The organism is Candidatus Pelagibacter bacterium nBUS_27, assembly GCF_051200985.1.
Classification (GTDB): Bacteria; Pseudomonadota; Alphaproteobacteria; order Pelagibacterales; family Pelagibacteraceae; genus Pelagibacter.
Map to the genome: position 1 here is coordinate 57672 of NZ_CP172845.1, position 57671 is coordinate 115342.

63 protein-coding genes, 2 tRNA genes, 1 pseudogene and 1 riboswitch (2 of these 67 cut by a window edge) are annotated in these 57671 nt (G+C 29.3%); of the genes and pseudogenes, 35 read left to right on the plus strand and 31 right to left on the minus strand.

The window, feature by feature from the left end; translation table 11 throughout:
* On the plus strand, positions 1–566 hold the 3' portion of the coding sequence (gene truA / locus ACIJYG_RS00270) for a tRNA pseudouridine(38-40) synthase TruA (protein ID WP_435088499.1). It extends 175 nt beyond the left edge of the window; 566 of the gene's 741 nt are visible here — the last part of the coding sequence; the start codon falls outside the window, past its left edge; it ends in the stop codon at positions 564–566.
* On the opposite strand, the gene ACIJYG_RS00275 is transcribed toward truA, so the two are convergent.
* Genes ACIJYG_RS00275 through rpmH form a run of 10 tightly spaced genes read right to left on the minus strand, consistent with a single transcriptional unit; the run spans position 546 to position 7959 of the window.
* The gene (locus tag ACIJYG_RS00275) at positions 546–1037 is read right to left on the minus strand and encodes an SET domain-containing protein (protein ID WP_435097103.1); all 492 of its coding nucleotides are present in this window, start codon (positions 1035–1037) and stop codon (positions 546–548) included. The genes truA and ACIJYG_RS00275 overlap by 21 nt on opposite strands.
* 32 nt (positions 1038–1069) lie before the next feature.
* On the minus strand, positions 1070–1999 hold the full coding sequence (locus ACIJYG_RS00280) for a histone deacetylase family protein (protein WP_435097106.1): 930 nt from the start codon (positions 1997–1999) through the stop codon (positions 1070–1072).
* Entirely contained in the window at positions 1996–3153 is a 1158-nt protein-coding gene (dapE, locus tag ACIJYG_RS00285) for a succinyl-diaminopimelate desuccinylase (protein WP_435097109.1), read from the minus strand. Before dapE ends, ACIJYG_RS00280 begins: the two co-directional genes overlap by 4 nt.
* Positions 3154–3160: 7 nt before the next feature.
* Positions 3161–3991, minus strand: coding sequence for a 2,3,4,5-tetrahydropyridine-2,6-dicarboxylate N-succinyltransferase (gene dapD / locus ACIJYG_RS00290; RefSeq protein ID WP_435097112.1), 831 nt, complete (start codon positions 3989–3991; stop codon positions 3161–3163).
* Between the two features lie 20 nt (positions 3992–4011).
* The gene (locus tag ACIJYG_RS00295) at positions 4012–4683 is read right to left on the minus strand and encodes a pyrimidine 5'-nucleotidase (protein WP_435088504.1); all 672 of its coding nucleotides are present in this window, start codon (positions 4681–4683) and stop codon (positions 4012–4014) included.
* On the minus strand, positions 4680–5546 hold the full coding sequence (gene argB, locus ACIJYG_RS00300; protein WP_435097115.1) for an acetylglutamate kinase: 867 nt from the start codon (positions 5544–5546) through the stop codon (positions 4680–4682). Before argB ends, ACIJYG_RS00295 begins: the two co-directional genes overlap by 4 nt.
* Entirely contained in the window at positions 5546–7222 is a 1677-nt protein-coding gene (gene yidC / locus ACIJYG_RS00305; protein WP_435097117.1) for a membrane protein insertase YidC, read from the minus strand. Before yidC ends, argB begins: the two co-directional genes overlap by 1 nt.
* Entirely contained in the window at positions 7222–7473 is a 252-nt protein-coding gene (yidD, locus tag ACIJYG_RS00310; RefSeq protein WP_435097120.1) for a membrane protein insertion efficiency factor YidD, read from the minus strand. Before yidD ends, yidC begins: the two co-directional genes overlap by 1 nt.
* A complete protein-coding gene (rnpA, locus tag ACIJYG_RS00315) occupies positions 7473–7814 on the minus strand; it encodes a ribonuclease P protein component (protein WP_435097123.1) in 342 nt (113 codons plus the stop codon). The genes yidD and rnpA overlap by 1 nt, the downstream gene beginning before the upstream one ends.
* 4 nt (positions 7815–7818) lie before the next feature.
* A complete protein-coding gene (gene rpmH, locus ACIJYG_RS00320) occupies positions 7819–7959 on the minus strand; it encodes a 50S ribosomal protein L34 (RefSeq protein ID WP_008545591.1) in 141 nt (46 codons plus the stop codon).
* A gap of 93 nt (positions 7960–8052) precedes the next feature.
* Here rpmH and ACIJYG_RS00325 point away from each other — a divergent pair, with 93 nt between their 5' ends.
* The 14 genes from ACIJYG_RS00325 (at position 8053) to hisG (ending at position 17598) form a co-directional block, all read left to right on the plus strand.
* The gene (locus ACIJYG_RS00325) at positions 8053–8775 is read left to right on the plus strand and encodes a TVP38/TMEM64 family protein (RefSeq protein WP_435097125.1); all 723 of its coding nucleotides are present in this window, start codon (positions 8053–8055) and stop codon (positions 8773–8775) included.
* A 177-nt stretch (positions 8776–8952) separates the two neighbouring features.
* Positions 8953–9153, plus strand: a complete 201-nt coding sequence (locus ACIJYG_RS00330) for a hypothetical protein (protein WP_435097127.1) — start codon at positions 8953–8955, stop codon at positions 9151–9153.
* 97 nt (positions 9154–9250) lie between these two features.
* Complete coding sequence (gene dcd / locus ACIJYG_RS00335; protein ID WP_435097130.1) at positions 9251–9805, plus strand: dCTP deaminase; 555 nt, start codon at positions 9251–9253, stop codon at positions 9803–9805.
* Between the two features lie 2 nt (positions 9806–9807).
* Positions 9808–11061 carry a UDP-N-acetylglucosamine 1-carboxyvinyltransferase gene (gene murA, locus ACIJYG_RS00340; protein WP_435097133.1) on the plus strand — a complete coding sequence of 418 codons (1254 nt, stop codon included), beginning with the start codon at positions 9808–9810 and terminating at the stop codon, positions 11059–11061.
* Positions 11061–11459, plus strand: coding sequence for a DUF2948 family protein (locus ACIJYG_RS00345; protein ID WP_435097136.1), 399 nt, complete (start codon positions 11061–11063; stop codon positions 11457–11459). The genes murA and ACIJYG_RS00345 overlap by 1 nt, the downstream gene beginning before the upstream one ends.
* A complete protein-coding gene (hisD, locus tag ACIJYG_RS00350; RefSeq protein ID WP_435097139.1) occupies positions 11459–12742 on the plus strand; it encodes a histidinol dehydrogenase in 1284 nt (427 codons plus the stop codon). Before ACIJYG_RS00345 ends, hisD begins: the two co-directional genes overlap by 1 nt.
* Before the next feature lie 2 nt (positions 12743–12744).
* Entirely contained in the window at positions 12745–12960 is a 216-nt protein-coding gene (gene infA / locus ACIJYG_RS00355; RefSeq protein WP_023649077.1) for a translation initiation factor IF-1, read from the plus strand.
* A 6-nt stretch (positions 12961–12966) separates the two neighbouring features.
* A tRNA-Phe gene (locus ACIJYG_RS00360) sits at positions 12967–13041 on the plus strand.
* Between the two features lie 87 nt (positions 13042–13128).
* On the plus strand, positions 13129–13341 hold the full coding sequence (locus ACIJYG_RS00365; RefSeq protein ID WP_435086149.1) for a cold-shock protein: 213 nt from the start codon (positions 13129–13131) through the stop codon (positions 13339–13341).
* A 225-nt stretch (positions 13342–13566) separates the two neighbouring features.
* Positions 13567–13641: transfer RNA gene (locus tag ACIJYG_RS00370), tRNA-His, on the plus strand.
* A 4-nt stretch (positions 13642–13645) separates the two neighbouring features.
* The gene (gene hisS, locus ACIJYG_RS00375; protein ID WP_435097142.1) at positions 13646–15040 is read left to right on the plus strand and encodes a histidine--tRNA ligase; all 1395 of its coding nucleotides are present in this window, start codon (positions 13646–13648) and stop codon (positions 15038–15040) included.
* Complete coding sequence (locus ACIJYG_RS00380) at positions 15018–16070, plus strand: ATP phosphoribosyltransferase regulatory subunit (RefSeq protein ID WP_435097145.1); 1053 nt, start codon at positions 15018–15020, stop codon at positions 16068–16070. Before hisS ends, ACIJYG_RS00380 begins: the two co-directional genes overlap by 23 nt.
* Positions 16071–16916, plus strand: a complete 846-nt coding sequence (locus tag ACIJYG_RS00385; protein ID WP_435097148.1) for a sulfotransferase domain-containing protein — start codon at positions 16071–16073, stop codon at positions 16914–16916.
* Positions 16909–17598, plus strand: coding sequence for an ATP phosphoribosyltransferase (gene hisG, locus ACIJYG_RS00390; protein ID WP_435097151.1), 690 nt, complete (start codon positions 16909–16911; stop codon positions 17596–17598). The genes ACIJYG_RS00385 and hisG overlap by 8 nt, the downstream gene beginning before the upstream one ends.
* Here hisG and ACIJYG_RS00395 read toward each other — a convergent pair.
* Positions 17581–17712: a hypothetical protein gene (locus ACIJYG_RS00395; protein WP_435097154.1), complete on the minus strand. Its 132-nt coding sequence runs from the start codon at positions 17710–17712 to the stop codon at positions 17581–17583. The two genes, hisG and ACIJYG_RS00395, sit on opposite strands and share 18 nt — an antisense overlap.
* A 45-nt stretch (positions 17713–17757) precedes the next feature.
* On the minus strand, positions 17758–18342 hold the full coding sequence (locus ACIJYG_RS00400; RefSeq protein ID WP_435097157.1) for a hypothetical protein: 585 nt from the start codon (positions 18340–18342) through the stop codon (positions 17758–17760).
* A gap of 462 nt (positions 18343–18804) precedes the next feature.
* Here ACIJYG_RS00400 and ACIJYG_RS00405 point away from each other — a divergent pair, with 462 nt between their 5' ends.
* The 5 genes from ACIJYG_RS00405 to ACIJYG_RS00425 all read left to right on the plus strand — a co-directional run bounded on the left by ACIJYG_RS00405 (position 18805) and on the right by ACIJYG_RS00425 (position 24314).
* Positions 18805–20613 carry a zinc-ribbon domain-containing protein gene (locus ACIJYG_RS00405; RefSeq protein WP_435097160.1) on the plus strand — a complete coding sequence of 603 codons (1809 nt, stop codon included), beginning with the start codon at positions 18805–18807 and terminating at the stop codon, positions 20611–20613.
* 50 nt (positions 20614–20663) lie between these two features.
* Entirely contained in the window at positions 20664–21761 is a 1098-nt protein-coding gene (locus ACIJYG_RS00410; protein ID WP_435097163.1) for a DNA recombination protein RmuC, read from the plus strand.
* A 36-nt stretch (positions 21762–21797) separates the two neighbouring features.
* On the plus strand, positions 21798–22484 hold the full coding sequence (locus tag ACIJYG_RS00415) for a hypothetical protein (RefSeq protein ID WP_435097166.1): 687 nt from the start codon (positions 21798–21800) through the stop codon (positions 22482–22484).
* A complete protein-coding gene (locus tag ACIJYG_RS00420; RefSeq protein ID WP_435097169.1) occupies positions 22481–23929 on the plus strand; it encodes an exonuclease domain-containing protein in 1449 nt (482 codons plus the stop codon). The genes ACIJYG_RS00415 and ACIJYG_RS00420 overlap by 4 nt, the downstream gene beginning before the upstream one ends.
* 67 nt (positions 23930–23996) lie before the next feature.
* Entirely contained in the window at positions 23997–24314 is a 318-nt protein-coding gene (locus ACIJYG_RS00425; protein WP_028036230.1) for a thioredoxin family protein, read from the plus strand.
* On the opposite strand, the gene ACIJYG_RS00430 is transcribed toward ACIJYG_RS00425, so the two are convergent.
* The 14 genes from ACIJYG_RS00430 to ACIJYG_RS00495 form a co-directional block, all read right to left on the minus strand.
* Entirely contained in the window at positions 24311–25579 is a 1269-nt protein-coding gene (locus ACIJYG_RS00430; protein ID WP_435097172.1) for a bifunctional folylpolyglutamate synthase/dihydrofolate synthase, read from the minus strand. The genes ACIJYG_RS00425 and ACIJYG_RS00430 overlap by 4 nt on opposite strands.
* Positions 25533–26465, minus strand: coding sequence for an acetyl-CoA carboxylase carboxyltransferase subunit beta (locus ACIJYG_RS00435; RefSeq protein WP_435097175.1), 933 nt, complete (start codon positions 26463–26465; stop codon positions 25533–25535). The genes ACIJYG_RS00430 and ACIJYG_RS00435 overlap by 47 nt, the downstream gene beginning before the upstream one ends.
* A gap of 1 nt (position 26466) precedes the next feature.
* A complete protein-coding gene (trpA, locus tag ACIJYG_RS00440; protein ID WP_435097178.1) occupies positions 26467–27270 on the minus strand; it encodes a tryptophan synthase subunit alpha in 804 nt (267 codons plus the stop codon).
* Entirely contained in the window at positions 27263–28456 is a 1194-nt protein-coding gene (locus tag ACIJYG_RS00445; RefSeq protein ID WP_435097181.1) for a pyridoxal-phosphate dependent enzyme, read from the minus strand. Before ACIJYG_RS00445 ends, trpA begins: the two co-directional genes overlap by 8 nt.
* 9 nt (positions 28457–28465) lie before the next feature.
* Positions 28466–29089, minus strand: a complete 624-nt coding sequence (locus ACIJYG_RS00450; RefSeq protein ID WP_435097184.1) for a phosphoribosylanthranilate isomerase — start codon at positions 29087–29089, stop codon at positions 28466–28468.
* Complete coding sequence (gene pyrF / locus ACIJYG_RS00455) at positions 29086–29778, minus strand: orotidine-5'-phosphate decarboxylase (RefSeq protein WP_435097187.1); 693 nt, start codon at positions 29776–29778, stop codon at positions 29086–29088. Before pyrF ends, ACIJYG_RS00450 begins: the two co-directional genes overlap by 4 nt.
* Positions 29768–30058 (minus strand): HU family DNA-binding protein, encoded by a 291-nt coding sequence (locus ACIJYG_RS00460; protein WP_027303485.1) that lies wholly within the window; start codon positions 30056–30058, stop codon positions 29768–29770. Before ACIJYG_RS00460 ends, pyrF begins: the two co-directional genes overlap by 11 nt.
* A 14-nt stretch (positions 30059–30072) precedes the next feature.
* Positions 30073–31803 carry a S1 RNA-binding domain-containing protein gene (locus ACIJYG_RS00465; protein ID WP_435097191.1) on the minus strand — a complete coding sequence of 577 codons (1731 nt, stop codon included), beginning with the start codon at positions 31801–31803 and terminating at the stop codon, positions 30073–30075.
* Positions 31803–32462, minus strand: a complete 660-nt coding sequence (locus ACIJYG_RS00470; protein WP_435097194.1) for a (d)CMP kinase — start codon at positions 32460–32462, stop codon at positions 31803–31805. The genes ACIJYG_RS00465 and ACIJYG_RS00470 overlap by 1 nt, the downstream gene beginning before the upstream one ends.
* Positions 32459–33775, minus strand: a complete 1317-nt coding sequence (aroA, locus tag ACIJYG_RS00475; RefSeq protein WP_435097197.1) for a 3-phosphoshikimate 1-carboxyvinyltransferase — start codon at positions 33773–33775, stop codon at positions 32459–32461. Before aroA ends, ACIJYG_RS00470 begins: the two co-directional genes overlap by 4 nt.
* Positions 33776–33780: 5 nt before the next feature.
* Positions 33781–34557, minus strand: coding sequence for an ATP-binding cassette domain-containing protein (locus ACIJYG_RS00480; protein WP_435097200.1), 777 nt, complete (start codon positions 34555–34557; stop codon positions 33781–33783).
* A 1-nt stretch (position 34558) separates the two neighbouring features.
* Complete coding sequence (locus tag ACIJYG_RS00485; protein WP_435097203.1) at positions 34559–35035, minus strand: LPS export ABC transporter periplasmic protein LptC; 477 nt, start codon at positions 35033–35035, stop codon at positions 34559–34561.
* Between the two features lie 116 nt (positions 35036–35151).
* Complete coding sequence (locus tag ACIJYG_RS00490; RefSeq protein WP_435097206.1) at positions 35152–36117, minus strand: KpsF/GutQ family sugar-phosphate isomerase; 966 nt, start codon at positions 36115–36117, stop codon at positions 35152–35154.
* Positions 36117–36728, minus strand: a complete 612-nt coding sequence (locus ACIJYG_RS00495; RefSeq protein ID WP_435097209.1) for a ribonuclease D — start codon at positions 36726–36728, stop codon at positions 36117–36119. The genes ACIJYG_RS00490 and ACIJYG_RS00495 overlap by 1 nt, the downstream gene beginning before the upstream one ends.
* A gap of 26 nt (positions 36729–36754) precedes the next feature.
* Here ACIJYG_RS00495 and ACIJYG_RS00500 point away from each other — a divergent pair, with 26 nt between their 5' ends.
* The gene (locus ACIJYG_RS00500) at positions 36755–37744 is read left to right on the plus strand and encodes a complex I NDUFA9 subunit family protein (RefSeq protein WP_435097212.1); all 990 of its coding nucleotides are present in this window, start codon (positions 36755–36757) and stop codon (positions 37742–37744) included.
* 3 nt (positions 37745–37747) lie between these two features.
* Here ACIJYG_RS00500 and ACIJYG_RS00505 read toward each other — a convergent pair whose 3' ends face one another.
* Positions 37748–38239 carry a GcrA family cell cycle regulator gene (locus ACIJYG_RS00505; RefSeq protein WP_435097215.1) on the minus strand — a complete coding sequence of 164 codons (492 nt, stop codon included), beginning with the start codon at positions 38237–38239 and terminating at the stop codon, positions 37748–37750.
* Between the two features lie 170 nt (positions 38240–38409).
* On the opposite strand from ACIJYG_RS00505, the gene ACIJYG_RS00510 reads away from it, so the two are divergent.
* Both ACIJYG_RS00510 and argF read left to right on the plus strand, forming a co-directional pair.
* The gene (locus tag ACIJYG_RS00510; RefSeq protein ID WP_435097218.1) at positions 38410–39576 is read left to right on the plus strand and encodes an aspartate aminotransferase family protein; all 1167 of its coding nucleotides are present in this window, start codon (positions 38410–38412) and stop codon (positions 39574–39576) included.
* A gap of 1 nt (position 39577) precedes the next feature.
* Positions 39578–40505 (plus strand): annotated as a pseudogene (gene argF, locus ACIJYG_RS00515) (ornithine carbamoyltransferase).
* On the opposite strand, the gene ACIJYG_RS00520 reads toward argF, so the two are convergent.
* A complete protein-coding gene (locus tag ACIJYG_RS00520) occupies positions 40497–41036 on the minus strand; it encodes a c-type cytochrome (protein WP_435097221.1) in 540 nt (179 codons plus the stop codon). The pseudogene argF and the gene ACIJYG_RS00520 overlap by 9 nt on opposite strands.
* Positions 41037–41151: 115 nt before the next feature.
* On the opposite strand from ACIJYG_RS00520, the gene kdsB reads away from it, so the two are divergent.
* The 5 genes from kdsB to recR all read left to right on the plus strand — a co-directional run bounded on the left by kdsB (position 41152) and on the right by recR (position 45456).
* Complete coding sequence (gene kdsB, locus ACIJYG_RS00525) at positions 41152–41883, plus strand: 3-deoxy-manno-octulosonate cytidylyltransferase (protein WP_435097224.1); 732 nt, start codon at positions 41152–41154, stop codon at positions 41881–41883.
* Positions 41883–42719 carry a prephenate dehydratase domain-containing protein gene (locus tag ACIJYG_RS00530; protein WP_435097227.1) on the plus strand — a complete coding sequence of 279 codons (837 nt, stop codon included), beginning with the start codon at positions 41883–41885 and terminating at the stop codon, positions 42717–42719. The genes kdsB and ACIJYG_RS00530 overlap by 1 nt, the downstream gene beginning before the upstream one ends.
* A 141-nt stretch (positions 42720–42860) precedes the next feature.
* Positions 42861–44531 (plus strand): DNA polymerase III subunit gamma/tau, encoded by a 1671-nt coding sequence (gene dnaX, locus ACIJYG_RS00535; RefSeq protein WP_435097230.1) that lies wholly within the window; start codon positions 42861–42863, stop codon positions 44529–44531.
* Positions 44524–44841, plus strand: a complete 318-nt coding sequence (locus tag ACIJYG_RS00540; RefSeq protein WP_435097233.1) for a YbaB/EbfC family nucleoid-associated protein — start codon at positions 44524–44526, stop codon at positions 44839–44841. The genes dnaX and ACIJYG_RS00540 overlap by 8 nt, the downstream gene beginning before the upstream one ends.
* A 3-nt stretch (positions 44842–44844) precedes the next feature.
* A complete protein-coding gene (gene recR / locus ACIJYG_RS00545; protein WP_435097236.1) occupies positions 44845–45456 on the plus strand; it encodes a recombination mediator RecR in 612 nt (203 codons plus the stop codon).
* Here recR and ACIJYG_RS00550 read toward each other — a convergent pair.
* Positions 45443–47629 (minus strand): malate synthase G, encoded by a 2187-nt coding sequence (locus tag ACIJYG_RS00550; RefSeq protein WP_435097239.1) that lies wholly within the window; start codon positions 47627–47629, stop codon positions 45443–45445. The genes recR and ACIJYG_RS00550 overlap by 14 nt on opposite strands.
* Positions 47630–47708: 79 nt before the next feature.
* Positions 47709–47797, minus strand: a riboswitch (glycine riboswitch).
* 103 nt (positions 47798–47900) lie between these two features.
* Here ACIJYG_RS00550 and ACIJYG_RS00555 point away from each other — a divergent pair.
* Entirely contained in the window at positions 47901–48998 is a 1098-nt protein-coding gene (locus ACIJYG_RS00555; RefSeq protein ID WP_435097242.1) for an acetyl-CoA carboxylase carboxyltransferase subunit alpha, read from the plus strand.
* 2 nt (positions 48999–49000) lie between these two features.
* Here ACIJYG_RS00555 and secA read toward each other — a convergent pair whose 3' ends face one another.
* Positions 49001–51538, minus strand: a complete 2538-nt coding sequence (gene secA, locus ACIJYG_RS00560; protein ID WP_435097245.1) for a preprotein translocase subunit SecA — start codon at positions 51536–51538, stop codon at positions 49001–49003.
* Between the two features lie 65 nt (positions 51539–51603).
* On the opposite strand from secA, the gene argJ reads away from it, so the two are divergent.
* Complete coding sequence (gene argJ, locus ACIJYG_RS00565; protein ID WP_435097248.1) at positions 51604–52905, plus strand: bifunctional glutamate N-acetyltransferase/amino-acid acetyltransferase ArgJ; 1302 nt, start codon at positions 51604–51606, stop codon at positions 52903–52905.
* Positions 52906–52944: 39 nt separating this feature from the next.
* Positions 52945–53373 (plus strand): DUF1178 family protein, encoded by a 429-nt coding sequence (locus ACIJYG_RS00570; RefSeq protein WP_435097251.1) that lies wholly within the window; start codon positions 52945–52947, stop codon positions 53371–53373.
* Here the strand turns inward: ACIJYG_RS00570 and ubiG are convergent.
* On the minus strand, positions 53370–54092 hold the full coding sequence (gene ubiG / locus ACIJYG_RS00575) for a bifunctional 2-polyprenyl-6-hydroxyphenol methylase/3-demethylubiquinol 3-O-methyltransferase UbiG (RefSeq protein WP_435097254.1): 723 nt from the start codon (positions 54090–54092) through the stop codon (positions 53370–53372). The genes ACIJYG_RS00570 and ubiG overlap by 4 nt on opposite strands.
* Positions 54093–54170: 78 nt before the next feature.
* Here ubiG and ACIJYG_RS00580 point away from each other — a divergent pair, with 78 nt between their 5' ends.
* The 4 genes in view from ACIJYG_RS00580 to prmC are tightly spaced (at most 5 nt apart) and all read left to right on the plus strand, a layout consistent with a single transcriptional unit that may run on beyond the window.
* A complete protein-coding gene (locus ACIJYG_RS00580) occupies positions 54171–55382 on the plus strand; it encodes an aspartate kinase (protein ID WP_435097257.1) in 1212 nt (403 codons plus the stop codon).
* 5 nt (positions 55383–55387) lie between these two features.
* Positions 55388–56488 carry a flavodoxin-dependent (E)-4-hydroxy-3-methylbut-2-enyl-diphosphate synthase gene (gene ispG, locus ACIJYG_RS00585; RefSeq protein ID WP_435097260.1) on the plus strand — a complete coding sequence of 367 codons (1101 nt, stop codon included), beginning with the start codon at positions 55388–55390 and terminating at the stop codon, positions 56486–56488.
* The gene (gene prfA / locus ACIJYG_RS00590; protein WP_435097263.1) at positions 56485–57558 is read left to right on the plus strand and encodes a peptide chain release factor 1; all 1074 of its coding nucleotides are present in this window, start codon (positions 56485–56487) and stop codon (positions 57556–57558) included. Before ispG ends, prfA begins: the two co-directional genes overlap by 4 nt.
* Positions 57559–57671, plus strand: partial view of a peptide chain release factor N(5)-glutamine methyltransferase gene (prmC, locus tag ACIJYG_RS00595; protein ID WP_435097266.1) — the start only. Its footprint extends 730 nt past the window's final position; only the first 113 of its 843 coding nucleotides appear in the window; the start codon lies at positions 57559–57561; its stop codon lies beyond the right edge, outside the window.

The following is a 57671-nucleotide window of genomic DNA, read 5'->3' on the forward strand; positions in this document are numbered from 1 at the left end:
AACAGTCTGGTCACTTTGATTGTAAAAATAAGATTGCAGATTTAACAAAGTTTTTAAAATCAATTAATCATTTTTTAAACGATCAAGGTGTTTCAATAAAAAAAATAAGGAAAAGAAGTAATAAATTTCACTCAAGATTTTCTGCAAAACAAAGGATTTACAAATACATAATTTTTAACCAGATAAGTGCTCCAGTAATTGAAAAAAAAAGAGGCTGGCATGTAAGAAAGCCATTGGATTTAGATTTGATTAAAAAAGGTGCAAAGAAATTAGTAGGAACTCATGATTATTCTACTTTCAGGTCCTCTAGCTGTCATGCAAAAAGTCCAATTAAAACAATCAAATCAGTAAAAGTTAAATCATCAAAAAATAAAATAGAAATTGAATTTAATTCACAATCCTTTTTGCAACAACAGGTTAGGTCTATGGTTGGTTGTTTGAAATACTTAGGTGAAAAAAAATGGGATTTAAAGACTTTTAACAAAGCTTTTAGGTCAAAAAAAAGAATATTGTGTGCACCACCCGCACCACCTGAGGGACTTTTTCTAGCGAGAGTTATTTATTAGTTTTTTTTTGTTACTCATTGAAAATTTTTTATTTATTCGCCATCTAGACTCTGCTCTTACAATATAACCACAGCAATTTTTTGATTTACATTTGCAAGGAAATTGTTTGTAATTTTCATCATAACCAAATCCATAATCACAAGTAAATTCTTCACCTTTTTTAATATCTTTGATGGCTTTAACCCAAATTTTAAGTCCCTTACCATCATAATCACAATTATTATTGCAAGAGTGATTAATAAGACCCGCTGTATTCCAAGCAAAATCTCCGTCAAGATCATATCTTTTGTTTATAGTAAATAAATAAATTGGTTTTCCATTATCATATTTATCAGACTCTTCGGTTTGTTTTTTAGTAATTAATTTTCCAACATAATCAATTATTTTGGTTCCTTCTTTGATGTCTCTTGTAGCGTAAAGTCCTCTACCTTTTTTATCAATTACAGATTTATTAATTTTATACAATTTCATAAAGTTTTTATTTAGAGGGTTATTTAGAATTATCAATCAAATTCTATAAGAGCATCTACATGACGTTTAGTACTGTCTTGAAGTGCTTTAAGATCATATCCACCTTCAAGAATAGAAACAACATTCCCATTACAAAATGATTTGGAAAGTTCCAATGTTCTTTTTGTTAATTGATAAAAATCTTCTGAGTTCAACCTTAGTTGTGCTAAAGGATCATCAATATGTGCGTCAAAACCTGCAGAAAACAATAAAAATTCAGGTTTAAATTCTTTTAATTTTTTTAAAACATTCTCGTATGCATTTAGATATGCTTCAGCAGTGGTGCCAGCTTCAAGTGGAATATTAAGAATATTATTAAACTTACCTTTTTCTTGTTCTGAACCTGATCCAGGATAGTAGGGGTATTGATGAGTTGAAACATACAGCACTTTTTCATTATTGTAGAAAATGTCTTGTGTTCCATTTCCATGATGAACATCAAAATCAATAATAGCAATTTTATTATACTTATATTTTTCTATTAGATAATTAGCTCCAACAGCAACATTGTTATATATACAAAATCCCATTGCCTTATTTTTTTCTGCATGATGTCCTGGAGGTCTTACTGCACAAAATGCATTTTTAAATTCTTTCTGCTGAACACCATCAATGGCTGTAATTATGGATCCTACAGCATCTTTTGTTGCTTCTTTGCTTCCAGGTGAAACAACTGTGTCTCCATCAAGAAAAGCTAAACCATTTGTTGGAAATGATTTACCTACTAAATCTATATATTTGGAAGAATGTGTATTAATTAAAAAAGATTGATCAAATTTAGTTGGTTTTTTCCAAATCAATTCTTTGTTATTAATTTTCTTAAAGTTATCAATAACAGCTGTAACTCTATCAATTTTTTCTGGATGTCCTTCGCCTGTATTGTGATTTTGATAAGTATCAGAGGTAACTAAACCAGTTTTCACTTAAAATAATTTTGTAAAATATTTGAATAAATCAATGTAAGTTTTTTTAAATCAGACAACGAAACAGCCTCATCTACTTTGTGCATTGTTTTACCAACTAAACCAAATTCTAAACAGGGAGCTATTTTTCTAATAAATCTTGCATCAGAGGTACCCCCAGTTGTTGAGAGCTGAGGTTTAATTTTTGTAATTTTTTTAATGATATCTCTTATCATAAAAGTTGTATTATTTGGTTTTGTAAGAAATGCTTCTCCAGAAACACTATAATCAATTTTGTATCTTGATTTATTTTTGTTACTTATTTTTTTTATAATACTATCAATTTTCTTTTTTATAGAACTTGAAGTGTGCTTGTTATTAAATCTAATATTAAATTTAGCACTAGCCAACCCTGGTATTACGTTATCTGCAGAATTATCTATATTTATCTTAGTAATCTCAAGATTTGTTGGTTGAAAATTCTTTGTACCATTATCAAATTTAATTTTTTTTAGTTCATTTAAAATTTGTACAAGTGCAGTTGATGGATTATTTGCTCTTTGAGGATAAGCCACATGACCCTGAACACCCATAATTGAAAGTCTACCATTCATGCTTCCTCTTCGTCCTATTTTAATCATTTCACCTAATTTATTAGGATTTGTAGGCTCACCTACTAAGCAAAAATTTATTTTTTCTTTTTTCTTTCTCAAGTAATCGACTACTTTTTTAGTTCCATTGATTGCCACTCCTTCTTCATCTCCTGTAATTAAAAGACTAATAGAGCCATTAAATTTTCTATTATTCCTAACAAAATTACTCACCGCAGAAACAAATGCTGCGATCGAACTTTTCATATCATTAGCACCTCTTCCAATTAGATGTCCTTTTTTAACAGAGGGTTTAAATGGGTTTACTGTCCATTCTTTTAAATTTCCTGCTGGCACAACATCTAGATGACCTGCATAACAGAAATTTGGACTTTGTTTACCAAGTTTTGCGTAAAGATTTTTTACTGGTTTGCTATTCTTCTCTTTAAACTCTAAAATTTTAGTTTTGAACCCTAGTGTTTTAAGTTTTTTTTCTAAGAACTTCATTATTCCAGCATCAATAGGCGTCACAGATGGAAATTTAATTAGCTCCTTAGCTAATTGAAGTTCATTTATAGAAGGCATAATAAATCTATTCTCTTAAAAGATCGTTGACAGAAGTTTTAGATCTTGTTTTTTCATCAACTTGTTTAATTATAACTGCACAATATAGTGATGGGGCAGAGGCATTATTTTTATCAGGTAATGATCCAGGTACAACTACAGAGTAAGGAGGAATTTTTCCATAAGTTACTTCTCCAGTTTTTCTATTTACTATTTTGGTAGATTGTCCAATGTACATTCCCATACTCAAAACAGATCCTTCTCCAACAATAACACCCTCAACAACTTCTGACATTGCACCAATAAAACAATTATCTTCAATAATAGTTGGTAATGCTTGAGCAGGTTCTAATACTCCACCAATTCCACTTCCTGCTGAGATATGACAATTTTTTCCTATTTGGCAACAGCTACCAGCTCGACTAAATGTATCCATCATAGTACCTTCATCGATATAAGCTCCAATATTCACATAGCATGGCATTAGCACTGCATTTTTTCCAACAAATGATCCTTTTCTAACAGGAGAGTTTGGTACCATTCTAAATCCAGCTTTTTCATGATCTTCTTTTGTCCAACCAGCTGTTTTACCCTTTAACAAATGTGCTTTGTCATACCAACTACTGTAGGGACCATTTAAATTTTCCATTGGGTAAATTCTAAAGCTTAGAATTATAGCTTTTTTAATATGTTGATGAGTAACCCATTCACCATTAATTTTTTCAGCAACTCTAACTTTACCACTATCTAGATCAGCAATCATTTGATTGATTGTATCTTTTAAACTTTGCTCAGAGTCTTGGTTTACATTATCTCTATTTTCCCATGCTTCATTTATTATTTTTTCTATATCGCTCATATTTTTTTTAGATAGTTAATTTAATTGTTTTTTAATATATTAATTTCTTGAAGAAAAGAAGGCAAGTTCTTAATCTTGTAATCTATATATGGTTTGTCCGAGTCTTTTTTGGCAAAGGCTTCTTCATTTTCTAACCAACATGTTTTCATTCCTAAATTCTTAGCCTGCTCTAAATTGTGAGCGATATCCTCGATTAAAATCGATTGTTTTGGATCTAAATCAAACTTTTTAATTAATTTTTGATATGGATCTAAGTGAGGTTTTGGAACATAATTTGCATCAGTTATATCAAAAGCTCCATCAAATAAGCCATCAATACCAAGTTGTTTTGTGACATTTTCAACATGAGCATGAGAACCGTTAGTAAAAATAATCTTTTTTTCTTCTATCTTAATAAGCTCTTCTCTTAAAACTTCATCTTTTGGCAGCCAACTAATATCAATATCGTGAACAAATTCTAAAAATTCTTGTGGATTGATATTATCATGGTTCATTAGACCCGAGAGTGTTGTCCCATACTCATAAAAGTATTTTTTTTGAATTTCTTTTGCTTTTACAAGATCAACATTAAATTTTTCAGAGATAAATGAAGACATTTTTTTATCAACTTCAGAAAAAACCTGAGTTTGACCACTATAAAGAGTGTTATCAAGATCAAATATCCAGTATTTTATATTAACTAAATCTTTCATTGTCTTATCAGTGTTCCCGATCCTTTATCAGATAATAGTTCAAAAAGAATAGAATGGTTTTTTCGGCCATCAATTATTACAACACCTTTTACCCCATTACTTACAACATCTAAACAATTGTTAATTTTAGGAATCATACCTCCAGTAATTGTTTCATTATCAATTAAATCTTTAATTGAAATTGAATTAATTTCAGGAATTAGTTTTTGACTATCATCTAAAACACCCTCAACATCACTCATAATGATTAATCTTCTTGCTTCAATTTTCTTTGCAATGGAGCCAGCTGCAGTATCTGCATTGATATTATAAGTTTGATTACTTTCATCTAAACCTAAAGGTGCAATTACTGGAATCTTTTTATCATTAACAATTTTATCTATAATAGTTTTGTCAATTTTAGTGGGCGTTCCAACAAATCCTAATTCATCATTTTCTCTAATTACATTAATGATATTATTATTTTTAGAGTTAATTGTTTCACTATTACAAGATTGTTTTTTTAAAGCTTCAACTATCTCTTGATTAAATTCTATTAAAACTTTCTCGACTACTTCAATTGTTTCTTTTCCTGTAACCCGAAGTCCTTTAATAAATTCACTATTAATTCCTAATTCATTTAATTTGCTACTTATTCTTTTACCTCCACCATGCACAACGATAGGAATAAACCCCAACTTATTTAGTGTGGTAATATCTTTTATAAAAATATTAAATAAATTCTGATCAACTAGGACACTTCCACCACATTTAATAACGATATATTCGTCATTATATTTTTCTAAATATTTTTTTACTTCATTAATTGAGGGACCATCAAATGGTAGTATCTTTTTTAACTCTTCTTCTTTGACTTCCAACATTAAGTGGTTGTTTTAATGGTAGTTCTTTTCATAATGAACACTTGTTGAGCCATTGTTAAAATATTATTAACTGTCCAGTAAATTACTAATCCTGCGGGAAATGGTGCCAGTATTACTGTTAGGAAAAGTGGAAAGAACATAAATATTTTTGCCTGCATAGGATCTGTTGGAGCGGGATTAAGTTTTTGCTGAATAAACATTGATACACCCATTGCAATAGGCCAAGCACCGATCATTAAAAATGAAGGAACATCATAAGGAAATAAACCAAATAAATTGAAGAGTGATGTAGGGTCTCTCTCTGATAAATCTTGTATCCATCCAAAAAAGGGCATTTGTCTCATTTCAATTGTTACAAACAGTACTTTGTATAATGCAAAAAATACTGGAATTTGAACTAGTATAGGCAAACATCCAGACATGGGATTAACTTTCTCTTTTTTATAAAGAGCCATCATTTCTTGCTGTAATTTCATTTTATCTTCTTTATGAAGATCTTTAAGTCTAGCCATTTCAGGCTGTAGAGCCTTCATTTTTGCCATACTTTTAAATGAAAAGTTTGCAAGTGGAAAGAATGCTAGTCTTATACAAAATGTAATTGCTATAATTGCCAGACCATAATTTCCTAATAATTTAAAAAAGTAATCTATGCCATGGAACAAAGGTTTTGTAATGAAATACAAAAATCCCCAATCAATTGCTAAATCAAATTTATCTATATTTAGAGACTCTGCGTATCCATCAATTACGTCTACTCTCTTAGCAGCTACTATTACTTGCAATTTATCTTCGATACTCGAGTTTCCTTTTAATTCTAGAGGTTCTGTACCTACAAAATTAGCACGAAACTTTTCTTTATAATCAAATGTAGTCTTGAATTCTTTACCACTTGGTGGAATCAATGAAGTTATCCAAAATTTGTCTGAAATTCCAAGCCACCCCTTTTGAGAAGTTTTTGAAAACTTTTCTTCTTGAATATCATCATAATCTTCTTCAATTAATTCTTCATCTAATGTTGCTATTAAACCTTCATGAAGAATGTAAAAATTGGAAATGTCTGGAATTTCTTTTCTGATAATTTGACCATAAGTGTAAAAATCAAACTTTTTTTTAGTTGAATTGATTACTCTTTGATTAATTGTGAAAAGAAATTTATCATCTAAAGTTATTTCTTTCTCAAAAGTAATTCCTTGATCATTAGTCCATGATAATTTTACAGATGACCGGTCAGTTAATTTATTATTTCCAGATACAGACCAAACCGAATTAGAATTTGGAATATCAATATTTTTATCAGAAGTTATAAAACCACTCTCTATAAAATATCCATCTTTAGTATTTCTTGGTGTTAAAAGAGTAACTTTTTCATCACTATTTAAAGCTACATTATATTCTTTAAAAGTTAAGTCATCGATTGCAGCACCCTTTAAAGAAATCGAACCAACTATATTTTGATTTTCAAATTGAATTCTTTTATCTTGGTTTAAAGCCTCTTCTCTTGTAATTTCAGTTACAGTCTCTTTTTGATCTAAACTAGGCGCATCTGAATTTTGTTCAGTTTTATTTTTTTCAGCTAAGTTCTCTTTTGTAATTGGGGGAGGCGCAAAAAATAAGCTATATAAAATAATAACTGCAGCAGACAAAGAAATAGCTGCAATAACGTTTTTAGTATCCATTATTTTTTAGCTTTCATTTCTTTTTTAACTGGATCAAAACCATCTCCACCTCCTAAAAACTTCATAGGATGGCATGACAAAATTCTTTTTAAGCTCATAAAACTACCTTTAGCTAGACCAAATTCTTTTAAAGCTTCTATGCTATATTCTGAACAAGTTGGTAAATATCTGCAGGATTGACCAAGCAATGGACTAATAAGAAACTTATATCCTTTAATAAATTTAATTAAAATATTTGTGAAAATGTTCATTATTTAATTTTTTCTAAATCCTGAAATAGAGTTTCTTTTATATTTTTGTACTCATTGTTTAGCATAGTTGACTTAGCAATAACAAGATATGAATAGCTAAATTTTAATGTTACTTTTTTTACTGCTTCATTAACAATATTTCTTAATCTACGTTTAATTTTATTTCTTTTTACTGCATTTCCAATTTTCTTTTTGGTCACAAAACTAATATTTAGTTTATTGTTATCTTTGTTGGTTAGATTACCAAAAAAAATTGTAACGTATTTGTTAGAAATTTTTTTTTGCTTTAGTAGATTTTTGAATTCTTCGTTTTTTGAAAGAGCAAGTATTTTGCTTTTCATTTATCTAGACTGATACAGTTAACGATTTTCTTCCTCTTGCTCTTCTCCTAGCCAAAAGTTTCTGTCCACCCTTAGTCTTCATTTTTGATCTAAAACCATGTTTTCTGGCTCGTTTAACGTTAGATGGTTGATATGTTCGCTTCATAAAATGTGGTTAAAATTTATTATTTTTTCGCTCTTTATAGTAACTAAATATATAAATAGCAAATAGAAGATTATAGAATTAGCATTGTATTTAATGGAAAAAGCTAAAAATATTAAAATATTTGTAGGGTTATTTTACCTAATGGTTGTTTGTTTGTTTTTGTACTTTTTTTTTTCAAATTTTAGCCTTGAAGAAATTACTAGCTATGAATTTATCAAAAATAACAGAGATTATTTTTTTGAATTAAAACAATCAAATCTGATTTTATTTGCAAGTTTATTTGTTCTTTTTTGTATAGTTTGGACTTTAGCTGGTGGTTTTGGTAGCCCAATAATATTATTTGCTGGCTTTGTATTTGGCAATTGGTTTGGAACCTTTCTGCTGATTATTGGAATGACTATTGGTGCAACAGGACTTTATGTTTTTGCAAATTATTTTTTAAAAGATTTGATAAGAAAAAAATTTTTAAATAAGTTTAAAAATCTTGAATTTAAATTTAAAAAATCTGAATTTTTATATTTATTAATTTATAGATTTGTTGGAGGAATTCCATTTGCAATATCAAATGTCTTGCCATGTATATTTAATGTAAAAGTCTATAATTTTTTTTGGGCGAGTTTAATAGGAATGGTTCCTCAGTTGTTTATTGTAAGTTCAATTGCAAGTGGACTGGAAAAAATTATAGACCAAAATCTTGAAGCACCTGGCATAAAAGATGTAATCACTTCACCTCATATTTACATACCTTTAATTATTTTTTTGGGATTAGTAATTTTAACGATTATTGTGAGAAAAATATTTTATAAGAATAATTAAATTTGGTGCTCCCACCCTGTACTGACCAGGAAATTAGTCATTACCAATGACTTGATATACCATTTATCTATAGGAGCTTATTAACAAAATAATATTTATTGATAATAAAGCATTTTTTTCAAAATATTGCCTTAATTTTTTGGTTATTATGCTTTATATCTACGTGAGGAAAATTTTATGGGAATTCATTACGATTATAAATCAACCAAAGGTAATAAGCTTATGGAGAAGCAAGCTAAAAGAGAGAAGAAGCTTGCAGAAAAAAAAGCTAAACGTTTAGCAAAAGAAGGCCCAAAAGAAGAAGAAGTTAAACCTAAAACTTTAGATACCTCAAAACCAATTACATTGGACTTCCTTACTAATCCAGATAAAGAATGAATTCCAAAGAAAAAAATGAGCGTTTAAGCTTAGCGTTAAGAAAAAATTTAAAAAAACGAAAACTTTTTCAAAAAAAAACTAAGAAGAAAACTAAATAATGTCAGTTCTTTCAGATAAGTGGATTAGAAAAATGTCTAAAGAAGAAAACATGATTTCTCCTTTTGAAGAAAAACAAGTAAGAGGAGACAGTATCTCTTATGGGTTATCATCATTTGGCTATGATGCTCGAGTTTCTGATGAATTTAAAATTTTTACCAATGTGAACTCAGAAATAGTGGATCCTAAAAATTTTAAACCAACTAACTTTGTTACAAAAAACGTGTTAGAATGTATTATTCCACCAAACTCATTTGTTTTAGCGAGAACAGTTGAAAAGTTTAAAATTCCAGATGATGTATTAGTTATTTGTCTTGGTAAATCTACTTATGCAAGATGTGGGATTATTGTAAATGTTACACCTTTAGAACCAGGCTGGGAAGGGTATGTAACACTTGAATTTTCTAATACAACACCTTTGCCTGCAAAAATATATGCAAACGAAGGCGTTGCTCAATTTATATTTTTAAAGGGAAATGAAAAACCAGAAGTGACATATGCAGATCGTGATGGAAAGTATATGGGCCAAACTGGGGTAACGTTACCTAAAGTTTAGTTATGCAAAAACTAGAAGTCTTTGGAGCTAACAAGCTTAAAGGACAAATAAAGATATCAGGCTCAAAAAATGCATCCTTACCAATTTTAGCTGCAACTTTACTTTCAAGAAAAAAAATTTACTTAAAAAATTTACCAAGAGTAAAAGATATTGAGACGATGGTTAGTTTATTACAATCCTTAGGATCTAAAATTAAATTCGATCAGAATAACTTAGTCATTGATAATATAAAACAAAGCAAAAGTTTTGCACCTTACAGTTTAGTTAAAACTATGAGAGCAGGAATTTTAGTTCTTGGGCCTTTATTAGCAAAATTTGGTAAGGCAAAAGTATCTCTACCAGGAGGTTGTGCGATTGGTACTAGACCTGTTGACATTCATCTAGATGCTTTATCAAAGTTAGGAGTTAAATATAAAATTGTTCAAGGGTACGTTCACGCAATCGCAGCAAAAGGATTAATTGGGAATAAAATTCGATTTTCAAAAATATCAGTTGGTGCTACTGAAAACTTAATAATAGCAGCAAGTTTTGCTAAAGGAACAACTGTTTTAAGTAACTGTGCAATTGAACCCGAAATAAAAGATTTAGTTAATTTTTTAAAAAATATGGGATGCAACATTAAATGGACTAGCAAGCGCTCAGTAAAAATTGAAGGGGTATCAGAAGTAAAAGAAATTACCTATCCGGTTATGTTTGATAGAATTGAAGCTGGAACTTATTTAGTTGCAGCTGCTGTAACAGCTGGAAATTTAAAAATAAAGAATATTGTCCCAAAAATAATCCAAACAGAAATTAATACTTTAAAAAAAATAGGTGCAAAAATTAATGTTAAGAAAGATGAAGTTCACATTATTGGTAATAAAAAGGTTAAAAGTACGAACATCAAAACAGCACCATATCCTGGTTTCCCAACTGATTTACAGGCTCAAATAATGGTATTGTTGTGTAAAGCTAACAGGCAATCTGTGATTAAAGAGGATATTTTTGAGAACAGATTTATGCATGTTGCTGAATTGAATCGAATGGGTGCTAAAATTTCTACTAATGGCAATACTGCTAAAGTTACTGGTAACATTAATTTTGCGGCAGCTGAATTGATGGCAACAGATCTGAGAGCTTCTGTTTCATTAATTTTAGCAGCCTTAACAACAAAAGGAAAATCAGTGATTAATAGAATTTATCATCTTGACCGTGGATATGAAAATATAGAAAAGAAACTAAAAAAAGTTGGAGCAAAAATTAGAAGAGTTAATTAATGGATAAGAAATATTTAGCAAAAATTATAGCTTCGGATAATGAAGGTTTACAAATGATTTCAGCTTGTACTGCTGGGGCAAAGGTTAAAGTTTCAGATATAAAATACCTAGCAGAAAATAAAGTTTTCTTGATATCAGTTGAGAGAACCAAAATTGAAACTGACCAGGATGATAAGAAAATTAACAGCATTTGCAGGTTTGATTGTGTAGATAAAGTTAAATCTAAAAATATAGATCAAAAAAATGAAGATTTAGTTTTAGAATTGATAGCAATAGATTATCTAAAAAATAATGATGATTATGAGATTAATTTAATTTTCAACAATAATGCTCACATTGCTTTGACTACAGAAACAATTGAAGTAAGACTGGAAGATCAAAACGAAATTAAAGATTAATGAAAATATTAAACAGCAATAGTAAAAATTTTGATAAAAACTTAGATAGTTTACTTTTACAAAGAAAGAAAAAAGTTCAATCCAATTCAGTTTCAGTTTCAAGTATTATTAAAGATGTAATAAAAAATGGAGATAAGGCTTTAGTAAAATATGAAAAAAAATTTAATCAAAACACTTTAATTATTCCTTCTCAAAAACAAATTTCTAATTCAATAAAATCACTTGATAAAAAAGTGAAGAAAGCAATTGATATTGCCTATAATAGAATTTACAAATTTCATTCACTTCAAAAATTTAAGAATATTTCTTACGTCGATAAGTATAAAAATAAACTTGAGTATAAATATATTCCTTTAGAATCTGTTGCAATTTATGTGCCTGGCTCAACAGCTTCATATCCATCTAGTGTATTAATGAATGCTATCCCAGCAATTGTTGCAGGAGTTAAAAGAGTTGTAATGATTAATCCAGGATTTAAAGGAAAACAAAATCCAGCAGTATTATATGCGGCACATAAATGTCAAATTAAAGAAATTTATTCAATAGGTGGACCTTCTGCAATTGCAGCAGTAGCTTATGGAACAAAGAAGATTAAAAAAGTTAATAAAATAGTAGGCCCTGGTAATGCTTATGTAGCAGCTGCTAAAAAAGAGGTTTTTGGTGATGTTGGAATTGAGGGAATGACTGCAGGCCCTTCAGAAGTCACTATTGTTTGTGATAAATTTTCAAATCCAGAATGGGTTGCAAGCGATTTAATCGGACAAGCAGAACATGATAATCTTGCACAATGTATTTTAATTTCAAAAGATAAATCTTTAATAGATAAAGTTAAAAATGAAATTTCTAAACAATTAAAAGAAATTCCAAGATCTTCTATTGCAAGACAAAGCTTATCAAGTAATGGAATTTTAATGCATATTAATTCTGATAAGAAAATAATTGATGTGGTGAATAAAATAGCACCTGAGCACTTAGAATTAAATGTTAAAAATTATAATTCTTATGTGCCAAAAATTAAAAACTCAGGATCTATTTGTCTTGGAAAATATGCTGTAATGGCAATGACAGACTATAATGTTGGTTCAAACCACATATTGCCAACCAATGGTTCAGCAAAATATTCAAGTGGAGTAAGTGTGAATGAATTTTATAAACGGATTTCTTATATAAACTTATCTAAAAAGGGTATTGAAAGTCTTGGTCCTTCAGTTATAACACTTGCAAATTATGAAGGATTAGCGGGACATGCTCAATCTGTTAAAAAAAGAATTAGGAGAAAATAAAATTGTCTAAACAAGATTTGCTTGAATTTAAAGGAAAGGTCATGGATCTACTTCCAAACGCAATGTTTAGAGTTAAGCTGGAGAATGGGCATACGGTTACAGCTCACACTGCTGGTAAGTTAAGAAAAAATAGAATTAGAGTATTGCAAGGGGATAACGTGACTGTAGAGATGACACCTTATGACCTTACAAAAGGCAGAATAATCTTTAGAGGTTAATTTTTTGCCTCGGTAGCTCAGGAGTAGAGCAGAGCCCTGAAAAGGCTTGTGTCGGAGGTGCGAATCCTTCCCGAGGCACCACCATCATTAACTTTTTTCATCTTGAAATTATTAAAAAATCAAATTAGCTTTATAAAATAATAAATAACATAGGGGCTAAGAAATAAGATGAGCACACTAACTGGTAAAATTAAATGGTATAACGGAGCAAAGGGCTATGGTTTCATCGAAAGAGATGACAAAGAAAAAGATGCCTTTGTTCACGCATCAGCAGTAAAAGAAGCTGGAATGAGATATCTAAATGAAGGTGATAAACTTGAGTTTTCACTTGAGGATGGTCCAAAAGGGCCTTCTGCAGTTAATCTAAAAAAAATAGACTAATATTAAAAATATTTCAAAGGGTGTTAAATCTTTAAAATTGATTAACGTCCTTTTTATTTTTACTTGAATAATGACAATTATTGTCTAAAAGACTGTCCATGATTATAAATATTACATACAGAGAGACTTCAAGAAGCACTCATAGAATCTGTTTCCATAGCCTGTAGGCTATTTATTTATAATATAATTTTTAATCCACACAAAAATAATATAAAAACAAGGAATGCCTGGGTGGTGTAACGGTTAGCACGAAAGTTTGTGGAACTTTAAGTTTGAGTTCGATTCTCAGCCCGGGTACCAAAAAATGAATAAAGAAAATAAATTAGTACCTGGATTACCTTCAGGTTTTGAAGATCGTTGGGATAAAAAACTTCTTCTCAAAAAAAAGCTATTAAAAGCTATTGAGAATAATTTTATCAAGTTTGGAGCAGAAGCTCTTGAAACCCCTTCGTTTGAAATAAGTGAAAACATAGGATCTTTTCTAGCTGAAGACGAAGCTAATCCTATGTCTGATGTATTCTCATTTCAAGATGGTGAAAAAAACATCACTCTTCGTTATGATCTATCAAGTCCACTCGCAAGATTTGTTGCACAAAACAATCAGGAACTGCCTTCTATTTATAAACGTTATGCTATTCAAAATGTATTTCGTAACGAAAAAGCAGGAAATGGCCGATACAGGGAATTTATGCAGGCTGATTTTGATATTGTTGGAAATGTTAATCCTGCACAAGCAAATGCTGAACTTTGCAACTTAATATCAAGCACATTATCAGATTGTGGCTTAAACAAAGATCAATTCACAATAAATGTGAGTAATAGAAAAATAGTTCAAGGCTTAATTGATGAATTAAAAATTTCTGAAGAAAAACAAACTAAAGTCATTAGAGCAATTGACAAACTAGACAAACCTGGTTTTGGATTAAAAGGAGTTGAGGATTTACTCAAAAAAGAGAGAAAAGACCAAAGTGGAGCTATCACTAAAGGTGCAGAATTATCAGATGATCAAGCTGAACAAATATTAAATTTTTTAAAAATAAAAGATTTAAAAGAATTAAAAGAAACTCTAAAAAATCCATTATCTCAAGAAGGTATAAGTGAATTAGAAAATGTATTTGAAATACTTGGATATGGATCAAACTTAAATCAAGTTAAGACAAATTTTACAATTGTTAGAGGTTTAGCTTATTACTCAGATTTTATTGTAGAGACCAACTTAAATTTTAAAGTCACAAATAACAAAGGTAAAGAAGTAGATATTGGAAGTATATGTTCAGGTGGAGCTTATGCAAAATTGATATCAAGATTTAGAGGAGTTGATATTCCAGGAACAGGAATAAGTTTTGGTGTAGATAGATTGCTATTTGCTTTAATGCAGTTAGATCAAATTAAGGTTGAGGATCAAAAACCAGTTTTGGTTTGTGTCATGGATCAAAAATACTTGAAGAATTATTATGAATTAGTTGATCAGTTAAGAGACAATAATATTAATGCTGAAATTTTTTTAGATAGTAAAAAAAATCTAGGTAAGCAATTAACCTTTGCAAATAAACGTGAATTACCAGTCGCAATTATTTGTGGAGAAAACGAGTTTAATGATAACACTGTAACTATTAAGAACCTTCGAGGTGTAAAGGGTGAAAACAATCAAACAATTCCAAAAGCTGATTTAATTAATGAAGTCAAAAAACTTATCTGAAAATATCCTTAGATCGGTCAAATCTAAAGGATTTAAGTATATTGATTTACCCTCTGTAATTGAGGCTAATCATATTGTTCAAAGATCAGGTGAAAACTTTAGAAAGTTTATTTTCTCTTTCATTGATCAAAATGGTAGTGAGCTTTGCCTACGACCCGATTTAACTATTGCATCATGTCTTAGATATTTAGAGAATAATTTGAAAGGCAAAGAGAAGATTTTTTATAGCGGTCAGGCTTATAGAAAATCACAAAACAAAAAAGATTCTATAATAAGAGATCAAGTAGGTTTTGAGATCATAGGATCCAAAGATGAGAAGAATGATGATAAAGAAATCATAAATACTTCTCTAAAATCTCTACAAAATATTAAATATACATCAGGTACATTGACAATCGGTAATGTTGAAATCTTTAATTTATTAATTTCAAAACTAGATATTCCAAAACGTTGGAAGTTAAGATTATCAAGGCATTTTTGGAGAGAGAGATATTTTAATGATCTATTAAAAAGATTAGAGACTAATTCAGATGTAGACCCAACCATTGTTGAGATTGATAAAAAAAGATATTTTAAAATGTTAAAAGAAGATCTATCTAAAGTTATCGCAGGAAGGTCAATTAACGAAATTTTAAAAAGATTTGATAATAAAATTAGAGACCCACGAGGAGCAAAAAAAGGTGAAAATGTATCAAAGATTATTAAAGAGTTTTTAAAAATTAAATGCCCAATTAATAAAGCCGCAAGTGAGTTAAATAAGTTTTTTAAAAAGAATAAGATCAATTTAATAGTTGATCAGAAATATTTTCCAACTTCAGAGAATAAAATATCAAAACTTAATGTTGTCTTCTCTGCTTCATTCGGACGACAATTAGAATACTACACAGGAATGGTATTTAAAATTGATATCAAGTCTAAGTCAAAGAACAGAAATATAATTAATGGTGGAAGATATGATAAATTAATTTCTGATCTTGGCTCTAAAAATCAAGTAGCAGCAGTTGGAGCTGCTTTAAATTTAAATTATTAAATGATTATTTGGCTTTCATCATATCCAAAGAGTGGAAATACATGGCTTAGATCTTTATTGGCATCTTATTATTTTTCTAAAGAGGGAGATTTTAATTTTAACTTGCTAAAAAATATTGATCAATTCCCAAGCTTTAATCATTTTAAAGATTATGATAAAATTTTCCTAAATCCCACAGATACAGCAGAATTTTGGATTGAAGAACAAAAAAAAATAAATTCTGATAGAAAAATTAAATTTTTTAAAACTCACAATGCATTATGTAAAATTAATAAAAATAGTTTTACAGACAGTAACAATACTCTAGGGGCCATATATATTATTAGAGATCCAAGAAATGTTATAACTTCTGTTGCTAACCATTATGAGCTTAATCTTGATCAAGCATTTGAATTTATGACTACAGAACAAAAAGCAATTATTCAAAAAAAAGAAAATAGCTATGTAGGTTTTGTCGCGTTATTTTCTTGGGTTTTTCATCAAGCAAGCTGGGTAAATAATAAGTTGTTTCCAACATTGGTAATTAGGTATGAAGATCTTCAAAATGAAACTTTTTTAACTTTTAAAAAAGTAATAAATTTTATAAATAATTTAAATAAGTCAAAAAGCTATTTTAAAAGAGAAAAAGCAAAAAAAAGTATTCAAAGTTGTGATTTTGAAAGACTTAAAAAATTAGAAACAAATGAAGGTTTTAATGAGTCTTCAATATCAAAAAAAGATAACTCAAGAATTAATTTTTTTAAACTTGGAAAAGACAATGATTATAAGAAATTATTAAACAAAGATTTAATTACTAAAATGAATATAAAATTTAAAGATGAAATTAAAAAATTTAATTATGAATAAAGTCATTAATATTGGTATTCCTAGTAAAGGTAGACTTAGAAAAGATATTCTAAAGATCTTTAAAAAGAATAAACTAGATCTGATATCTGAACGAGGTGAAAGAGATTTATTGGGCTCCATCAAGCAATTAAAAAATATTAAAGTTTTGTACCTTCATGCTAGAGAAATTATAGAAAGACTTGGAGATGGTTCATTAGATCTTGGTTTTTCTGGGTATGATTTATTAAAAGAGAGTGAAGTAAATATTCAAAATAAAATCAATGTATCTAAAAGATATGATTTTGGAAAAGCAACTTTGGTTGTGGCTATACCTGATCCTTGGATTGATGTTCAAACAGTTGCAGATTTAGAGGAGATTGCATTTGAGTTTAAGGATAAAAAGAAGAAAAGATTAAGAGTTGCAACTAAATATCCAAATCTAACTAGAGAGTTTTTATTTTCAAAAGGGGTAACACAATTTAAACTAGTAGGAAGTTTAGGGGCAACAGAAGCTTATCCTTTTACTGGATCAAGTGAAATTATCACAGACATTACTTCTACTGGAGAAACTTTAAGAGCTAACAATCTTCGTATTTTAAAAGATGGTGAGATCTTAGAGTCCGTAGCTTGTATGATGACGTCAAAATCATCTATTAAAAAGCCAGAAGTTAAAAGACTGGTTAAATTACTTTCTAAGAATTAGATCTTTCCAATAAATTAAAATAATCTTAATAATATCAAGGTTTCTAGCAACAGCATAAAGTGCAATTACAGCCCCAATAATAAACACAATTTTTAAGATTAGTAATAATTCCATAAGTTAAATTTATCTTATTAAAAGAAGAGATGAAACAAATAAAAATTAGCTAACATATTTATCTATATTTTCTGAACCTATGCACAAATCATAAGCCTCACTTATCTTTTCTGGATATCTTTCTAAATTCCACTCATTTGAAGTAACATCAAAATATTTTTCAACTTCAAATTCTTTATCATTCATTAACTCAATACTAAAAATTTTACTTGAATTATAAGCTTCCATTATTTCATCAGAAAAATTACCTAGCTCATATGATTTTGGCGAAGTTAACATTACAAAATGTGCTCTGTTGTTCAATGCAGGTGATACAACTACTATATCAGCAGTATTCATAATTCTTTCTTCATTTGTTTTTATAGGTATCCTCTTTCCCTCTAATTTATGAATTTCATTTGGTACATTAAATGTAAGAAATGAAAAAAGTACATTTAAAGATCTGCAATTTCCTTTTTTGAGTATAAATCTTAACTTATCTCCATGAACTATTTCGCCTGGTACTGATGCAATAATCATGTCATGAAAAGATCTAACTTCCCATTCGTCTTCTTCAGCTTGTGCTTGATAAGCAATAACCAGTAAGAATAGAAATAAATGTAGTGATATAAAGATTGCAAAGCGTTTCATGATTTAAGCTCCACGTTAATGCCATTCTTTTTAAGAACTTTAATTATTTTGTCCCAAATAATAGCATTATGGGTACTAGGACTGATTTCAAACTTGAAGGTTTTTTTATAAACTGGGCTACAGTTATCGTAAGCAACATAAGCACTTACATGACAGTATTTGCAAATACGGTCTATTTCCATATATCGGAACTCCTATTATTAGTTGATTTTTTTAAGATTAGTAATTTGTAATTAGTAATGGTTTCACTCCTCTTCGTGGAAGAAAGTTTACGCAGCGAGGGAGACAATGAAAAAAAACGTAAACGAGTGAAAAGGAATGAAATCCAATGCATAATTTTATTTAGATCATTAGTGTTTGTTTAAAATCTGCTCCAATAATGTTTAATTTATGAATGATTAAAAAATTCAAATAGTTAATTTTATGAGTTTTTGTTAAGATAATTTATTAGTCTTTTATTTTATGAAATATAAATTAGCTGAACGTTATCCAGAGTTAGCAGTGGAATTTCATCCTACAAAAAATTATCCTTTAACAATAAATTCAATAGCAAAATGGGGAAATTTAGATGTGTGGTGGACATGTAAACACAAACATCATTATCAAAAAAAAATAAGATTAAAGTTAAAAAGTTTAGATAGTTTTAAGAGAAATAAACATAAACGTAAACGTAAAAGTAATTCAGTTAATTTTTGTGATATTTGTCAGGGTACAGTAGTTGATCAACAAAATTCATTAGAAACTTTAAAACCACAGCTAATGCAATTTTTTGATTATAAAAAAAATTACCCTTTAACACCAAAAAAAATTTTCTACAAATCTGCAACAGATATTTATTGGTTATGTCCAAAAGGACATGGACTTAAACAAAGACCAAATCGATTTATGTTAAATGGTATATTTATATGTAAAAAATGTCCTGGAACGATATTTAAGTTATCTGATAAGTATCCAAAATTTGCAAAAGAATTTCACCCTTTTAAAAATTATCCATTAACTGCTGATAGCTATTATCCATGGCAAATTGAAGAAGTTTTTTGGACTTGCAAATATAATCATCATTATAAAGAAAAATTAAAAAAAAGGTTAGATAATTATTCTACAAATAGAAAAAGTTTATGTAAAATATGTAGAGGTCTTATAGTTGATGACCAAAATAATCTTGACGTTATAAATCCCAAAATATCAAAACAATGGAATTACAAAAAAAACTACCCCAAAACTCCTGATAAGATTTTCTGGAAAGATTCAAAAAAACCTTTTCACTGGACATGCTCAAGAAACCATAATTGGGCAACTACAGTACGACATAGAACAGTAAGTAAGTCTAATTGTCCTTTCTGTGATATGGCTTCATCTTTACCAGAGTTAAGAATTTATTCAGAATTATCCTTTTTTTTTAATAATATTAGACATAGATATAAAATATTAAAAGCTGAAGCTGATATTTATATTGAAAATTTAAATACTATTATTGAGTATGACGGTGGTTATTATCATAAAAAAAGGTTTGAAAAAGATAAAGAGAAAACAAAGCTATTTTTAGAAAATGGTTATAATCTAATAAGATTAAGAGAAGGCGAATTAGAGCCAATAGAAAATTCAATTATATTTCCTAAAGATAAATTTGATAAAAGTTGTATTGATCAAATTTTAATAAAGTTAAAAAGATTGCTTCTTGATACTCAGTTAATTGATAGAATTGATAAATACATAGAAGCTAAAGAATTTATAAATGAAGCATTATTTCAGGAGTTAAAAATCAACCTTCCCGCACCACCGTACAAAGAAAGTTTGGCCTTTTTAAAACCTGAACTAGCTAAAGAGTGGGACTATGAAAAAAACTATCCTTTAAAACCTGAACATTATCGGCAGAACTCAGCACAATCTGCTTTTTGGATTTGTATAAATAATAAAACTCACCCTGGATGGAAAGCCCAAATATCAAACAGAAATACTAGAAAATCAGGATGTCCAGATTGTAAACCTGACCTTATCAAAAAAAATAGATTTTATTCAATTAAGAAAAATAATATTAAAAATAAAATTAAAAACTTAGATCTTATTTACGACTTTAAAAAAAATGAAATAAAGCAATTTGAACAAATAAGTCCTTTTTCAGGATACATTTACCAATGGAAATGTTATTATTGTAATTACTCATGGTCCAAAAACCTTCAAGAAATATTAAGGCCTTTACGAGATAAAAGAGTAAATGCGATTATTTTTTGTCCCGAATGTAAAAAGGATTTAAAACTAAATTTTATATAAAATGAGAGAAAAACTAGATACTGATTAAATATTAGTTATAACTAATTAAAATGGATTTACTTTTATTAATAATTCTAGTTGTATTGACAGTAATAGCTTCTGCAATTCTATATCTCAATTTAAAATCTAAACCTAAAGATGATAATGAAAATAAGGAAGCTGAGGAGATTGCCAACTTAAAGAATGAAATACAAAATTTAAAAGACACTCTTAATAATACTATTAATACGTCCCTTGGTTCAATGTCGACTTCATTTAATAATTTATCTACTGGAGTAACTAAAGACATGACAGAAGCCTTAACTAAGGTTGATGAAAAAGTTGGAAATTTTAATCAACAAGTCCAAATTTTAAATAGAAGCCAAGAAGGGATCACTAAAATTTTAGCGGGTGTTAAAAAGTATGGAACTCTTGCGGAATTTAGCTTAGATGCTTTAATTAAAGACTTGTTACCAGCATCTCAATTTATGACTAACGTAAAGATGAAAGAAGATACCAGTGAAAATGTTGAATTTGCAATCAAGCTTCAAGGAGATGTTTTGGTTCCAGTGGATAGTCATTTTCCAGTGGAAAAATTTAAAGCAATTACCGATGGTCATGACGCGCAAGATAAAAGAGCTGTTGCAGATGCTAGAACAAAATTAGCTACAGCTTTTAAAGCAAAAGCTAAAAGTGTTAATGAAAAATATATTGTTCCACCAAAAACTACAGATTTTGCAATTGTGTATGCTCCAACTGAGAGTTTATATAAAGAATTAACCGAATACCAAGATCCAAGCACAAAAGAATTATTAACCCAAGAATTAATGAAAAAATATAAAATTGTAATTTGTGGCCCAAATACTCTTTCAGCTTACTTGCAATCTCTTCATATGGGATTTCAATCTTTAAAAGTTCAAAAAGGGGCAACAGAAATTTATAATCACTTAAAAACAATAAGTTCAAGATTTGGAAAACACTTTGAGAATATAATTTCTCTTAGAAAGAAATTAGAAGAAGCAATGTCTGTTGTGGATAAGTTTGGTACTGATGCCAGATCAATTACCAGAACTCTTGAAAGTATCAAAGACCCTGAACAACTTGAGAAAGCTGTTAAAACAGAAAATGTAGAAAAATTTGTTGAGCATTCAAAACAAGCAAAAAATTAATTTTTTTTATCTCAAATAACGAATATAAGAAATCTCATGCAGTGGAATAATAAATATAATTATCCAAAATCAACCAGATCAATCGTAGATGGTTCTAGACATTACTCTGTTAATGAAGAACGATTGCCATCAGTGACAACAATATTAAAAGCAACTGAATCTGAAGAAAAAAAAGCATCTCTTCAAGCTTGGAAGCAAAGAGTTGGCCATAAGCAAGCAGCAATTATTACTCAAGAAGCTAGTAGTAGGGGTAGTTCGATGCATGAATACTTGGAAAAATTTTTACTTGGTAAATTAAATTTAGATTTATTAGGAGATAATACTAGAGAGCGAATGATGGCTGATCAAATCATTGAAAACGGTTTAAGAAATAAATTAGATGAGATTTGGGGCTGTGAAGCAACATTATATTATCCTGGAAAATATGCAGGTGCTGCAGATTGTGTTGGCGTTTATGAAAATAAAGAGACAATCATTGATTTTAAACAGAGTAATAAACCTAAAAAAGATGAATGGATTGATGATTATTATTTGCAATGTAGCGCATATGCATTAGCACATAATACTGTTCATGGATCTAATATCACTCAAGCTGTTATTTTACTCTGTACAAAAGACAATATGTTTCAAAGATTTTTAATAGATGGTAATAGATTAAAAGATTATCAAAATAAATTTTTAGAAAAAGTTGAACAATTTTATGCACAAAGGAGAGCAAATTGAATTACGTAGTATGGGATATTGAAACAGATTCTGCTCAAACAGATTGGGCAACTATTATTGAAATAGGTGGAATTTTATTAGATGAAAACTTCAAAGAACTAGAGCGTTTTCAAGCAAGATGTAGACTGCCCCAAGATAGAGTTCCAAGTGCTACCGCTCTTTGTATTAATAAATCAAATGTAGACTTATTAACCAAGGGTAATTTAAGTCATTATGAAATGTTAACTCAGGTTGAGCAAAAGTTTAGACAATGGTCACCTGCAACATTCTTAGGTTATTCAAGCATTAACTTTGACGATGAAGTTATTAGAAAAGAATTTTTTAAATCTTTAAGAAAACCATACCTAACAAATACTGACGGAAATGTACGTCACGATGCCTTAAATATTGTTAGAGCAGCATTTGCTATTGATGATGATGTTTTAAAAACAGAATTAAATCCTAAAGGTAATAAATCAATGAAACTAGAATCTTTAGCAAGATTAAATGGTTTTGAATCTGCTGGAGCGCACTCTGCATTATTTGATACTGAGCTTACTGTTAAAGTTTTAGATTTAATCAAAAAAAAACAACCAACACTTTGGCAAGAATATTTTAAAACAAGTAGTAGAGTTATTGTTGAGAATTTAATTAAGCAAGAAAAAATATTTACTCTAAATGAATATTTTTATGGAACAAGTCGTCTATATTTATGTGCTCCACTTCATCCAAATGCTTGCATGCACCCAACTTATAATTGGGGTCAAGCAGTAGACCTTAGAGTTGATGTAGAAGCTATTCAGAAATTAAATTATGAAGACTTAAAAAAAGAGATGAAAAAATCTCCAAAGTTTTTAAGAACTATTAGGTCAAATAAAGCACCAATAATTTTAGACCAAAGTTTTGGAATGAAAGTTGAACCTTATAGTAAATTAGATCCAAACTTATTAAAAAAAAGAGCTGAGTTAGTTAAAACCAACGAAAAGTTTTCACAAGATATTTGTAATATTTTAAGAGAAGCTGCTGAGGAAAAAATGGAAACTTCTTCTCAAGAAGATATAGAACCAGAAGAGTCGATCTATTCTGGAGGTATGGATTATTTAAAAAAAGATGGATTACTTTTTCAAAAATTTCATAGTGAAGATTGGAAGGGTAAATTTGCAATGATTGACAAATTTAAAGATGAAAGACTTGTTACATTTGCTCACAGTCTTATATTTAATGAGGCACCTGAAATTTTACCTAAAGAAATTCATAAAAAAATTAAACGTCGTATAGCTTCAAGAATTTTAAGTACCAATAAAGAGAAATGGTGGACAATTTCTGCCTTTTATTCAGAATGCGATGAGATTAGAGAAAATGAAGACAAGATGTTCTCCTTCAAAACAGTAGATGAAAAGCTTAAATTTCTTGATGGAATTAATGATTATGTGATGAATTTAGAGCAAAAGTATTCTGACGCTTAATTTAATAAATCAAAAAAAGTTTACTTTTGCCCATTGAATAATCAATTGAATCAATTATATCAGATATATGCTTAATGATTTTAAAGACGACGATTTTGATAGTAAAATAAAAAACGAAGACATTTCAGTTATTCAGTTCAGTGCTGCTTGGTGTGGACCATGTAAAGCACTTGTTCCAGTAATGACTAAGCTTTCAGACGAATACAAAGATAAAGCTGGTTTTTATTACGCAGACATCGAAGATGGTGGAATTAATACTGGAAGTGCTGCAGGGATTAGAGGTGTGCCGACAGTTATAATCTACAAAAAGGGTGTTGAAGTAGATAGAAAAGTTGGTGGAGTTCCCGAAAGTCACATGAAAGAATTTTTAGATAAAAATATCTAATTTAAATTTAATACTTCCCCAGCAAGATACAAAGATCCTGTAATAAGTATTATGTCATTTTCCTTAATTGGAATTGATTTAATAGCTTCTTCTACACTTTCTTTGTAGTTAACGTTTTTAAAACTATTAAGCTTATCTTTAAGTTTTTTACCTTCAATTGAATTAGGTTGATTGGGGATATCAATAGTGGTCAATGTTTTAACATCCTTAAAGTAACTCATATATTCATTATGATCTTTGTTAGCCATCATCCCAAGAATAATATGTTTGTTACAATTTAAACTTTCCAAGTATTCATTTAACACTTTTGCACCTAAAGGATTATGAGATCCATCAACAAAAAGCTGATGATCTTTAACAAGTTCTTTAAGGTTGCCAGATTTGATCTCTTGTAATCTTGCAATACTATTTATTTTTGTAATTCCTTTTTGAATGTGATCATCTTTTATATCAAATTCCTTTAAAGTTCTTAGAGTTGCAATAGCTGTTGAGACATTTTCTAATTGAAATTGACCTTTTACATTTGGTATGGGCAGTTTTATTCCTCCAAATTGATCTTCATAATAAAAGAAATCATTTTCTTTCATGGTAAAGCTATAATCTTGACTATAAAAAATTTTGTTTGAACTATTATTTGAGATTGTTTTTTTAATACTATCTGTAATTTCTTTAGAACTTTGTTTAGCAACAATAATATTTGAATTTAAAAGAGTTGAAGTTTTCTCATAAATAATTTTTTCAACAGTTTGTTCGTTCTCTGGCAACCAATCTAAATGATCAAGACCAATTGAGGTTACTATACTTGCTAGATTATTCTTTAAAATATTAGTGGCGTCAAACCTATGAAATAGGCCAGTTTCTATCAAATTTATATTATCTGGATATTGAGAAGCTTTTAAAAAATAAGCTGCGGTTAATATCTCAAAAAAGGTAATAGGTTCATTATTGTTAGCATTTTCAATTTCTTCAAATAATTTTGCTAATTCTTCATCGTTAAGTTCTTCATTGTTAAAAACAAACCTTTCATTGATACTTTTAATATGAGGACTTGTGTAGATATTACATTTAATATTTGCTTCTTTTAAAATAGCAAACATTGCTTGGATTGTTGAATACTTACCGTTTGTGCCAACAATTGAAATGGCCTTAAGTTTATCTTGAGGGTTACCTAATCTTTTGCAGAGATCTTGAATACGATCTAAACTTAGATCTATTTCTTTAGGATGCAGCTCTTGTAAGCGACCGACTATCTTCTGAAGTTTCATTTTGTTCAGAGCTTATAACAGAATTTTGTTTTAACAATATTGATAATAAAGTTCCTATTTTTGATACAAGATCTTTTCGTTCAACAATTAGATCAACGAAACCTGTTTTTTCAACATATTCACTTTTTTGAAATCCTTCAGGTAATTCTTCTTTAACAGTTCCCTGAATAACTCTAGCACCTGCAAAAGCTATTAAGGCACCTGGTTCTGCAATGTGGACATCTCCCAACATTGCATAAGAGGCTGTAATACCACCTGCTGTAGGATCAGTGATGCATACTAAATAAGGCAAACTATTTTTCTTTAATTCATTAATTGCAAGAGTTGTTCTGGTCATTTGAGACAATGAAATTAAACTTTCCATCATTCTCATTCCACCACCAGCACTAATACATATAAAAGGAGTTCTGTTTTCTATAGCATGTTGAATGCCATATAAAAAAGCTTCTCCCTCAGCTGCAGCCATTGAAGCACCTAGAAAGTCAAAGTCTGATGCTACTGCTGTTATCTTAATATTATTGATAGTTCCACAAGCAACCATCATTCCACATTCCATACCCGTTTTTTTACGAGCACTTTTTAATCTATCTTTATAGGATTTAGAGTCAGTCCAGTTTAAAGGGTCATCTTTTGGAATAGGGGTTTTAAATACTTCATAATTATTTTTACCAAATAAAATATCAAATCTTTGGCTAGGCTTTATTCGGTGATGCTTGTTACAATCAGGGCAGACCCATAAGTTTTGCTCTAAATCTTTTTTTAGAATGGGACCTCTACAACAACTAGTCCAATCACTTTTTGCAATATCTTCTTTCGAAGCTCTTTCATGTAAAGCAGTTTTGATCTTTTCTCCTGCCTTGATTATTTTAGTTATCCAATTGACCATATTAATTTAATTCTTCTGTAAAATTTTTTACTAAATTGCCTAAACTTTGTGGTAAATCTTTGTTCTTAATATTATCTTGAATATATTTCACAAATGCTGATCCAACAATAACGCCATTACAACCACTATTTGCCATTTTTTTAGCATCTTCAGGACTCTTAATTCCAAATCCAGAACAAATAGGGATGTCAGTTAAATTTCTGATTCTTTTTACAAAATTTGCAACATCAGTTTCGCTTGCTGATTTAACTCCTGTTACACCCGAAACATTGACCTGGTACAAAAATCCAGAGGCTATATTAACAATATCCTTTAGTCTGTTATTATCGGTGGTAGGAGCAGTTAGTTTAATAAGTGATAATCCATTTTTATTTAGAGCTTCCCTTAGTTGATTTTCTTCTTTCAGCTCATGAGGGGCATCCACAACTAAAACAGCATCAGCGCCAGCCACTTTAATATCGTCTACAAAGTTTGAAATAGGATACTTGTATAAATTAGCAATATAGCCCATCAATACAATTCCTACATCTTGATTATAATCTCTTATATCCTTAACTAGTTTAATAATATCATTAAGATTTTGTCCATTATTCAATACATGGTCATGAGCAGCTTTAATTATAGGTCCTTCTGCACTCGCCTCAGATGTGCAGTATCCAATTTCTAATATAGACACCCCATTATCAATTGCTTGCTTGATCAACTCTAAACTTATTTCTGGAGTTGGGTAGCAGCCTACAAAATAAGAAACTAATTTTGTTTTAGGAGTAGGTGACTTAAAAATTTTATCTAATCTTTCACTCAAAATCTTTACCAATGTGTTCTTGAATTGTGTCTAAATCTTTTTCACCTCTGCCGCATAGGCTTAGGCATATAATGTAATCTTTAGGCTTACCTTTTGCTTGTCTAAAAATGATTTCAGCAGCACCTGCCATAGGTTCTAAGGCTGAACAAATCCCTTCTGTTTGGGCAATCATTTTATATGCATCTAGCATTTCTTGATCAGTTGCAGATGAGTAGCTAACAGCTTTTTGATCTTTTAAATATGAATGCATAGGTCCAACTGAAAAATATGTTATTCCAGCACCCAAACTCATTCCACCTAAAGATTTAGCACCATCATCAGTTTGCAACATATAAGTTTTCATACCCTGCATAATTCCAGGTGTACCATTTGATAATGCGGCAGTTTCTGCTGCTTCAACTCCTATTTTTGTAACACTAGGTTCATCTAAGAATTCATAAATAGATCCTGCAAAATTTGAGCCACCTCCAACACATCCCACAATCATATCTGGAATTTTTCCTTCTTGTTCCATTGATTGTTCTCTTATTTCTTTTCCAATAATACTTTGAGCGAATGCAACTAATTTAGGAAAGGGTGCTGATGATACAGCAGACCCACATATGTAAGCATAATCTGGATTACTAGACCAAATTTTAATTGCAGATGTAATAGCTTCTTTAAGAGTACCAGGAACCGTCTCTAGTTTTGCACCATAATGTTTTGCTTTGATGATATTTTGATTAACTCTCTTTACATCAACGTCACCCATTACACCTATTAAAGGCATATTGAATTTTGCAGCAACTGCAGCTGTTGCGCTATAATGTTGTCCAGCTCCAGACTCACAAATTAAATGAGTTTTACCCATTCTTTTTGCAAGCAAGACCTGAAATAGACTGTTATTGATTTTATGACTTCCAGTATGATTTAAATGTTCTTGCTTAAATAAAATTTTTGCACCACCTATTTTTTTTGTTAGATTTTCTGCATAATACAATGGTGAAGGTCTTCCAATGTAGTGTTTACAATAATAAGCATATTCATCTAAAAAATTCTTATCTTTGATAGCTTCTTCAAACCCTTTACTTAACTCATGAAGTGCTGGCATAAGTGTTTCACCAACTGCCATTCCACCCATAGCAGCGTCACCTTCGCCGTAATAACCTAATTCATCTGGACCTTTTTTTAACGAATTTTTTGTCATAGATAATTTTTAAGAACTTATATTATGGACTGTATTTAAAAACTTATCAATTTTATTTATATCTTTAACACCTTTTTCAGACTCTAAATTGCCACTGACATCTATGAAAAAAGGCTTATCTTTAAAATTATTTAAATCATCAGTTTTGATGTCTCCAGCAACCATAATTGGCTTTGAACTATTTACATTATCTAAAAAATTGTGATTAAAAGACTGAGTTTTTTCATAACCCTTAGAGTCAAAAAGTAATATGTCAGCAATATTTTCAAAATTTTTGTACTTATTGATGTCATCTTGATTAGATACTGTAAGAGCTGAAATAATTTTTTTATTATACTTTTGCTTAATTTCTTTTATTTCTTCAGGTGTACATTCATAAATTTGATAATAATCAAAAGGAAGGTGTTTAATTTTTTCCAAAATATCTTCATCAGGTTTTACAAGAACTGCTACAAAATTAGATTTCTTTTTATCTAAAGTTAACAGTTCGTTTAACTTTTCAACCTCAACATATCTTGAGCTTTTTTTATAATTACAAATAAAACCAATATATTGGGGTGAGTAGGGATGATTGATTATAAAATCAAGAGTATTGAGATCTGAGATCCCACAGATTTTAGACCCTTTGATCATTTACTTAAGTGATCAATTAATCTTTGAGTATTATTTTTGATATTTCCTTTTATTAACGATCTTCCCATTACAATTCCAGATACTTTATTTTTAAAAGCATCATTAGGAGACATTACTCTTGATTGATCATTAGTATTATCGCCAGGCAATCTTATTCCAGGAGTGACAATAAATAAGTTTTTATATTTTTTTTTAACTATTTTTGCTTCCTGAGCAGAGCAAACGATACCATCACAACCTGATTTTTTGATTAGACTAGCTTGTTTTAATACTAGTTGTTCTACAGATTTTGTGTGTCCTATTTCTTTTAGTGATTGATTATTAAGACTTGTAAGAATTGTAACTCCAAGAACTTTTAAATCTTTACGGATCGATCTAGCTTTCTTTTTTATGACCTTTAACATTTTAAGACCACCATTTGCATGGACAGTTATATATTTACATTTTTTTAGATCTTTTAAACTATCTACCGCAGACAATGCTGTTTGTGGAATGTCGTTAATTTTTAAATCAAGCCAAAAGTCTTTTTTAAAATTTTCTAAAAACTTCCTTCCATCTTTTGAATAAAAAAATTGTAAGCCAAATTTTGGTATAATCTTGAATTTGTCTGTCTGAGTTTGTTTTATAATTTTTTTTATTTCACTTAAATTGGAAGTGTCACAAGCAACAAAAATAATTTTATGTTTCATCGTTTAATTTTTTAAACAAGTCTTTTGACATTTTAAAGTGAATTGTTTTCTTTTCTGGTGTGTTTACTTTTTCACCTGTTTTAGGGTTTCTCGAGATACGGGCTTTTTGGATATTTGTTGAAAATACACCAAAACCCCTTAGTTCAACTCGATCACCTCTTTTTAGAGCACGTTTAATTTCACTTAGAATTATATTGGTAAATTTTTCGAGGTCTTTTTTTAGAAAATTGGGATAGTTTTCTGAGAGTTGTTTTAAAAGCTTTGATTTTACAATAGCCAATTTAATTCTTCTGTTTACTCTTTATCTTCTTCTTCTTTTTTCTTTAAATCATCAGAAAGTGATGAGAAGGGTAAGTTTTTACCTGAACCTTCAGATCCATATTTATCCAAAGCTTCTTTTTTTTCAATTTCTTCTAACAGTTTAATACTTAAACTTACTTTTCTTTTATCTAAATCAAGGTCAGCTATGGCACAGTCAATTTTTTCCCCACCTGTCCATCTGCTTGGTCTTGCATCAGCAGCATTAATTGCGATTGCAGATTTTTTTATTTGAAAATCCATTTCACAACCTTCAGGTCTAACAGTTAATCCCTTGTTGTCTGTAGATATTACTTTAACAGTAATTGTTTGATTTTTAGATTTATCATTAAACCAATCAAAAGGATCAACTTGAGTTTGTCTCAAACCAACTCTAATTTTTTGTTCTGAAGCCTTTATTTCAAGTACTTTTACTTTAATTTTATCACCTTTTTTGTACTTTTCTAATTCCTCTTCACCATTATTAAGATAGGTTAAATCATTGCAGTGTAAAAATGCATCCACATCTAAGTCTTCAACTTTTACGAATAATGAATATTCGTTTTTATTAACAACTTCACCCTCTACAATTGTTCCAATAGGGTATTTTGTTTCAAACGTTTCAAACGGATTATCTTGTGTTAATCTATGTGAGATTGCAACACGTCTTTTTTCTTTATCAATTTCGGTAATTATACAATCTATCTCATCACCAACTTTAAACATTTTCTTAGCTGAAATATTTTTCTTAGTCCAACTTAACTCACTTGAGTGAAGCAAAGTTGTAAGTCCTGGCTCTAATTCACAAAATGCACCAAAGTCCATTAGTTTAACAACTTTAACTTTATAAATCTTATTTAACTCATAGTTTTCAATATGTTCAAAAGGATCTGGAGATAGTTGTTTTATAGAACAACCAACTTGCAGCTTTTCTTTATCTACAGTGATTACTTTTAAGTCATGCTTTTCACCAATGTTGAAAACTTCATCGGGGTGATTAACTCTAGAATAAGAAATTTCTTGCAAGTGAACCAAAACATCTAACTCTCCGTTAACGTTAAAGAAGCATCCAAAAGAACTATAACCTTTAACCTCTGCACCTTTAATGACATCACCAACATTATATTTTTCTATAATTTTAGCTTTATCCTCTTTTTTAAATGATGAAATTATCTCTCTTCGTGAAACACATGCGTTTCCTCTAACTTTATCTAATTTTATCAGAGCAAATTTTTGAGGTTCATTCATCAAATGACTAATATCTTTTAATGGCTTATCACTAATTTGCGATCCAGGTAAAAACATAAGAGAACCAGTATCAATGTGTTCTACAATACATCCACCTTTACATTTTGACGTGATTTTACCCATGATTGGCTCATTTTTTTCATAAGCTTCAACTAGCTTGTCCCAACCTTTAATCTTTTGTGCTTTACTTGCAGAAACTAGTACTTCACCATGTTTATCTTCAATTTTTTCTAATAATACTGGAATACTTTCACCAACTTTTATTTTTTCTCCAAGACCCATGCTTTTTAGTTCATTAACATCAAGCACTGGCTCACTTTTTAAGCCTTCAACAAATAAGAAAACAAATTTTTCAGTAATTTTGTTAATCTTACCTTCTATGATTTTACCTTCTTCAATTTGGATTTTAGATAGTTGGCTATTTAGTAATTTTTCGAATTCTTGCGATGCTGGATTTGAAAGATCTTTGTATATTTCCATTAAGTATTTAATTTCCCGTCTATAATTTTTTTTATTTTTAAAAAACACGCTCTTTTAGTAAGTTTCGATGTATTTAGCAACACTGAATCTTTAGTTTTCTTTAAGGGTGATATTTTTCTATTATAGTCACTTTTATCACGATTTTGGATACTTTTTAGCACTTCTTTGAAGGAAATTACTTTCTTTAAACTTTTTAGCTCTTTATATCTTCTAAGTGCCCTTGTTTTTACATTTGCTGTAATAAAAAATTTAAAATCAGCATCTGGAACAATATTGTAAGTGATATCTCTTCCATCAAGACACGATCCTTTGTAGTTTTTTGGAGGATTATAGGCAAAATTTAACTGGAAAGAATGAACAAGTTTTCTTGTGCTTTTTACTTTTGATATAATTGATGCTTCTGTCCCAACTTCATCTGACAATAGGGCTTTATTAGCAAGATCTTTTACTTTGAGAGTTTTAATTTTAGATTTGATGAAGTCTTGATTAAATTTTTTGGGAAATTTAATTTTTAGATAAGCAATCATTCTATAAATTTTTCCAGTATCTAAATAAAAAAGATTATAATGTTCGGAAATCGCTTTTGCTAATGTTCCGGCTCCCGCAGCTGCTGGAGAGTCAATTGCAATTTTGATAATATTTTTTCTTTTTATCATCATTTTTTTAAATCATTTATTATATTCAAGAACGTAGGAAAGGAAGTTCTAATAGAGTCTTTATCATGAATATTCCATGTCCCACCAAAAACTGAGGCTGCGATTACACTTGTCATGAAAACTCTATGATCTTTTAGATAATCTTTAATAACGATCTTTTTGTTAACCTTTAAGTTAGGGTTACCAAATATCTTTATTGAGTTATCAGTTGTTATTGTTTTAATTCCCATCTTATTTAAAATTTTTGCACCCCATTTCAATCTAGGACTTTCCTTCTGGTTAAGCTCACCAATATCTTTAAAATAAGAAACTCCACTTGCTTTAGCAGCAACTAAAAAAATTATTAAAAATTCATCAATAGCACCACTATTTAATTTGGGAGGGCAATTAATTGCTTTAAGCTTTTTTGTGCTAGTAATTAAAATATCAGCTATGAGCTCACCTTTATAATTCTTTTTATTGTTAAACTTGATGTTAACACCCATTTTTTTTAAAATAGTTATTATTCCAATTCTAGATGGATTGATGTTTACGTTTTTAATCAATAATTTTGAATTATTAGATAGAGCAGTTAAAACAATAAAAAACGCACCTGAGCTGATATCTGAAGGTATCTTATAATTTAAAGGTTTTATTTTTTTAACTTTTTCAACTTGTATTAAATCATAGTTTTTTTTGTTTTTTACTTTTAAAGGTAGCTTTAAATATCTACACAATAGTTCAGTATGATTTCTTGATTTTTTTGCTTTGATAAAAGTTTTTCCTGATGTTTTTAAACCAGCAAAAATAACACTACTTTTACATTGTGCCGAACCTTTGTTCTCTAAATAATTAATTGGCAAAGGATTTTCACTTCCTTTTATTGTTAAGGGCAATCCTTTATTTGTTAGCTTGATATCTGCACCAAATTTTTTTAATGGCTCTGCAATTCTGTTAAAATCTCTTTTGGATAAACTTTTATCCCCTATAATTTTTATTTTATGAGGTGTATCAATCAATAGACCCAAAATTAATCTTCCCAAAGTTCCAGAATTTTCTGAATTAATTGTTATATCTTTTCTATATTTGTAGCCACTAGGTCCATTGCCAATGATTGTGCAGTAATTTTTATTTAATTTTACTTTTGCCCCTAATTTTTTTACAGCTTTTATCGCAGCCAGAACATCTTCAGATAAAAGTAAATTATAAGCTTTTGATTTACCCTTTGCTATCGAGGAAAACAAAACCCACCTAATACTTAAGCTTTTATCTCCTGAAACAGATATACTTTTATTGAAATCATTAATCTTCTTTTCTAAAATAATTTGATTAGTCATTTAATTTATTTAAAATTAAACGAGTCTCCAAAATATGCACTTTTAGCATCAATGTTATTTACCAGTTCCTGAGGTGATCCTTCTGCAACAATTTTACAGTTACTAAGTATCATCGCTTTATCAACACAGGCTAGTAAATCTCTTGCTTGGTGATCACATATGCATATTGTTATATTCGACTCTTTTTGTAAGTTTACAATTATTTCTTGTAACATCTTAATTGTTAAAACATCAAGTGCTGCAAAACATTCATCTAAAAGTAGAACTTTAGGATCACTTAATAATGATAACGCTATAACTAATTTTTTTTTTTGACCTCCTGATAAAAATTTAGCTTTAACATCTTTTAAAGTTTCTAATTCAAATTTTGAAATTAAAGAATTAATTTTATGCTCCTCTCTCCCTTTATCATTGATAACAATTTCTGCGATTGCTTTTAAATTTTGATATAAGGTAAGATCATTAAAATACCCCCCATGCTGAGGAACATATCCTATATGAAATTTTTTTGTTCTTAAATAAATTGGATAATCTAAAACATCAGTATTATTTAATTTAATTTTACCACTGTTTGGTAATATTAGCCCAGTTATTAAATTAAAAATTGTACTTTTTCCAACTCCGTTTGGGCCAAGCATCCCAAAAATTTGACCCTCATTTATTTTAAAATTTATATTATCTAAAATTAATCTATTACCGTATGAAAGATTGATATTTTCAAAAGAAACTATTGAATTTGGTTTTTTGTGAGATTTTATTCTAAATTGTTTAACTAATCCCATTTTATTTTATATTTTTTATATTAACTTTATTTTTTGCATCATACATAAAAATTTTTGTATCCTTAGTTATTGTATTCAGTTCCATCACATCTGCTTTCATAGTATTTTCAAGATTTCTATAAATAACATTTCTTGAAATTATCAATAAATTCTTCATCATCGAGAAATCTAAATAATCACCTGTTATAATATTGTCAACATAATCTATCTTTACATTTTTTGAAAAAATAGTGTCATAATTTACAGAGTTATACTTGCCATAATTTGAGGTAATAACAATTAATTCAGAATTTTTAATTAGCTTGATATAGGCCGAAACATCAGTGAGAAAAATTATGTCACTGTTTTTTATGTCAATTTCACCCTCTTTTGCGACTAGAATATATTCATTACCTTTTAAATCTCTGGAGGTGTAATTGATATCCTTAATTATATTAGAGTTGTAGATAGTTTTATTTTCAATAGATGATGTTGCCATATTTACAGGTTTAGATGATAAGATTTTGCTTTTTTTAAAAGACTTTGAGTAAACAAACCAAATTAATGTTATTAAAAATAAAAATAATATGAGCTTTAAAAAATTTTTCTTTTTCATCAACCAACACTTGATTGCAGGATATTGTGTATATGCAAAACACCTATTGTTTTACGCTTATTCTTTTTATCATACACACAAAGAGAGGTAATTTTTTTTTCATTCATTAGGGCCAAAGCTTTTGCTGCAAGAGATTCTTTGTCAATACTTATAGGGTTTTTTGTCATTATTTTTACAACATTCATCTCATTTAAATTTTGTTTTTTCTCGTTATACCGTCTTATTTGACCATCAGTAATTATTCCAGTGGTATTTTTTTTTTGATTTTGAACAATCAAAATCCCTAATTTTTTATTACTTAATATTTTAAAAGCATTTTTCATATTTAAGTTTTCATTTACAAATGGAATTTTATTTCCTGTTAACATTATATCTTCAACAGTTTTTAATTGAGCTCCAAGACTACCAGCAGGATGTATTTTTTTAAAATCAAATTTACCAAATTTTTTAAATTGCATTGCTGAAATTGCTAACGCATCTCCTAAAGCAAGCTGAGCTGTGGTACTTGATGTTGGCACAATACCACCTGACTCTTTGACTTCAGGAATTACAAGCTTAATATCTGATGCTTTGTATAAAATAGATTCTTTTTTTGACATAATTCCTATCAACAAAATTTTGTTTCTATTTGCATATTGGATTATATTTTTAAGTTCATTAGTTTTTCCTGAATAACTTATTAAAATTAAAATATCTTTTCTTGAAATGCTTCCTAAATCTCCATGAGAAGAGTCGCTCGCAGATAAATTAAAAGATGGAGTACCAACAGAAGAGAGAGTTGCTGATATTTTTGCAGCTATTAATCCACTTTTACCAACCCCACATAAAATTACTTTGGATTTACATTTTGCAATTTCAAATACAGCTTTATTAAAAGAGTTATCAATATTTTTTTTTAATTTCTGTAATGCTTTAATTTCAAGATCAATTACTTTTTTTGCTATGGATATAAATTTTTTACTCATTAATGTGACCAGATATCATCTTTAAATAAAGCTAAGTCTAAATTTACTCGAGTTTTTAAAAATTTTAAGCAATCTTCATAAAGTTCAATTCTATTTTCTCTCTCTAATATTTTATTTAACTCTTCATGAATTTTATGTAAGTGTAACACATCATTAGCACAATATTTTAATTGAGCTGGAGAAAGTTCGCCACCAAAATCTGAACTTTGAAATTGTTTACTTATATCAATATTAACAAATTCTTTTATTAAAGTCTTTAATGAATGACTATCAGAGTAAGATCTTGCCAGTTTTGATGCAATTTTTGTATCAAGAATATTATTAGTGTCTGTTTTTAAATAGTATTTAATATGGGCCATATCTGCTCTGCCATAATGAAATATCTTTGTAATATTGTCGTTAGCCAGTAATTTTATTAAATTTGGAGCGATATAATTTTTTCTATCAAATTGGATAATGTGTGCATCAGAATTTCCTGAAGATATCTGAATTAAGCAAAGAGGATCTCGTCTGACATTCAGACCCATAAACTCACCATCAACAGCTATTAGATTGCCTAAATCTAAATCATCTGGTAAGTCATTTTTGTGAAGTTGAATATTATTACTCATATTTAAACATATATAATGGAATTCAAATGAAAGCAAAAAATTGTCTAATTTTTGGTGGTAGCGGGCAAATTGGTCGAAACTTAATTAGGAAGCTAACAAAAAATAACTATAGAGTAACAGTTGTTACAAGAAATATTCATCAAAAGAGTTACATAATTAAAACACAGGCTAATGCAGGGTATATTGATGTAGTAGAGGCTAATATTTTCGATGAAAATAAAATTAGAAGTCTTTTTAAAAAAGCAGATATTTGCATAAATTTAATTGGAATTTTATTTGAAGAAAAATATGGCAATACATTTAGAAATATCCATTCAGTTTTACCTTCATTGTTAGCTAAACTCTGTAAAGAGTATAATCTTAAGCATTTTATCCATTTATCAGCTTTAGGAATAAATGATGCGATAGATTCTGATTATGCGAAAAGTAAATTAGAGGGAGAAGGTAATGTATTAAAAAATTTCCCGTTAGCTACAATCTTAAGACCATCAGTAGTATATTCTGTAGACGATAACTTTACTACAAACCTTATGACCTTGCTAAATAGATTGCCAGCTTTTCCAATTTATTATGAAGGTAAGACAAAATTTACACCAATCCATTGTTCTGATTTAACAGATACTATTTATCACGTTATCTCTAAAAATATTTATTCAAAAATAATTGAATGCACTGGTCCAGAAATCATAACTTTCAAAGAGCTTCTAGAAAAATTACAAATATTAATTGGTAAAAAAAGAATTTTGTTACCTTTACCTTTGCCAATTGCTAAGTTGTCAGCAAGGTTTTTTGAAATGCTACCAACTCCGTTGCTTACAAGAGATCAATTGAGATTACTAAAATATAACAATGTTTCATCTGGAAAATATAAAACTAATTCAGATATTGGAATTCCTAGTGTTAGATTCTTTGATCAAGAAGTTAAAAAATATTGCTATATGTGGAGAGAAGGTGGCCAATTTTCCACAGAAAAATATCTAACAAATAAAGATTTAGAGAACAATATTAACAATTAGTTTTTAAGCAGACTTAATTTTTTTTTCAATAAATTCTGGAACCTCTTCTTTGTCTGTAACTTCCTCTTTTTTACCTTTAGGTTGGTAAGCATATAAAAGATGTAATTTGCAATAAGAAAAATCTTTTAATGAAGATCTACCGCAAAAATAAAATGATTTTTCATCTGGATGCCCAATTGGCCATTTACATGAACTTTCATCTAATTCTTCTAATTGTTTAGGATTTTCTGGCTCAAAGTCTTTTTCAATAATTAAAGATTTAAATTTACTTTTTCTACCTCTTTGAGTTTTATTGTTTTTATTTTTAGAATTTTCGAAATTTTGATTTGAAGTTGCGGCTCTTGTTTTAATTTTTGCTGAAAGGTTTAATCTGTGGGCCTTACCAATTACAGCATTCCTGCTAATACCACCAATTATCTCAGCAATTTGGCTTGCAGTGCTTCCTTTACCCCAAAGCTCCTTAAGTTTATCAACTTTTTCCTCGTTCCAGCTCATATCAACATGTTGTATTTTAGTTTATTAAAACCACAATATACTGATACAATAAGAAATTAAACAAGTAAAATCTCAAAGTTATCAACAAAAAAAAATTAAAATTGGTTTATGAGTATTTTCAATCATCACTTGTATCTAATAATTAAAATTTATAAAAACTGATTAAAATTATGAGCTATTTAGCAAAAAATTATAATAGAAAAAAAATTTCATTTAAATATGGAAAGGGAAGCTTTTTATATTCAAATAATGGAAAAAAATATTTAGATTTTGTACAAGGTATAGCTGTAAATTCTTTAGGACACGCACATCCCAAATTAGTAAATGCTGTTAACAAACAATCAAAAAAACTTTGGCATGTTTCAAATGCATTTCAAATTCCAGAAGGAGAAATATTGGCTAAAAAATTAGCTAAAAAAACTTTCGCTGACTATGTTATGTTTCAAAATAGTGGTGCAGAAGCAACTGAGGCTGCAATAAAAACTGCAAGAAGATATTTTTACTCAATTGGAAAACCTAAAAAAAACAGAATTTTATGTATCAAAAATAGTTTTCATGGAAGAACACTAGCAGCAATATATGCAAGTGGTTCAAAAAAAATGACCGAGGGTTTTGGACCAAAAGTAAATGGATTTGATCATTTTGATTTTGGTGACCATAAATCTTTAAAAAAGAAAATTACAAAAAACACTGCAGCTATAATGGTTGAAACTATTATGGGTGAAGGAGGTATTAAGGTAATTCCTGATTGGTGTTTAAAAGAGCTTAGAAAAATTTGTGATAAAAAAAATATTCTTCTAATATTAGATGAGGTGCAATGTGGAATTGGAAGATCAGGTGATTTTTTTGCTTTTGAAAAATCTAGAGTAAAACCAGATATTGTTCCAATTGCAAAAGGTATAGGGGGTGGATTTCCAATTGGGGCAGTTTTAATGAATAAAAAAGTTGCTTCAGGAATGACAGCTGGAACTCATGGATCTACTTTTGGTGGCAATCCATTAGCAATGACTGTTGGAAATTCAGTAATGGATATAATTTCAAATAAGAAATTTTTAAAAAATGTGAAAAGTATTTCAGAATATTTTTTAACCAATCTTATTAAAATTCAAAATGAATATCCCAACATTATTAAAGAAATAAGAGGTAGAGGCCTGTTAATTGGAATACAGCTTAAAACAGATCAAACAAAATTTATAAAGAAACTTATGGATAATAATTTATTAACAATAAGAGCAGCTGAAAATGTTGTTAGAATTTTACCACCACTTAATGTAAAAAAGAGTGAAATCAACCAATCGCTAAAAATAATAAAAAAAGTTTGTTCAGAATTAAATTAAAATGAAACATTTTATAAATTTAAAAGATATACCAGCTAAAGATCTCAGAAAAATCATTGTTGATGCAAAAAAAAGAAAAAACCTTAGAAAAAAATTAAGCACTTTAGAGGTTGATAAAGGGTCTCCATTAAAGGGTAAAATGCTTATCCAGATGTTTGAAAAAGCAAGTTCGAGAACAAGAATAAGCTTTTATTTAGCAATAAAACAGCTTGGCGGAGGAACTTTAACCCTAAGATCCAATGAATTACATCTTGGCCAAGGTGGTGAAAGCATATCAGATACAGCCAAAATTCTGTCAACTTATGGTGATGGTTTTATGTTAAGAACAGATAGTGATAAAAAAATTGAAGATTTTAAAAATTATTTATCAATCCCAATAATAAATGGTCTAAGCCCATCTTCACACCCAACTCAAGTTTTGTCTGATGTTTTTACTGCTGAAGAAATAAAAAAAAAACCAATTTCAAAATTGAATATTTGCTGGATAGGAGACTCTAATAATGTTTTAGATAGCTTAATAGCAGCGTCTGTAAAATTTTCATTTAAACTTAGCATAGGATGTCCAAAAAACTTCGAACCAGGCAAGGAAGTTAGAGTATGGGTAAAGAATAATAACAAAAAAATATTTATTTATAATGATCCTAAAAAAGCTGTCATAGGAGCTGATGTTATATTTTCAGATAAAGTTATTTCTCTAAACGATAAAGTAAATAAAAAAAAAAACTGAACAATTTAAAAAATTTAAAATAGATAAAAAATTAATGAATTATGCAAAGAAAGATTGTATTTTTCTTCATTGTTTACCTCGTGGGTCTGAAGTAAGTGATGAAGTTTTTTTAGGAAAAAAATCTCACGTATGGCAACAAGCTCTTAACAGAGTTCATGTCCAAAAAAGTATTTTATTATATTGTTTTGGAAAATTAAGGTAGTGGTGCAGGATTATCTGAATTTTGATTTAAGTATTTTATAACTGAGGCTCTATCTTTTTCTTTTCTAAGTCCTGCGTATGCCATTTTTGTACCTTTAATATATTTAGCTGGTTTTTTTAAAAACCCATTTAGTTCTTCAAATGTCCAATTTTTATTGTAAGCAGCTAAAGCTTTAGAATATTTGTAATCAGCAACTCCTCCAACTTTTCTTTCAACCACATTATATAATGCGGGACCAATTTTGTTTTTACCACCCTTAACTATTGAGTGACAAGCTGCACATTTTTTGAAAATTTTTTCACCTACAGTCACATCACCCATTGACATCAATGCTGCTATATCAATTTTTTCTTCTACTGTTGTTTCCGTGGAAGACGATACAGTTGTAGGCTGTTCAACTTCAACTGCATAACCAGGAGTTTTTGGTTTTTCCACATGAAACACGATACTTGACAGTTTTCCAATACCAATAACTAAAAGAGCTACCATCAATACAGCGGCGACTATTTTATTTATTTCAAAAGAATCCATTTTTCTAAATATTATGTAGGAACATATATCACGATAAATTGAAAAATTACTAAAATTTAATGTATAAATTTGCCTCTATTTCTATTTAATAGGCATAAATATAATTCAATTATTAATGAAAACATTAACCATTATACCTTCAAGATTATCAGCAACAAGGCTGCCTGGTAAGCCTTTGCTAAAAATAAATGATTTATCAATTATATCTCATGTATTTAGAAGAGCTCAGGAAGCAAATATTGGGGAAGTAATCGTTGCAACAGAAGATCAAGAAATAGTAGATGATGTTATTAAAAATGGAGGTAGAGCTATTTTAACAAGTAAAAATCATAGAACTGGAACTGATAGAATTTATGAGGCATTCGAAATGTTAAAGATTAGAGATGTGGATTTAATATTGAACTTACAAGGTGATGAACCTGCAATTAATATTAAGGACATCATAAACTTAAATAAAAAAATGGTAAGTAGTCAATCTAAAATGGGTACGCTTGCTGCAACAATGAAAGATCTCAAAGATTTAGAAAATGAAAATATAGTAAAAGTTATTACTAAAAAAGATTTAAATGAAGATGAGTTTTCTAAAGCAGATACCTTCCTAAGAAGTTCATCAAAAATAGCAAATATTTATCATCACATAGGAATTTATTGTTATTCAACAGAAACATTGAAAAAATTTGTTGAGCTTAATCAGTCAAAAAATGAAATTGAAAATAGACTGGAACAGTTAAGAGCACTAGATAATAATATAGAAATAAATGTTGCTCTTGCTAGCTCCTCTCCAATTGGAGTAGACACTAAAGAAGATTATCTGGCCTTAAAAAAAATTATGGAATATAAAGTTTAATGAGTAAAATTTATTTTCAAGGAACTTTTGGTGCATATTCTCATTTAGCAGCTTTATCAGTTGATCCAGAAGCAGAAATAATACCCTGTAAAACATTTGATGAATGTTTTAATAGAGCAAGTTTAGAACCAGAGTGTAAAATAATCATTCCTGAGTCTAATAGAATTACAGGAAATATAGGTATTGAATATTTAATCTTTAAACACAGACTTAATATATACAAAGAACATTTTCAAAAAATAGAGCACAATTTGCTTGGTCAGCCTGGTGCAAAACTTAATGACATTCAAGAAGTATATTCTCATGCTCAAGGTTTATCTCAATGTTCAAAATTTATAAAAGAGAATAATATAGTGGAACATATTAGAGCTGATACAGCTGGTTCTGCAGAAATGATCTCAAAAACAAAAGATGTTAAGCAAGCTGCAATAGCCTCTTCTTTAAGTGCTGAAATTTATGGATTAGATATTGTTAAAAAAAATATTGAAAATGAAAGTGGTAATTTAACAAGGTTTTTAGTTATGGGAAAAAATATTTCTCAACCTGAATTTGGAGAAAAAAAATATATTACTTCGTTTTTATTTAAGCTTAAAAGTAAGCCAGCAGCTCTTTATCAATCTCTTGGTGGTTTTGCAATTAATGGAGTTAACTTAACAAAATTACAGAGTTATCCTGAAAAAAATACATTCGACTCATTCTTTTTTTTATGTGATCTAGATGGACATATAGAAGATCCAAAAGTTCAAAAATCTTTGGAGGAACTAGGACTTCATTGTGAAGATTTTCACGTCTTAGGTGTTTTTGAGGCTGATAAGTTAAGAGATAAAAAAAAATAAACTTTTCTTGTAGAATAGAAAATATAACTGCTATAATAGTTCTGGAGGCTAGAGGTGGATGCTGCTTGAACCCGACCAGATCCTAACGGAAGCAGTCGTAGAGACAGTTATTCAGGTTCTAGTCTCCTTAAAATAAATTAAATGAACAACAACTCTAAAGTATTAGCTTTAAAATATAGACCACAAACTTTTGATGATCTTATTGGTCAAGAAGTAGTGGCTGAAACTATAACTAACTCCATTAAAGCAGATAAAATTCCTAACGCCTATCTATTCACTGGAATTAGAGGAATTGGCAAAACTACAACAGCTAGAATAGTTGCTAAAGGGCTCAATTGTTTAAATGGCATTGAAAATCTGTGTAAGAAAGATCTATGTGAAAATTGTAAATCTATAGCTAACTCAAGCCACATCGATGTGCTTGAAATGGATGCTGCAAGCAAAACAGGAGTTGATGATGTGAGAGATCTAATTGAATTTTCTAGATATGGCCCAACGTCAGCAAAATACAAGATTTTTATAATTGATGAAGTTCATATGCTTAGCAAACAGGCATTTAATGCTTTGTTAAAAACGCTAGAAGAGCCACCAGAATATCTAAAATTTATTTTTGCAACAACAGAAATTAAAAAAATACCAATTACAGTAGTTTCAAGATGTCAAAGATTTGATTTGTCTAGAATTAAATCATCAGAATTATTTGAGTTTATAAAAGATATTAAAGAAAAAGAAAAAGGTAAAGCTTCAGATGAAGCTTTGAAGCTGATTGTTAAAATATCAGAAGGGTCTGTAAGAGATGCCCTATCTTTATTGGATAGAGCCTTGTTGAGCTTAGATGAAAAAACAGAACTAGATCTTAATGCTGCACAAAAAATTTTTGGATATTTTGATAAGTCTCAATTAATTAATTTATTTGAATTAATATTGAGAGGTGAAGAGGAAAAAGTTATTAATATTTATAGAAAAATTTACGATCAAGGTGTTGAACCAAAAGTATTTATGAATGATTTTTTGGAAATACTTTATTATTTTAAAAATATTAACTCATTATCTCTGGAAAGTACAAATTTTTCTCTTAATGATGAGGAGTTTTCAAAAATCAAAGATATTTCTAATCAGGTAGATTCTGAAGTTTTAATATTATTTTGGCAGTTTGCAATATCCTCACTTGAAGAATTAGATATTGTTTCCAATCAACATCTATCAATAGAAATGTTTTTAATAAGATTAATGCATTTAAGTTTAATTAAGTTAAATAAAAATTTAGATCAAGAAGAAAGTAATGATACTTTAGTTAATCATAGAGCCAAAGAAGAAAACGAACAGAAGTTAGAGGATAATTCAAGAACTGTTAATCAAATTAAAAATATAGCTCAAGAGGAAAAACAGAAACCAGAAGTTAAACCAGAGATAAAAGCAATTGATAAAAGTTTAATCAATTCATTTGACGATCTTCTTAGTGTCTGTACTTTGAAAAAAGAAATTAAATTGAAATATGAATTAGAAAAAAATGTAAATTTAGTAAAATTTGAAAAAAATAGAATTGAAATTTCATTTAATGATAATTTAGATAAAGATTTTGTAAAAGATCTTTCTTCAAAACTCTATGAATGGACTGATGAAAGGTGGATTATTACTTTTAGTAAATCTAAAGGTGAGATGTCAGTTAAAGAAAAACAAAAAAATAAAAAAGATGAATTAATAAATGAGGTTAAAAGCTTAGAGATTTATAAGAAAGTAATGGAAAAATTTCCTGATGCAGAACTTATAGATGTAAAGTTGAATGAAAAAAAAGAGGATAAAAATGACTGATTTTAGTAAGATTTTGGATAAGGCTAAGGAGCTAGAGGCCAAAATGAAAGAAAGCCAAGAAAAAATTAAAGAAATAAAAGCCGAAGGAGTTTCGGGCTCTAATTCAGTTAAAATTACTCTTGATGGTGAAGGAGAGATGCAAAAAATTCAATTATCAGATGAAATTATTAAGGAAGATAAGACGATAATAGAAGATCTAATTGTTGCTGCTCATAATAGCGCAAAATCACAGTTAAAAACAAAAACCACAGAGGAAATTTCTAAAGCCACAGGAGGTTTTGGAATACCTGGTTTTAAGTGGCCATTATAATAAATGCAAAATATTAATGAGATTGAGGAGTTAATTAAATTAATTTCAAAGCTTCCTGGCTTAGGCCCCAAGTCAGCAAAAAGAATTGTTCTTAAATTAATCAATAATCGAGACGAATTAGTTAAACCAATGGCAAGCACATTAGCTCAGGTTTATAAAAACGTAACAAGATGTAATTCATGTGGTTCATTAAAATCTAATTTAAATGGGTGTGTAAATTGTGAAAGTGTAAAAGAAAAATATACAAAAATTTGTGTTGTGGAAGATATTGCAGATCAGTGGTCAATTGAAAACTCAAATATCTTTCAAGGATATTTTCATATTTTAGGTGGAACAATTTCTTCAATAGGACAAAGAAAAGAGGATCTTTTAATTAACTCTTTAGTAGAACGAGTGAACAGAGAGGGCATTGAAGAGGTTATACTTGCAACAAGCGCGACTGTTGAGGGGCAGACAACTGCGTACTATATTCAAGATAGTTTAAAAAACACTAATGCAAAAGTTACTAAATTAGCTCAAGGATTACCAGTTGGTGGTGAAATTGAAAATTTAGATGATGGAACTTTATTTTCTGCTTTTAAGAATAGAGCTAATTTAAATTCTAATTCAGATTAAATTTTTTTTTTAATCTGTTTTGATGCAACAATGGTTCAGTGTAACCTGAAGGCTGTTCTTTACCTTTAAAAATTAAGTTACATGCAGTCTGAAAAGCTAAAGATCGGTCAAAGTCGTCGGACATTTTAGTGTATCCAGTTCTTCCACTTCGTGTGTGAGCAGAATCTTTTTCATTTTGTTTGTCCACTATTTTGGCCATTTCTTTCATAATTTCAGTAACCTGAATTTTAGTAGTAATTCCATGATGTATCCAGTTAGCAATATGTTGTGAAGATATTCTAAGTGTTGCTCTATCTTCCATCAGCCCAATGTTGTTTATATCTGGAACTTTAGAACATCCTACACCTTGATCAATCCATCTAACTACATAACCAAGTAATGTTTGTGCAGAGTTTGATATTTCACTATTTATTTCTTCAACTGACCAATTTGGTCTGTTTGCAACAGGAACTGTTAAAAGATCATCTAATTTTGCTTTTTCTCTTTTTTTAATATTTTTTTGTTCATCAAAGATATTGATTTCGTGATAATGTAATGAATGTAAGGCAGCTGCCGTTGGAGAAGGAACCCAGGCACAATTAGCTCCTGCTTTTAAGTGCCCTGTTTTTTGCTCCATCATATCTCTCATTTTATCAGGCATTGCCCACATTCCTTTTCCAATTTGAGCCTTTCCTGATAAGCCACATTTTAGCCCAACATCAACGTTGTTATTTTCATATGCCAAAATCCATTTAGAAGATTTCATATCTCCTTTCTTGATCATTGGTCCAGCCTCCATTGAAGTATGCATTTCATCACCTGTTCTGTCTAAAAACCCAGTATTAATAAAGAAAACTCTATTTTTTAGAGTTCTTATACATTCCTTTAAATTTGATGATGTTCTTCTCTCTTCATCCATAATTCCTATTTTACAAGTGTATTTTTTTAAACCCAATACTTCCTCAACTTTCAAAAAAATTAAATCTGTAAATTCAGTTTCATCTGGACCATGCATTTTAGGTTTAACTATATAAATAGATCCTGTTCTTGAATTTGTTTTATTTTTTAAATCATGAATTGCTGCAGTCACAGTAATAAATGCATCCATAATACCTTCGGGCACCTCGTTACCATTGCTTAAAATTATTGAAGGGTTAGTCATTAAATGACCAACATTTCTAACCAATAATAAACTTCTTCCATGCAATTTTAGTCCTTTTCCATCTTTTGAAATATAACTTCTGTTTGGATTCAGTTTTCTTTCGAACAATTTACCATCTTTTTCAAATTGTGTTTTAAGATTACCCTTCATCAAACCTAGCCAGTTTCTATAGCAAACAACTTTATCTTCAGCATCTACTGCAGCCACACTGTCTTCGTTATCACAAATTGTTGAGACAGCAGCTTCTAAAATTATATCACTAATCCCAGCATGATCTTGTTGAGCACTAAAAGCTCTTGGATCTCTTAAAATTTCAATATGTAAGTTATTGTTTTTTAATATAATTGCCGAAGGATTATCAGCTTCACCTCTATGACCAATAAATTTTTGTTCTTCAGCTAGATCAAATATATCAGCACCCTTTAGAGTTTTTAACTTACCTTCTTTAATAGCAATACTCGTAATTTTGTGCCAGCTAAGATTTTTAAGTGGAAAATGCTTATCTAAAAAATCTCTTGAATATTTGATAACCATTTCTCCTCTTAAAGGGTCATACCTCTCAGATACACTATCTTCAGATTGTTCTATAACATCAGTTCCATATAGGCTATCGTACAAACTCATCCATCTTGCATTTGCTGCATTAAGAGCATAACGTGCATTCATAATTGGTACGACTAGTTGTGGTCCTGCTATTTTTGTTATTTCTTCATCCACATTTTCAGTTTCTATTGAAAAATCTTCTCCTTCTTTTTTTAAATATCCAATCTCATATAAAAACTTTTTATATTCATCTAGTTTAATTTCGTTACCTTTATTTTTAATATGCCAATCATCAATTTTTTTTTGCAGAGTTTCTCTAAAGTTAATTAATTCTCTATTTTGAGGCTCAAGTTCATTAACAGTTTTCTCAAACCCTAACCAAAATTTATCAGATGAAATACCTGTATCTGGTAATAGCTCTTCATTAACAAAATTTAACAAACTTTCTGAAACTTTGAGAGCATGAATGTTTATATATTTATCTGGCATAGCACTTTTGTTACCCCATCTGTATTTTTGCCTGAGAGTTTTGCTCCTTCGGCGGAAATTAATCTCTTTCCAGAGTGTTATGCTTTGATCGGTCCTTTTGCCTGAGAGTTTCCGGGGTGGTTGCTCCTTCGGCGCTAAAATATCGATAGTCTCTCCCGATTAGAAATTTGTATCGTTTAAATATTTTAAGTCAATTAATAATGTTAAAAATTAGTTTTAATTTACATTTTATTGCCTTTTTTATAATTTAAGTTTCTATTATAAACAATTAATGAAAAATTATCTTAATTTTGAAACTGAAATTAAAAATTTAGAATCTGAGATAGAGAAATTAAAAGATCCGTTCAATCAAGACGGTCTTTCAGAAGTGGATACTCAAAAAATATCTAGCACACAAGCCGAGCTAGATAAAAAATTAAAAGATATCTATTCCAACCTTGATCCCTGGCAAACCACGATGGTTGCTCGCCATGAGGATAGACCGAAATCAAAGTTTTTCATTGATAATTTGTTCGATGATTTCATTTCTTTATCGGGAGACCGTTTTTATGGTGAGGACAAATCTGTTTTAACTGGATTTGCTAAATTTAATGGCACTTCAGTTTTAGTAATAGGTCAAGAAAAAGGTGAAAATTTAGAAAATAGAATTGAAAGAAATTTTGGAATGATGAGACCCGAAGGTTATCGTAAAACAATTCGATTAATGAATTTAGCAAATAAATTTAACATTCCAATAATATCATTTATAGACACACCAGGAGCTTATCCGGGTGTAGGAGCTGAAGAAAGAGGTCAGGCAGAAGCTATTGCTAAATCAATCGAATGTTGCATGGAACTAAGTGTTCCAACTTTAGCAATTATTATCGGAGAAGGTGGATCTGGAGGAGCAATAGCATTAGCATCATCTAATAAAGTAATAATGTTAGAAAATGCTATTTATTCTGTAATTTCTCCAGAAGGGTGTGCAACTATTTTATGGAGAGATCCCAAAAAAATGCTTGATGCTGCAAAAGCAATGAAACTTTCATCAAAAGATTTATTAGAATTAAAAGTTATTGATGAAATTATTCCTGAGCCACTAGGTGGTGCTCATAGAGATAGAGATCAAATGTTAGAAAGTTTAAGAGATTCTATATCAAAAAATCTAAACTATTTTAAAGATTTATCGTCAGAAGAAATAATGAATGAAAGAAAAAATAAGTTTTTAAAAATTGGACGAAATCAAGGATTTATCAGTAACTCTGAAGATTTAAGCACTCTAACAATTAAAAATAATCATTTTGATAAAATTTTGAAATCAAAAAAAGTTTTAATTGGATCAATAATTGCAGGTTTAGTTTTATTGTTCGCTGTTTTTAGTCTTTTCTAAATTTATAAAGCACCACAGCAATGCTTAAATTTTTTACCCGAGCCACATGAGCAAGGTTCATTTCTACCAATTTTTTTCCCACTTTTAATTTGATCTACCATTGATTCCTTTCTTTCTTCTTGTTGCTCTGTGACAACTTTTAAATTCATTAGAATAGTTACAAAATCTAATTTTAATTTTTCAAGAAGATTAGAAAATAAATCGAAAGCCTCTTTTTTATACTCAACCAAAGGGTCTCGCTGACCATATGATCTAAGTCCAATTACTTGTCTCAGTTGTTCAAGATATTGAATATGAGATTTCCAATTAAGATCAATTGATTGCAAGAAAATTCGTTTTTCAATTTCTTTTGCATGATCCTCTCCTAAAATTTTTATTCTCTCATCTCGAGACTCTGAAAATTTGTTGATAATTTTTTCTTTTAATTCACCATCTTTTGCAGAAATTAATGATTTTAATTCAGACTCATCAAAACTTTTACCAACAATCTGTTTTAGGCGATTACTAAACTCATTACTTTTAGGATTTGATAAACTTTGGATTTTTAACTTGATGATATCATCAATTATTTCCTTTAAAAACTCATCAGAGTAGTCAAATATGCTTTGACTATTCATTGCATTTTTTCGTTGATAAAATATGACATGCCTTTGATCATTCAAAACATTATCAAATTTTATTAAGGTTTTTCTTATATCAAAATTTCTAGCTTCTACTTTTTGTTGAGCTCTTTCAAGAGCCTTATTAATCCATGGGTGATCAATACTTTCTCCATCTTTAAGTCCTAATTTTTCAAGCATTTTATTCATAGATTCTGATCCAAAAATTCTCATTAAATCGTCTTCAAGACTTACATAAAAAATGGAACTACCTTCATCACCTTGTCTTCCAGATCTTCCTCTTGCTTGATTATCAACTCTTCTTGACTCCATTCTTTCAGTTCCAACTACAAATAAGCCACCTAGGGATTTTATTTTGTTTTTGTCTATTTGAAGTTGAGCCTCTTCTATAGATCCTTTTTTACCACCCAGTTGAATATCTACACCTCTACCAGAAATACTAGTTGTGATGATTACTGATTTTTCTTTACCCGCATTGGCTATTATATCTGCTTCATTTTCATGATTTTTGGCATTTAATACAACATGTTTAATATTTTTTTTGTTTAACAAGGTTGAATAAATTTCAGACTTGTTAATACTAGATGTGAAAATTAAAATTGGTTGGCCTGCATCATGCCGCTCAACAATTTTTTCTATAATTGCATTATTTTTTTCATCCTCAGTTCTGAAAATTTGATCATTATAATCTTTTCTAATCATTTCATTATTAGTTGGAATAATCACAACAGCTAAACCATAGATTTCAAAAAATTCTTCAGATTCAGTTGCAGCAGTACCAGTACATCCAGATATTTTTTTATAAAGTTTAAAATAATTTTGATATGTTATTGAAGCTAAGGTTTGATTTTCTGCTTGAATATTTATTCGTTCTTTTGCCTCCAAAGCTTGATGTAAACCATCTCCAAACCTTCTACCTTCAAGTATTCTGCCAGTCAGTTCGTCGATAATTTTTAAGCTTTCATCTCTAACAATATAATCTTTACCTTTTTCAAATAAATGATTAGCACGAAGAGCTTGATTGACATGATGAACTAGATGTAAATTTTCTGGATCATAAAAGTTATTGTTTTTTAAAATTCCAGCAGTAGAAAAAATTTTTTCTACATTATTGATTCCATCATTAGTTAAAAGAATACTTTTTTCTTTTTCATCTATCTCATAATCTTTATCGCTCAACTGTCTTACAAGTTTATCAACAGCAAGATATTGGGCAGTTTTATCTTCAGCAGAACCTGATATGACTAGTGGAGTTCTAGCTTCATCGATAAGACAAGAATCTATTTCATCAACTATAGAAAATGAATGTTCTCTTTGAACCATTTCATGCTCAGAGAATTTCATATTATCTCTTAAGTAATCAAATCCTAGTTCACTATTGGTTGCATATGTGATGTCACAATTATAATTTTTCTTTCTTTCATGATCATCTTGGTCGTTATTAATGTAACCTGATGATAAACCTAAAAAGTTATAGATTTGCCCCATTTCTATGGAGTCTCTTTTTGCTAGGTAATCGTTAACAGTTACAATATGAACACCTTTTTCAGTCAGAGCGTTTAAGTATGCGGCAAGAGAAATTGTAAGAGTTTTTCCTTCTCCAGTTCTCATCTCAGCAATTTTACCCTCATGGAGAACAACTCCCCCAATTATTTGAACATCAAAGTGTCTTTCATTTCGAGTTCTTTTTGAGGCCTCTCTTACCAATGCAAATGCCTGTGGTAAAAGTTCGTCCAAGGTTTTTCCTTGTTTAATTTGTTCTTTATATTCTTGTGTTTTTTTTGGAAAATCTAAGTCATCAAGTTTTTTAAATTCATCTTCAAGTGAATTTATTGTTTTTACAATTTTACCAATTCTATCCAACTCTTTTTGATTGCTAGATTTAATAAATTTCGTAATTAGATTTAAAGGATTGAACATGAGTATTTGTTTTATTCTTTACTTATAATGTTTAATATATGTATTAAATAATTATTTTAAACACCATGGGAATTAATTTATCAAACTTTTTATCTTCAAAATCAAAAAATGCCAGAATGATTGATTTTCAAGACCTTGAACATGTTGATGGTGTATCTATTTCTGTGGTAAGTGCAAATCTGTATAATGATAATAGAGATGACTTGTCTATGTTCTATTTTAGAGACGGAGCCAATTATGCCTCAGTATATACGCAGTCAAAAATAATATCTGAAAATATTAAGTGGAATATAAATCAAAATAGTAAAAGAATTTATTCTCTGATAGTTAACACTCGGAATGCAAATGCCTTTACAGGTAAGCAAGGTTATGAAAGTTTAAAGAAACTATCAGACATCATTTCATCAGAATTAACAAAAAAACAAGAGCAAGATGAAGATGCTCCAAAAAAAATTTCTTCAAAAGATATAATCTTTGGTTGCACAGGAACTATTGGGGAGTCTTATCCTTATGAAAAAATTTTTAATAAAATCCCAAATTTAATCAATAAAATTAAATACACTCAAAATAAATTTATTTGGATGAAAGCTGCACTCGCCATCATGACAACTGATACTAAGCCCAAGTTAGCAATGGAAGAATGCTCAATTGGAAATAAAAAAATTAAGATTTATGGAATAGCAAAAGGTTCAGGAATGATTCATCCAAATATGGCAACTACATTAGCTTATGTATTTACGGACGCTAAACTCTCAAATGATATTTTAAACAAGTTACTTAAAAAAAATATAGCAACAACTTTTAATGCCATAACTTGTGATGGAGATACAAGTACCAATGATATGGCAACTATTTTTGCAACTGGTAAAGTAGATAATGCTCTAATTAAAAATATAAATGACAAAAAAATTCAAAATTTTGATAAGGCTTTAAATAAGGTTTTATTAAATCTAGCAAAAAGAGTGGTTTCAGATGGGGAGGGATCTTCAAAGTTTGTGACGGTAAATGTTAAAAAGTGTAAATCAGAAATAGAGGCTAAGCAGATTGCTCTTTCTATCGCTAATTCTCCTTTAGTTAAAACTGCAATTGCTGGTGAGGATCCTAACTGGGGTAGAATAATTATGGCAATAGGTAAAGCTGGACCAAAAATAAATTTGAAAAAACTTTTAATTAAATTTGGAAATTTAAAAATTGTACAAGATGGAAAATTACATCAAGGTTATGATGAAACAAAAGCTTCAGAGTACATGAAAAATGAAAATATTGATCTTGATATAGAAATATTTACTGGAAAGAAAAGCTTTACTGTTTACACAATGGATTTTACAAAAAAATATATTGATATTAATGCAGATTATAGAAGTTAGTGGTATTGAAAATTTTGTGAGAATTATTAATTCAATATTATGATTAAATATAAACTAGCATGCAAAGACTGCGAAACAACATTTGATAGTTGGTTTGCCTCATCTAAGGAATTTGAAAAATTAAAAAAAAAACGTCTTTTAATCTGTCATATTTGTAATTCTAAAACAGTAGATAAATCTTTAATGGCACCTAGTTTAAGAAATAATAAAAAAGATACAAAAAACGATTTGCAACTAGATAAATACGATAATGTAAAAAAAACTATTAAAAGTTATCAAAAATTTATTAAAGAAAATTTTAAGTTTGTTGGTGAAAATTTTGCCTATGAAGCTCGATCTATTCACTACAATCCTAAAAAAAAATCTAAAGGTGTCTATGGAAATGCTTCCAAGAAAGATCTTATGGAACTTAAAGAAGAAGGCATCGATGCTCAGATGATACCTTGGGTAGAGGACAAAGATAATTAGAGTTTTATAGATTTTACAATATAATTAATCGAAGTATCTGAAGAAACACTCCACTCATCTTTAATTAAATTAAAATTCATTCCTTCTAACTTTTCTAACTTTAAATTATTTTTGCTTAATATTTTTTTAAGATCTTCTGGTCTTACGAATTTTTCCCAGTCATGAGTTCCTATCGGAAGCCATCTTAAAACATATTCTGCCCCAACTATTGCAAACATATAAGATTTTAATGTTTTATTAAGAGTGGCAACAAACATAAGGCCATTTTTTTTTAAAAGTTTTGAACAAGAATTTATAAAAAAATTGATATCTTCTACATGTTCAACTATTTCCATATTTAAAATAACATCAAATTTTTTTTTGATTTTTAATTTTTCAGGTGATGAGCATAAATAATTAATTTTAAGTTTATTTTTTTTGGCATGTAACTTAGCAACACTGATATTTTTACTTGATGCGTCAATTCCAGTTACATTTGCACCTAATCTTGTCATTGGTTCAGATAGAAGTCCTCCGCCACAACCAATATCTAATATATTGATTTTTTCTAGGGGTCTTTGTTTGGCTTTTAATTTAAAACTATTAATAATATTTTCTTTAATATATTTAATTCTTATTGGGTTAAATTTATGAAGTGGTTTAAATTTTCCGCTTGGGTCCCACCATTCAGCAGCCATTTTTGAAAATTTTCTAATTTCTTTTTTATTTACACTGCTCATGATCGATAATTAGTTGACATAACAAGTAAGATGTATTTTATCAATTATTTATTAAATTATAATAAATATATTTGATCAATGAAAACTGTTGTTTTAAAGTTTGGTGGAACTTCTGTAGGAAGTATCGATAGAATTAAAAAAGTATGTAAAATTATATCTTCCTACAAAAAGAAGAAATATAAAGTTGTAGTAATCTCCTCTGCCATGAGTGGAGTAACTAACGAACTAGTTAATAAATCTAGGTTAATTAGTAACAATTTTGATAAGGCTGAATATGACACTTTATTGTCTTCAGGTGAACAAGTTTCTTGCGCCTTAATTGCGGGAAGATTAAATCATGATGGCTTTAAATCTAGATCTTGGTTATCTTGGCAGATACCGATTATAACTGAAGGACCTTATTCTGCAGCAAGAATCAATAGAGTAGTTTCAAAAGAATTACAGAGCTATCTTAAAAGTGGAGGAATTCCTGTAATCACCGGCTTTCAAGGAATAAACAAAGATTATAGACTAACAACTATTGGCAGAAGTGGTTCAGATGCTACAGCAATAATGTTAGCTAAATTTATTAAAGCAGATGAGTGTATAATTTATACCGATGTAGATGGTGTTTATACTACGGATCCTAGACAGTACAAAAATGCAAAAAAAATTAAAAAAATATTCTATGATGAAATGTTAGAGATGGCATCTTTAGGCTCAAAAGTTATGCAACCAACCTCTGTTCAAGATGCAAAATTAAACAAAATAGACATACAAGTTAAATCCTCATTTGTTTCAAAGCCTGGAACGTTGATCGCAAATTCGTCAAAAGCCTTTAGTGATCAAATAATAACTGGAATTTCATCAACAAAAAATGATGCTAAAATTACAATTGAAGGAGTTAAAGATAGACCAGGAGTAGCAGCGTCAATTTTTAAACCACTATCTCAAAATTTGATAAATGTAGACATGGTTGTTCAAAATATTTCTCTAAATGGCAAGGAAACAGATCTTACATTCACAATCAAAGCTGATGACTTAAAAAAAACAGAAAAGTTTATAAGGCAGAATAAAAAAATATCTTACAAAAAATTATCTTTTGATAAAGATGTATCTAAAGTTTCAATAATTGGAGTTGGTATGATAACAACTCCTGGAATTACTTATCGAATGTTTCAAGCTTTAGCTTCAAAAAAGATAAATATCTTGGTAATATCTACTTCTGAAATTAAAATTTCGGTTTTAGTTGCTACTAAGCAAGTAAAAAAAGCTATAGCTGTATTGCATAAAGAATTTAAATTAGACTAAATTTTATGAGCCTCAGGCCCTTCAGAAATATTAATCGAAAAAAAACTAAAGTAATAAATGTTGGTGATGTAAAGATTGGTGGGGACAATCCAATTTCAGTTCAGTCAATGACAAATACTTTAACAACTGATGTTAAAGCTACAATTGATCAAATAAATGCAATTCATGAAGAAGGAGCAGACATTGTAAGGGTTTCATGTCCAGATGAAGATTCTACAACAGCATTAAAAGACATAACTCAGAATGTAAAACTACCAGTAATTGCCGATATTCATTTTCATTATAAACGAGCAATAGAAGCTGCTGAAAATGGAGCAAAATGTTTGAGAATAAACCCGGGTAATATTGGTGATAAACAAAAAATTCATGATGTTTTAAGTGCAGCAAAAAATAATGATTGTTCGATAAGAATCGGTGTTAATGCAGGATCACTTGAAAAAGATATTCTTGAAAAATATAAAGAACCTTGTCCAGAAGCTTTAGTGGAAAGTGCTTTACGAAATATAAAAATTTTAGAAGACCAAAATTTTTTTAATTTTAAAGTTAGTGTAAAGTCATCTGATGTTTTTTTATCAATTGCAGCTTACCGGCAACTTTCAAAAGCAATGGATTATCCATTACATCTTGGAATAACAGAAGCTGGTAGTTTTGTTACAGGAAGTGTTAAATCATCTATTGGACTTGGAGCGCTACTTTTAGATGGAATTGGGGACACCATTAGAATTTCGCTATCTGATGACCCGGTAAAAGAAATTAAAATTGGCAATGAAATTTTAAAGTCATTAGGATTAAGAAATAGAGGAGTTAAAATTATATCTTGCCCATCATGTGCGAGACAAGCATTTCAAGTAATTGATACTGTTAAGATTTTAGAGGAGAAACTATCACATATAAAAACTCCAGTAACACTATCTATAATTGGATGTGTAGTGAATGGACCTGGTGAAGCAGCAATGACTGATGTAGGTATTACAGGTGGTGGCAAGGGAAACAATATGCTTTATCTTTCTGGTGTTCAGAGTAAAAAAGTATTAACAAATGAAATAATTGATAAAGTTGTCACTGAAGTTGAAAAAAAGGCTTTAGAATTAGAAAAAAAACAATGATACCAGCTAAAACAATTGAAGAACTTATATTAAAACATTCAACATTGGAAAAAGATTTATCATCTGGTGAAATTGACAAAAAGATTTTTGCAGAAAAATCAAAAGAGTATTCAGATGTTAACGAAATTATAGAAAATGCTAAAAAATATTTAGCATATGAGGATGACAAAAAAGACTTAGAAAAAATTTTAGATGATAGTTCCTCAGATAAAGAATTAAAAGATATGGCTGAATTAGAATTATCAAATTTAAAGACTGAATTTGAGATAAATGAGAAAAAATTAAAACTATTTTTACTTCCAAAAGATGAAGCAGATAAAAAAAATGCAATCATAGAAATAAGAGCAGGCACAGGAGGTTTAGAAGCAAGCCTATTTGCCTCAGATCTTTTTAAGATGTATGAAAAAGTTAGTCACAAAAAAAAATGGACATTAGAATTGATATCAATTTCAAGAAGTGATGCTGGAGGATTAAAAGAAGTTATAGCATCAATAAAAGGAACTAATATTTATTCAACTTTAAAATATGAAAGTGGCGTCCATAGAGTTCAAAGAGTACCAGATACTGAAACCCAAGGAAGAGTTCATACTTCAGCTGCAACAGTTGCAGTATTGCCTGAAGCAGAAGAAGTTGATTTAAAAATAAATGAGTCTGATCTAAGGATAGATGTTTTTAGAGCTGGTGGGCCAGGAGGACAATCAGTTAATACTACTGATAGTGCAGTTAGAATTACTCATATTCCAACAGGATTATCTGTTTCCCAGCAAGATGAAAAGTCTCAACATAAGAATAAAGCTAAAGGTATGAAAATTTTAAGATCAAGGTTATATGAATTAGAAAGATCAAGAATTGACCAGGAAAGATCACAAGATAGAAAAACAAAAATAGGAACAGGGGATAGATCAGAAAGAATTAGAACTTATAATTTTCCCCAAGGGAGAGTCACAGATCATAGAATTAATTTAACGTTACATAGATTAGAAGAATTTTTAGAGGGTGAAGCTTTTGATGAAATGATCGAGTCATTAACTTTACAAGCTCAAGAAGACAGCTTAAGCAGTTTAAATTAAATGAACATTCAGTCGGCAGTTATAGAAGGAACAAATATTTTAAAAAATAAATCTATTCTATCAGCTCAACTCGACACAGAAATTTTAATGGCTAAAGCTTTAGGTAAAAATCG

Coding starts and splice junctions, on each gene's coding strand:
- ACIJYG_RS00275 (WP_435097103.1), bottom strand. CDS start 1,037: ATGAAATTGTATAAAATTAATAAATCTGTAATTGATAAAAAAGGTAGA.
- dapE (WP_435097109.1), bottom strand. CDS start 3,153: ATGCCTTCTATAAATGAACTTCAATTAGCTAAGGAGCTAATTAAATTT.
- dapD (WP_435097112.1), bottom strand. CDS start 3,991: ATGAGCGATATAGAAAAAATAATAAATGAAGCATGGGAAAATAGAGAT.
- ACIJYG_RS00295 (WP_435088504.1), bottom strand. CDS start 4,683: ATGAAAGATTTAGTTAATATAAAATACTGGATATTTGATCTTGATAAC.
- argB (WP_435097115.1), bottom strand. CDS start 5,546: ATGTTGGAAGTCAAAGAAGAAGAGTTAAAAAAGATACTACCATTTGAT.
- yidC (WP_435097117.1), bottom strand. CDS start 7,222: ATGGATACTAAAAACGTTATTGCAGCTATTTCTTTGTCTGCTGCAGTT.
- yidD (WP_435097120.1), bottom strand. CDS start 7,473: ATGAACATTTTCACAAATATTTTAATTAAATTTATTAAAGGATATAAG.
- rnpA (WP_435097123.1), bottom strand. CDS start 7,814: ATGAAAAGCAAAATACTTGCTCTTTCAAAAAACGAAGAATTCAAAAAT.
- rpmH (WP_008545591.1), bottom strand. CDS start 7,959: ATGAAGCGAACATATCAACCATCTAACGTTAAACGAGCCAGAAAACAT.
- ACIJYG_RS00325 (WP_435097125.1), top strand. CDS start 8,053: ATGGAAAAAGCTAAAAATATTAAAATATTTGTAGGGTTATTTTACCTA.
- ACIJYG_RS00330 (WP_435097127.1), top strand. CDS start 8,953: ATGGGAATTCATTACGATTATAAATCAACCAAAGGTAATAAGCTTATG.
- dcd (WP_435097130.1), top strand. CDS start 9,251: ATGTCAGTTCTTTCAGATAAGTGGATTAGAAAAATGTCTAAAGAAGAA.
- murA (WP_435097133.1), top strand. CDS start 9,808: ATGCAAAAACTAGAAGTCTTTGGAGCTAACAAGCTTAAAGGACAAATA.
- ACIJYG_RS00345 (WP_435097136.1), top strand. CDS start 11,061: ATGGATAAGAAATATTTAGCAAAAATTATAGCTTCGGATAATGAAGGT.
- hisD (WP_435097139.1), top strand. CDS start 11,459: ATGAAAATATTAAACAGCAATAGTAAAAATTTTGATAAAAACTTAGAT.
- ACIJYG_RS00365 (WP_435086149.1), top strand. CDS start 13,129: ATGAGCACACTAACTGGTAAAATTAAATGGTATAACGGAGCAAAGGGC.
- hisS (WP_435097142.1), top strand. CDS start 13,646: ATGAATAAAGAAAATAAATTAGTACCTGGATTACCTTCAGGTTTTGAA.
- ACIJYG_RS00380 (WP_435097145.1), top strand. CDS start 15,018: ATGAAGTCAAAAAACTTATCTGAAAATATCCTTAGATCGGTCAAATCT.
- ACIJYG_RS00385 (WP_435097148.1), top strand. CDS start 16,071: ATGATTATTTGGCTTTCATCATATCCAAAGAGTGGAAATACATGGCTT.
- hisG (WP_435097151.1), top strand. CDS start 16,909: ATGAATAAAGTCATTAATATTGGTATTCCTAGTAAAGGTAGACTTAGA.
- ACIJYG_RS00395 (WP_435097154.1), bottom strand. CDS start 17,712: ATGGAATTATTACTAATCTTAAAAATTGTGTTTATTATTGGGGCTGTA.
- ACIJYG_RS00400 (WP_435097157.1), bottom strand. CDS start 18,342: ATGAAACGCTTTGCAATCTTTATATCACTACATTTATTTCTATTCTTA.
- ACIJYG_RS00405 (WP_435097160.1), top strand. CDS start 18,805: ATGAAATATAAATTAGCTGAACGTTATCCAGAGTTAGCAGTGGAATTT.
- ACIJYG_RS00410 (WP_435097163.1), top strand. CDS start 20,664: ATGGATTTACTTTTATTAATAATTCTAGTTGTATTGACAGTAATAGCT.
- ACIJYG_RS00415 (WP_435097166.1), top strand. CDS start 21,798: ATGCAGTGGAATAATAAATATAATTATCCAAAATCAACCAGATCAATC.
- ACIJYG_RS00425 (WP_028036230.1), top strand. CDS start 23,997: ATGCTTAATGATTTTAAAGACGACGATTTTGATAGTAAAATAAAAAAC.
- ACIJYG_RS00430 (WP_435097172.1), bottom strand. CDS start 25,579: ATGAAACTTCAGAAGATAGTCGGTCGCTTACAAGAGCTGCATCCTAAA.
- ACIJYG_RS00435 (WP_435097175.1), bottom strand. CDS start 26,465: ATGGTCAATTGGATAACTAAAATAATCAAGGCAGGAGAAAAGATCAAA.
- ACIJYG_RS00445 (WP_435097181.1), bottom strand. CDS start 28,456: ATGACAAAAAATTCGTTAAAAAAAGGTCCAGATGAATTAGGTTATTAC.
- ACIJYG_RS00450 (WP_435097184.1), bottom strand. CDS start 29,089: ATGATCAAAGGGTCTAAAATCTGTGGGATCTCAGATCTCAATACTCTT.
- pyrF (WP_435097187.1), bottom strand. CDS start 29,778: ATGAAACATAAAATTATTTTTGTTGCTTGTGACACTTCCAATTTAAGT.
- ACIJYG_RS00465 (WP_435097191.1), bottom strand. CDS start 31,803: ATGGAAATATACAAAGATCTTTCAAATCCAGCATCGCAAGAATTCGAA.
- ACIJYG_RS00470 (WP_435097194.1), bottom strand. CDS start 32,462: ATGATGATAAAAAGAAAAAATATTATCAAAATTGCAATTGACTCTCCA.
- aroA (WP_435097197.1), bottom strand. CDS start 33,775: ATGACTAATCAAATTATTTTAGAAAAGAAGATTAATGATTTCAATAAA.
- ACIJYG_RS00480 (WP_435097200.1), bottom strand. CDS start 34,557: ATGGGATTAGTTAAACAATTTAGAATAAAATCTCACAAAAAACCAAAT.
- ACIJYG_RS00485 (WP_435097203.1), bottom strand. CDS start 35,035: ATGGCAACATCATCTATTGAAAATAAAACTATCTACAACTCTAATATA.
- ACIJYG_RS00490 (WP_435097206.1), bottom strand. CDS start 36,117: ATGAGTAAAAAATTTATATCCATAGCAAAAAAAGTAATTGATCTTGAA.
- ACIJYG_RS00495 (WP_435097209.1), bottom strand. CDS start 36,728: ATGAGTAATAATATTCAACTTCACAAAAATGACTTACCAGATGATTTA.
- ACIJYG_RS00500 (WP_435097212.1), top strand. CDS start 36,755: ATGAAAGCAAAAAATTGTCTAATTTTTGGTGGTAGCGGGCAAATTGGT.
- ACIJYG_RS00505 (WP_435097215.1), bottom strand. CDS start 38,239: ATGAGCTGGAACGAGGAAAAAGTTGATAAACTTAAGGAGCTTTGGGGT.
- ACIJYG_RS00510 (WP_435097218.1), top strand. CDS start 38,410: ATGAGCTATTTAGCAAAAAATTATAATAGAAAAAAAATTTCATTTAAA.
- ACIJYG_RS00520 (WP_435097221.1), bottom strand. CDS start 41,036: ATGGATTCTTTTGAAATAAATAAAATAGTCGCCGCTGTATTGATGGTA.
- kdsB (WP_435097224.1), top strand. CDS start 41,152: ATGAAAACATTAACCATTATACCTTCAAGATTATCAGCAACAAGGCTG.
- ACIJYG_RS00530 (WP_435097227.1), top strand. CDS start 41,883: ATGAGTAAAATTTATTTTCAAGGAACTTTTGGTGCATATTCTCATTTA.
- dnaX (WP_435097230.1), top strand. CDS start 42,861: ATGAACAACAACTCTAAAGTATTAGCTTTAAAATATAGACCACAAACT.
- ACIJYG_RS00540 (WP_435097233.1), top strand. CDS start 44,524: ATGACTGATTTTAGTAAGATTTTGGATAAGGCTAAGGAGCTAGAGGCC.
- recR (WP_435097236.1), top strand. CDS start 44,845: ATGCAAAATATTAATGAGATTGAGGAGTTAATTAAATTAATTTCAAAG.
- ACIJYG_RS00550 (WP_435097239.1), bottom strand. CDS start 47,629: ATGCCAGATAAATATATAAACATTCATGCTCTCAAAGTTTCAGAAAGT.
- ACIJYG_RS00555 (WP_435097242.1), top strand. CDS start 47,901: ATGAAAAATTATCTTAATTTTGAAACTGAAATTAAAAATTTAGAATCT.
- secA (WP_435097245.1), bottom strand. CDS start 51,538: ATGTTCAATCCTTTAAATCTAATTACGAAATTTATTAAATCTAGCAAT.
- argJ (WP_435097248.1), top strand. CDS start 51,604: ATGGGAATTAATTTATCAAACTTTTTATCTTCAAAATCAAAAAATGCC.
- ACIJYG_RS00570 (WP_435097251.1), top strand. CDS start 52,945: ATGATTAAATATAAACTAGCATGCAAAGACTGCGAAACAACATTTGAT.
- ubiG (WP_435097254.1), bottom strand. CDS start 54,092: ATGAGCAGTGTAAATAAAAAAGAAATTAGAAAATTTTCAAAAATGGCT.
- ACIJYG_RS00580 (WP_435097257.1), top strand. CDS start 54,171: ATGAAAACTGTTGTTTTAAAGTTTGGTGGAACTTCTGTAGGAAGTATC.
- ispG (WP_435097260.1), top strand. CDS start 55,388: ATGAGCCTCAGGCCCTTCAGAAATATTAATCGAAAAAAAACTAAAGTA.
- prfA (WP_435097263.1), top strand. CDS start 56,485: ATGATACCAGCTAAAACAATTGAAGAACTTATATTAAAACATTCAACA.